The following is a 57,671-nucleotide window of genomic DNA, read 5'->3' as shown; positions in this document are numbered from 1 at the left end:
ATTAGGTTGTGCTGGCGCTGTTTTACCTGACTATACAGGTTTTTCAGTTGGCATATATGAACTTAACCCTAGTGACCCAACAGGGACAGAATTGGGCAGATTGCTTGCTTTGACTCGAACAGAGTTACCCGATATTCCTAATAACAACGTTCCTGGTGGTAAAGCGCCAAATACCGAGAATAGTAACCCATATTTCCTTACAAATAACCCTGCGGGTTTCTACAATTTTCTACTCGACCCGAATAAAGGTCAAACTGATCCAGGTAGAGCCTATATTTTTGTAGTCAATCCACCGCCGAATTCTATCTACAAACAACGGCGTATCAAGATTGAAATTGTTGCAAAAACTAATAATGATGTCGTGCAATACATCGCTACTTCCCTAGATGGTCAACCAATCAATATCACAGGTGAGACCAGGCTAGAGCAAACAGTTGTCTTGGTTCCCAGTGCAGAAACAGTGGGACTGGACTTATTAGCCTTTGAATTCACTACAAATATGTGTCAATCCAATCAGTTGCAAATTATCAAAACAGGCGATCGCGCCGCAGCCGAACCTGGAGATACAGTAATCTACCGTCTCTCAGTAAAAAATCTAGGTGATGCAGGTTTGAATAATATATTTATCACCGACAACTTACCTTTAGGATTCCAGTTTTTGCCTAAATCTGTGCGGGGAGAGTTAGATGGTCAAGCAATTACTATCACCTCAGAACGCAATGGTAACACGGTGACATTCCGCACAGATGTAACGATCCCCACAGAAAAAACCTTGAATATTGCCTACGCTGCTCAACTCACAGCCGATGCTCTGCGTGGTAACGGTCGCAATAGTGCGATCGTTAATGCTCAACGAGCTGATAACCGTTTCAGCACCAAGGATGGCCCTGCAACGCACCAGTTAAAAATTCGTCCAGGAATCGTTTCTGATTGTGGCACAATCATCGGTCGCGTGTTTGTTGATAAAAACTTTGACGGTGAACAACAGCGTGGTGAGCCTGGAATACCAAATGCGGTGATTTTTATGGAGGACGGAAACCGCATCACTACAGATCCTAATGGTTTATTCTCTTTAGCCAACGTCTTACCAGGAAACCACACAGGTGTACTAGACCTCAGTAGTGTACCCGGTTACACATTGGCTCCCAACCAAAAATTCCGCGAACGTAATAGTCAATCTCGCCTAGTGCGTTTAGAGCCTGGTGGCTTGGTACGCATGAACTTCGCAGTTACCCCCGCCTTCCAGGAGCCAGTCAAGAAATGAAGCCCAGACTGCACCATACAAGTATTTTCAACCTGAAGATGATGGGGGTGATGCCAATAGCTTTCAGCCTCATTTTGTATCCTGCCATAGTTAAGGCAGAACCTGCAAGTGAAAATCTTTTTTTCCCCGATTCGTCTTCGCAAGCAGACAAGGGTGTTGAAGATCCTGACTTTTCAGGTGATCTGGAAAACCTCTCCCCTTCTAGCAAAGAGGCTTTGAATTCTCCCCCAACACTAGTAAATAAGGGGGCTGGAGAGTTAGGTTTTGCTTTGGTTGTTGCAGATGATGTGAAAAATCAGACCGAAGTTCAAGCAGATCAGGAGAAAGTGCTTGAAAAAAGTACGGATTCAAATTCGCCCCATCTTTTGGGAAGTTCCGACGAACTTACCTCAACTTCTTCAGCACCAGTTACTGATACTTCAATTCCAAATGTTCAGCCAAGTGAAACGCAAATACAAGCATTTCAACCAGCAACTTCTGTTGATTTGCCCAGAGGCTTACGCAAAATAGCCGGAATCAAGAACGAAGGACGTAAAGACACCGAGATCCAGTTTCAAGCTTCTACAACGAAAATACAAGCATTCCAACCAGCAACTTCTGTTGATTTACCTAGAGGCTTAAGCAAAATAGCTGGAGTAGACGCAGGAACAAGTGGACAAGGGGTGAATCAAAATCTCCCCGTGTCCCCCATTTCCACAGCAATTAAAATTTTGACTCCAACGCCTAATAGTGTTGTAGATGTACCAGCTACTACGGTGATTGTGCAATTTACCGTTGGTAGTAAAGTGGAATTGCGGGTAAATGGTGCGTTGGTAGACCCTTCCTTAGTTGGACGGACGGAAACCGATGCCACCACCAATTTGGTAACGCAGACATGGTATGGTGTCTCCTTAAAAGAAGGTAATAACACCATCTCTGCACAAGTAGTTGGAGGGACAGAACCCCCTGTAACGATGCAAGTAGCAGTCCGGGGAGCGCCACAGAAACTAACCTTAGAAACAGTTGAGTCTCGTATCCCAGCAGATGGACGTTCTACAGCGACAATCCGGGGTCAACTCATGGATGTAAATGGCAATCGCTCTAATCGTGATACTGTTGTTACTTTGATACCCAACGCTGGGGAGTTTATTGGAAAAGATTTCAAACCCGATGAACCCGGATTTCAAGTAGAGGCGAAAGCGGGGCAATTTACAGCTACTTTGCGATCAGAGCTAAAAGCGCAAACTGTACAAATTCGCGCGATCGCTAATGATTTAGAAGCCTTTACCCAACTACAGTTTGAAACAGCACTGCGTCCGAGTTTGGTAACAGGGGTAATAGATTTACGTTTGGGCGCTAAAGGTACAGATTATTACGGCAGTTTCCGTGATTTTCTCCCTCCTGACAAAGATAATAGAACGCAATTAGATTTCCACTCAGCGATCTTTGCCACTGGTGCGATCGGAGAATGGTTGTTTACAGGCGCATACAACAGTTCTCGTAATCTCAACGAAGATTGCAACTGTGATAATCGTCTGTTTAAAACTTATCAATTCAACGAACAAAACTATCCTGTCTACGGTGATAGCTCCCAAGTTGATGCGATAGCTCCTTCCATTGACAGCGTATATCTGCGTATTGAACGTTCAACTCGTATCCCTGGAGCCGATCCAGATTATGCCATGTGGGGTGACTACAACACAGAAGAATTTGCTCGGCAATCGCAGCAATTTACTTCTATCACCCGTCAACTCCACGGCTTTAAAGCTAACTACAACTTAGGGAACTTACAAATTACAGGTTTATATGGCAACCACTTAGAAGGGTTTCAACGGGATACTATTGCTCCCGATGGTACTAGTGGTTATTACTTCCTATCTCGCAGAATACTACAACCAGGCAGTGAAAATGTCTTTATCGAGTTAGAAGAACTTAATCGTCCTGGGACTGTACTAGAACGCAAGCAGCTTAACCGAGGCCCAGACTACGAAATCGACTACGATCGCGGTACCTTATTATTTCGCGAACCCATTCTTCGCACTGATATTGATCAAACTGGACAAGTCTTAGTACGCCGGATTGTTGTTAGCTATCAATATGACAGCCAAGACTCTGATGGGAATATCTTTGCAGGTCGTCTGCAATATAATCTTTCCCGCAAACTTAATCAGGAAAGTTGGATCGGTGCAACTTACGTCCAAGAAAATCACGGGGTGCGTGACTTTCAACTCTACGGCACAGATGCACTGATTTCTTTGGGTAATCAAGGTAGGTTAATCGCAGAATATGCCCATTCCACTAATGATTCTGATGTTGTGGGAAAAATCAGGGGTGATGCGTATCGGTTAGAAGCTGAGGGACAAATTGCCAATGGGATTTTAGGTCGTGCCTATTATCGCTTTGCTGATACAGGTTTTGCTAATAATTCCACTATCAGCTTTGTCCCAGGACAAACCCGTTATGGAGCGCAGGTTACAGCTAAACTCTCGTCAAGTACCAATGTCAGGGCGCAATATGACCACGAAGACAACTTTGGGATTGCTCCCCAACCTCTAGACACCTTTGAAGAGCTGTTCGCACCGCGTTCTGAGGCCATACCTGGGAGCAATGTTAATAATTCACTGACGACGATTTCCGCCGGGATTCAACAACGCTTGGGTAACGCTACCCTTGATGTGGATTGGATTCATCGTCATCGGGAAGACCGCATCCCCGACAGCGCCCTGAGTGGTGATTCTGATCAATTGCGATCGCGTTTTTCTGTTCCTCTTGCGAAGAATCTAACTTTCCAAGCCCAAAATGAACTGAGTTTATCTTCCCAAAAAGATACTGTTTACCCAGACCGTACCATTTTGGGGTTGAATTGGGCAGCAATTCCTGGTGTGAATATCAGTCTGGCCCAACAGTTTTACACTAGCGGTCAATATTCGGGCAATTCCATCACCAGCTTGAGTATCAACGGTGAACACAAACTCGGATCAGATACCACCTTGACCGGTCGTTATTCAATTTTGGGTGGTGCTAACGAAATGACTACCCAAGGGGCGATTGGTTTAAATAATCGTTGGACTATTGCTTCGGGATTGCGACTGAATGTTGCTTATGAACACGTCTTTGGCAACTTCTTCGGACGGACTGCGGCTGGTCAACAATATGCCCAACCATTCGCTTTTGGTCAATCAGCATCTGCGATCGGATTCGATGGTGGCGATAGTTACAGTGTGGGGCTGGAATACTCTGATAATCCGCAGTTTCAAGCCAGTGCCCGTTACGAACATCGTTCCTCTTCTGGTGGTAGCAATACAGTAATTACCGCAGGTGCTGCGGGTAAAATTTCTCCGGCTCTCACAGCTTTGGTACGTTATCAACAAGCTGGTTCTTCCAATCAAAAACTTTCAGGATTGGGAGATACTGCTAACCTAAAGCTAGGTTTAGCTTACCGCGACCCCAATAGCGATAAATTTAATGCTTTATTACGTTATGAATATCGCCAAAATCCATCAACTATCCCTGACACTATCCTCTTAGGTAGCGGTACGGGTTCCCAAGACCATACTTTTGCTTTAGAGGCTATTTACGCTCCTAACTGGCAATGGGAATTCTACGGCAAGTATGCCTTGCGTAACAGTACTTCTTACATAGCCAGTGATTTAGCTGGTACTAGCACAGTAAATCTGGCCCAATTCCGCGCTACTTATCGCTTAGGATATAGCTGGGATTTGGTGGGTGAAGCTCGTGTAATTAGTCAGTCTAGCTACAGCGAAACAGGGTTTGTTGTAGAAACAGGTTACTACCTCACACCTAACCTGCGCGTTTCGGCTGGATATGTGTTTGGTAAAGTTGATGACCGGGATTTCTCAGGAACACGTTCTGCGGGAGGTGCATATTTGGGTATAAGCGTCAAACTCAACGAATTATTTGATGGCTTTGGACAGCAAAAACCTGTACCACGTCAGCAACAGGAATCTGCAATGAAAACTTTGGTGGATAAACTCAAGGCTGCAACGAGGGAGACGCAAAGGCGTGAAATATAAAACGGTTATTTGTAGAGACGTAGCACTGCTACATCTCTACAAACCGAAATAATGAAATTTTAATTAAGTAATTTTACTTAGATATTTAACCATTATTCGTGGGAATGCTATTGTCGTAACTATTTTTTATCCGTTTTGAATCTAGTGCAAAAACGCTTCAATTTTCATTCTGTTATGTGTAAATCTATAAGCTTCTTTTTGCCAAGTATGTATTTTTACTTAAGCTAAATTATGAAATCTTTATTTAAGAATTTAAAATCGATCAATAAACCTGCTTGGAAAAGTATTCCAGGCATCAGTCTTTCTGTGTGTACTTCCTTACTAACTATCAGTACCAGCGTTGGAATCGGCATTACTTTTAATCCAGAACGCAGTTGGGCAGGTAGTGCTTGTGCTGGTGTGTACTCTAGTAGATCTGGTGTACCTACATCAACTCAATCACAAATTGGTTACTACAACTCAATCACGAAAAGTTATGTAAGCGTAGCTACTTACAATGGTGGCAACATTAATGCGATCGCCACCCAACCATCAACTGGCAATCTATTTTTCGTGAATCGGGCTACAGGCAATATAGTTGTTTATAATCCAAATACAGGTAGTCAAACCACTCTAACAGGAACTCTTCCTGGTGACACCACTACTATCATTGGTGCCACATTCAACGCCAGTGGCAAATTATATGTTTATTACTCAAACAGAACATTAATTGAAGTCAATCCAAGTACAGGCAGCCAGACAGGCTCAACCATAAGCATCAGTGGTATTCCTGGGAATAATGATGCTTCCCCTAGAGTTACTAACGGAGATATTGCGATCGGCACTGACGGTGTTCTTTATGCGGTTGGTGACACCAGCAGCAGTGGTGGTAGCTACACTTCTCAGCTTTATTCAATTACTATTTCTGGTACTACAGGCACAGCAACACCAGTTAATGGAAACAATCTTATTACAGGAGTTAGTGGTGCTGCAGTTAATGGTCTGGCGATCGACCCATCTACAAATAAATTTTATGTCAGTACTAGCAACGGAACTTATGAGTTGGACTTCACCACCAAAGCTGCAACTCTACTTACTAGTGCTACTGGAACGAATGACTTAGCTGCTTGTGGTTCTCCACCACCGGATTTACCCACTATTAGTAAGTCATTTAGTCCAGACACCGTAACAACTATACCAGCAAATAGTACTCTGACGTTGACTCTGGGTAATACTAATTTGGTTCCGATTTACCTAATACAAGCATTAACTGATAACTTTCAATCTGGGTTAACTGTTAGTACTCCTAATGGGTTAAGTGGTACTTGTACAACTATTTCCGGAAATACAGTCACAGCAACAGCAGGAAGTGCTTTAATTAGCTTAAATGATGGGTTTAAAATTCCTGCTGGTGGTTGCACCGTTTCTGTCAATGTCACAGCTAATAGTGCAGGTACTTATACGAACAGCATTGCGGCTGGAGCCTTGAAAACTTTCGTAGGTAACAACGCTAATGCTGCTACTTCCACTCTGTCAGTTACCCCTAAGGTGAGCATCTCTGGTACAGTTTTTGATGATGCCGATGGCAGCAAAATTCAAAATGGGACTGAAACTGGAAACAATGGAGGTGGACTCAATGCAGTCTTGGTCAATAGCAGCAATCAAGTGGTTGCGACTACGGCAGTGGCGACCAACGGGACTTACACCTTCAGCAACGTGCCATCTAATGCGAACTACACTGTTCAAATCACTACCGCAACTGCAACCGTAGGTTCCACTCCCCCTGCTGTTAGCCTTCCGACTAACTGGGTGAGTACAGGTGAAAATCTCAACGGTACGATCGACGGTACAGTGGATAGCAAAGTCAGTGTCAGCGTCACTACTAACAATGTGACTGGTGTCAACTTTGGGATTGAACAAGTCCCAGATACAACCACTCTCAGTCCCGCTTCTCAAACCAATCCCGGTGGCACAGCGAAGGTGCAGGTGCCAACCTTGGCGGGAACTGACCCAGAAGATGGCGCATTGGGCAGTGGCAATACATTCAAGATTGTCACCTTGCCAACCAATGGTACGCTGACCTATAACGGCACTGCTGTAACCGCAGGACAGATAATTTCTAACTATAACCCTACGTTATTGCAGCTTGACCCCAACGATGGAACGATTACCGTCAGCTTTACCTACGCGGCTGTGGATAGAGCCGGGCAAGTTGATCCCACGCCTGCGACGGTGAGTATGCCTTTTACCGCAGCACCTGTCACCATCTCCGGTACAGTTTTCGATGATATTGATGGTAGCAAGCTAATCAATGGTACAGAAACTGGAACCAATGCAGGTGGAATAAATGCCGTGTTGGTTGATAGCACAAATAAAGTGGTTGCCACCTCTACTGTAGCAGCCAATGGTACTTACACCTTTAGTAATGTACCTGCCAATGCAAACTACACCGTGCAAATCACCACGGCGACGGCAACTGTTGGGGCTGCACCCCCTGCGATCGCACTCCCCTCTGGTTGGGTCAGCACTGGAGAGAACCTGAATGGGGTAGTTGATGGTACAGTGGATAGCAAAGTCAGTGTCAGCGTCACTACTAGCAATGTCACTGGTGTCAACTTTGGGATTGAACAAGTCCCAGATACAACCACTCTTAGTCCCGCTTCTCAAACCAATCCCGGTGGCACAGCGAAGGTGCAGGTGCCAACCTTGGCGGGAACTGATCCAGAAGATGGCGCATTGGGCAGTGGCAATACGTTCAAGATTGTCACCTTGCCGACCAATGGTACGCTGACCTATAACGGCACTGCTGTAACCGCAGGACAGATAATTTCTAACTATAACCCTACGTTATTGCAGCTTGACCCCAACGATGGAACGATTACCGTCAGCTTTACCTACGCGGCTGTGGATAGAGCCGGGCAAGTTGATCCCACGCCTGCAACGGTGAGTATACCCTTTACCGCAGGAACTGCTCTCGCCACAATACCTAATGTCTTGCTTGTGAAACGGATTACAGCGATTAATGGCGGCACAACCACACTTGGGGGGGATTCTTTAGTCAGTTATATTGATAGCCCAACTAATCCCTACGATGATAATGACATTACCATTCCAACCCAACCCACACCAACAGACCCGCCCCAGGATACTGACAAGTGGCCGTCCTTAAATAGCTTCATGCTCGGCGGCATTAATGGCGGTTATGTCAAGCCTGGTGAAGAAATAGAATATACGATTTATTTCCTCTCCGCAGGTAAGGCAACAGCAAATAATGTTTTGATTTGCGATCGCATTCCTGATAATGCCACTTTCATACCAACTGCATTCAATAATTTCGCACCTAAAAACACAAGTGGTCTTAGTAGTGGCGATCGAGGGATCATTTGGCAAAACAATGGTGTAACTGAATCCTTAACTAATACCAAAGATGGGGATACAGCAGAATATTTATCCCCAGGTGTTAACCCCACGACTAATTACCCTAGTATCAAATGTGATGGTAGTAATACTAACGGTGTTGTGGTTGTGAATTTGGGAAATGTGCCAAATGCAACTGCACCAGGTACACCAATTAATTCCTACGGGTTTATCCGTTTCCGGGTTAAGGTGAAATAGATATCTGATGACAAAGAATGTGAAGACGTAGCATTGCTACGTTTTTACAAGGGTTCTGGATGATGCATATTTAATTTCACCAAATGTCTAATTATTAGACAGATAAGGCTTGTCTCACTTCAACTGGTTCACCCGTCAAGCTAAAAGGGCGAACTTCGATAATTTTTACCTTCACTAACTGCCCTTTCAATTCTTTGATGTCGCCACTGAAGAATGTCAGACGATTACCGTCAGTGCGTCCCATGACTTGAGTTTTATCTTTGGGGTTTTGGTCTTCTACTAAAACGGATTCGATGCGTCCAAAGTAACGTTGCGATCGCTCGGCTACTTTCAAGTTTCCCAGATGATTGAGCCGTTGGAGGCGATCGCTTTTAATTTCTTCACTTAGCTGATTGTCCCACAAAGCAGCAGGTGTCCCTGGACGCGGTGAATATGCTGCTGTATTCAACATATCAAAGCCAATATCTTCCACCAGTTTCAAGGTATTTTCAAACTGTGCCTCTGTCTCCCCAGGAAAACCGACAATTGCATCAGCACTAATGGAAGCATCTGGCATATATCGCCGAATGGTATCGATAATCCGGCGATATTTCTCATGGGTATAACCCCGCGACATCGCCTTTAAAAGTTCATTATCCCCAGATTGAAAGGGAATATGGAAGTGTTTGCAGACTTTGGGCAACTCAGCACAAGCCTTAATTAATCTCTCTGTAAAATAACGCGGGTGGCTAGTAGCAAATCTCAATCTTTCAATCCCCGGCACATCATGGACGTAATAAAGTAAATCTGTGAAGTTGTGCAGATGTCGTCCCTCTGGCGTTGTTCCTGGCAAATCTCTACCGTAAGCGTCAATATTTTGACCAAGTAAAGTAATCTCTTTATAACCTTGCCGTCCTAATTCTGACATTTCAGCCCGGATTGCTGACGGCGTGCGAGATTGTTCGATACCGCGCACATTAGGAACCACGCAATATGTGCAGCGTTCGTTACAGCCGTAAATTACATTTACCCAAGCTGTGACTTTACTATCCCTTCTCGGCTGGGTAATATCTTCAATAATATGAACCAACTCGGTTGCAACAACTTGATTGCCGTCAAACACCGACTCCAACAAATCTTTGAGACGATTAGCGTGTTGTGGCCCCATTACCAAATCTAATTCTGGAACTCGCCGCAACAGCGCTTCGCCTTCTTGCTGGGCAACACAACCAGCAACAATCAGGGTTAAATCAGGTTGCTCATGCTTACGCTTTGCCTGTCTGCCAAGATAGGAATATACCTTTTGCTCGGCATTATCTCGAATTGTGCAGGTATTGTAGAGAATTACATCTGCATTATTTGGATCTTCTGACCATTCAAAGCCCATGTCTTCCAAAACGCCAGCCATGCGCTCTGAGTCAGCTTTATTCATCTGACAACCGAAGGTAGTAATGTGGTAGTGGCGTTTAGAAGTGGTCATGGGCAATTTTGCTTAATTAGCTAATGTATATAAGGTTTATTTCTATTCTATAACGCTCTTAGGAGGATGTTTTAAAAGTCCTTGTATGGCTAGAATGTAGCCCTTAACCGCTTTGTCTCTTGAGGATTCTTCTCAATTTAATTCAGTATCTCACTCATCCTTTAGTATCAAAAAACTTTCCGCTATATTCTTTTACCACAAAATATACTATTTTGGATATTGTCGGTTCTATAATGCAAGCGTTACAGACCTCTTTTGATCGCAATGACACGAGTGCAACTTGTTTATCCAAAAATTCCAGATAGCAAAAATTGTCCTTGGGAACGCTGCATAGCTTTTGAGAAATATGATGGTACAAATCTTCACTGGGTTTGGGAATTGGAACTTGGATGGTATGCCTTTGGTACGCGTCGGGATCGGTTTGATTTAGATGATATGGGAATTGCACAATTTAACAAAGCTCATCCAGGTTTAGAAGAAGCTCCTGAGATTTTTAACAGAGACTTTGCTAATCCTTTGCAAAGAGTATTTCAAGAAAATTCAAATTATCACTCTCCAGAAATCACTGTATTTACAGAGTTTTTTGGGACTAACTCCTTTGCAGGGATGCATCGAAAAGATGACCCAAAACAACTGATTCTCTTTGATGTCCAAACTGAGAAATGTATTATTGCTCCCGAACGATTTCTCCAAGATTTTAATTACCTAAACATTGCACAGGTTGTTTATCGCGGTAAGCTAACAGGTCAATTTATTGATGATATTCGAGAAGGAAAATATGGTGTATCAGAAGGTGTTATTTGTAAAGGAGGTGGCAGCGATAGTAATAACGTATGGATGGTGAAAATTAAAACATATGCTTATATGAAAAAATTACAGCAAGCTTTTAAGGATGATTGGAAGACATATTGGGAATAAAGCAAATGCAATTACAAGCGGGCGGGCTGATGCCATAGTTTTGGGGCGACCATTTATCTCTAACCCTGATGGGAGCAACGCGAAAAAGTGAGATCCTCGTGAAAAGAGCTCTTGAGGCAGAGGGAGTGAAGAGAAAACTTTAGTATTTTTTACGACCTTTATAGCTATAAATACACTTATTTCTTTCTCTTCCCCTGCCTCCCCTGCCTCCCCTGCATCCCCTGCTCACAAAATCGCATTGCTCCCACCCTGACTTAGTGGAGCGGCTATGACTCAATGCCCCTCTAAGCGAAGGTGATGTCAGGACGTTCTATGGTGGTAGTGAACATGGCTACACAGACTATCCAACTCTGTTGCAACTCCCTTGAATAGTATGTCAGGATTGATGGTCAATTCCACCAAATAATCTAATTTAATCACTTCGTACTATTGGACAACATCCCAAAAATCCTGCCAAGTACACTCAGGTTTAGCTAAAACTTCCCTAATGTCACTAATCGCTTGAGGCAACATTTCTAATTGCTCGGCTCGATATGCGATCGCAATTGGTGTCGGTTCGCTTCCCAAGATTATCGCCGCAACTTCGAGTGTCTGGGTATTGTTCATCGCGCTGGCGAGATTCTTCAATGCCATGCCCATGAGTCGTAAGCATTCTTGGGCTGCTCGCTGCGGATCGAGTCGATACTATAACGGAAGCAGGTGAAACTGAAAATTATGATTATGACACTGATGGGCGATTAACACTGATTGAACGTGATGGTAATATGCTGTCCCCTTTTGGCGATCGCCAAAAGGGGATGCTCTCAGTTGAGCGATCGCTAATTGGTATAGTTGCAGAGAGGAAGTCAATCCCATGATTTTAGCAGTTAATTTTTTTCGTTCTTTATTTCTGCTAAAATCTTGTCAAGTCTATCGTTTGCGTCCTTAGCAAGTTGAATACAACGTACACTTGAAACCAAACCTCCAGCAGCAGCAACACTTCCTTCGGGAATTTTATTTGACAAAATTAGCCCAGCGCCTACAAAGCCAATAAAGAAAGATACTGTAGTAGCAATCAAGGACAGATTAAAACTATAACGTGCTTGGCGCAAGCGTTCTTGGGTAATGAACAGTTTGATTGTGGAATGAGAACTAGGAGTTGGTTCGTTATTCATGGATTATGCAGAGGATTTAAATTTCATACTTCCGATCCGTTTGGTTTCATCAACCGCACCCTCAATATTCAGCATCTGGCAATATATAACTTGGCTACGACCTTCAAATTTTAAGATTCAATACTTCTGCTTCTAGTTCATAGTAATGCCAGTCAAACTAAGATAGTTTCAGCATCCTAGTGCATTGCAATACATTTCAGTTAAAGTCAAGTATATTGTAGGTTGGATAGAGCGGAGTGCAAAACATTAAGCTTCGCATAGGTGGAATTTTATTGCTCAATTCAACCTACATGGATATTGATTTTTAGCCTTAACTGAACGGTATTGAATCATTAGCCATCTATGAGATGCCGATCAATTTATTTTTTTAGTAAAGACTCAATAATTATGGCGGTGGCAAACAAACATATTAGAATAATAGTCAATTTTGCCAACAAGTCTGCAATCATAGGTAACAGCATTTGAGTCACACCCCCTAATCCCAAAATATTAGAAATAACAAGGGTTATCGCCAAGCCAAATATAAATAGCAGCAGGTATTTCAAAAATCTTGAAGCTAATCGAAATAAGAAGTTATTTTTATTTTCTTGTTGAGTTTTCATAGTTATGCTATCCAAAAATTTGCTAACTTTTTCTATCAATCAATCAATCACCCCTTAAAATATAAGGCAGGAAAAGTTAGATAAACTTTTCCTGCCTTGTAAAAATCACATTTATCATGGCTAGGGGTTGCACATTTTTGACTGTATTTTATTCGTCTTGCTATTGGTTAGTCGTCACAACTATACCTAAGCTTTACTTGTTTTTGAGAAGAATATCTAATTATTCAGTTGTTTGGTGATACTTATTCAATTGTGTTAGAATTTGGAATTCACTTGTAGCGTAATTCGATTTCTTCTCGTCCATCAACCAATTCTGTAAATCCTCGTTATTGATGACATATCGATAGTGGGTAGAACCCATGATAGTCACCACAATTTGACCACGCTTAATTCGTTCGCTTTTTACTTCTATGTGACCGAATCCAGTCTCATGCCAACAAGTAAGAAGAATTACCAGCAGCCGAGTTACAATTCTGTCAACTTCATTCGCTTCGCTAGTTTCTCTGGGCATAGTTACGCAACCTTATGCTATACCAGTGCTAGACTCTCAGTTAAAAATTACAAATGTGTCAACCGTTCAATTGCTAAAAAGAAAGGTGTCACCTTTGCGAACAGGAATCTACCAGGGGATTTGCTTACATGATTGAGTGAGCAGTTTTAATTGTGTTTTTTCAGGAACTAAATGTCGTAATCTGTGACAACTGTCTCATGTATAGAACTATCTCATACCGATCCGATTACTGTCAAGCAGTTAAGTGAGAAATTTTATTTGTATGGCTGTAGTCAAATACGCAAGTAGAGTGTAGATTGCTCAAAGCCTTTTGTTGAAGGGCTCCTTAGCAATCGGCACGTTACTATATTTCACATTTTCCATCAATTGAGAATCTCAAAAAATCAAGATTTCCATACAAGTGACAAGTGTCACAAAAGCTTTTAGATTGTAAGCTATTCTTAGTCACTAAATCGGATGTTAGGTGGAAAGCCGCCAAACGATATGAATCAACAACAGTTGAATGAAACCTTCGATAAACTAACGCCACGTCGCCAAGAAGTGTTGCGTTTAGTTTTGGCTGGGGAGTTAGATGAAGCGATCGCTCAAGTTCTGGTTATTCAGCCAGCGACAGTCAGAAAGTACCTAGAAAGACTATATAGAGCATTTGATGTCACTAAAAAATCCGAATTAGTCACATTATTTGCTAAATACAAACCAGAACTCATTAACGGAACCTCTCATCAGATAGTTCCTGTGGCTGAGAAAAGCTCCTCCAACAGTAAACAAGATTTAGGAGAAGCACCGGATACTGTCACTTTTTACGGACGTACCGAGGAATTAGCTACTCTCCGACAATGGATCGTCAACGAACGGTGTCGAATTGTGGGGTTGCTGGGAATGGGTGGACTGGGAAAAACCGCTTTATCCGTGAAATTAGCGGCACAATTAAAGTCAGATTTTGATTATATTATCTGGCGTAGTCTCCGAGAGGCTCCCAAGTTAGAGACAATACTGAATGGGATCATTAAATTTTTGTCGAATCAAGAAGAAATTGATCTTACAGGTAATATTCATGAAAAAATTACACGGTTGCTGGAACATTTGAGGTCTTCCCGTTGTTTATTAATTTTAGATAATTTTGAATCAATCCTGGCGGATGGCTCCCATGCAGAACAATACCGTGATGAATATCAAGACTATAGTATTTTAATTCAGCGTATCGGCGAATTACATCACCAAAGTTGTTTAGTATTTACAAGTCGGATCAAACCGAAAAAAATTGCTATGCAAGAAGATGAAAATTTGCTAATTTCTTATTTACCACTCCAAGGTTTAAAAGATTTAGAAGTAATGAAAATCTTGGAGGCTAAAAAACTTACTGGTACAGACCAGGAAATACAAAAACTAGTAAGATTATACAGTGGTAATCCTTTAGCCTTAAAAATAGTATCTACTTTTATTCAAGATTTATTTAGCGGGAATGTTTCGGAATTTTTATCTCAAGAAATTACCTTGACACCATTTGTAGGGATAGAAAGTTTATTAGAGCAGCAATTTACCCATCTGACAAAATTAGAACAAGAAATTATGTACTGGTTGGCAATTAATCGAGAGCCAGTATCAGCTTTGGAGTTATTTGACGATATTACCGAAAAACCAATATATTTTGATGCAATTAATGCCTTAGAAAACCTGAAACGATGCTCATTAATTGAAGCCGTTGATGGTAAGTTTACCCTGCAAAATGTCGTATTGGAATATATGACAGGTATTCTGATTCGGCAGGTAAGTAAAGAGTTAAATTCTGGAGAGACGCAATTTTTTAATAGATTTACTTTAGCCAAAGCTACTGCCCAAGACTATGTAAGAAATAGCCAGATACAATTAATTATTAAACCAATTGCTAAAAATATTAATGACTTAGATACGAAACTAGTTAAATTTCTGAAGGAGCAAAAGCAGAAAATTAGGGATTTACCCAAAGGATATCTTGTGGGTAATATTTTAGATTTATTACGCTATCATAACTACAATTTATCTGGGCTTGATTTATCCAATTTCACGGTATGGCAGGCATATTTAAGAGGAGCAGATTTACGTGATGTAAAATTTGTTAATGCAGATTTAAACAAAACACGGTTTACAGAGTCCTTTGGGATTGTTTTAGCAGTGGCGTATAACTCGAAAAAATCGATGATTGCATTGGGTGATACTAAAAGTGAAATTCGTCTTAGAGATGCTAAAGGTCATCAACTTTTAACTTTAGAAGGGCATACAAATTGGATTAGATCGGTGGCTTTTAGTCCTGATGGAGAAATCTTAGTAAGTGGTAGTGACGATAAAACGGTCAGATTATGGAATACCACAACTGGTCAATTTTTGAGATCGTTACAAGGACATAAAGAAAGAGTCTGGTCAGTAGCATTTAGCCCAGATGGAAAAACAGTAGCTAGTAGTAGCGAAGATAAAACAGTTAGACTATGGAATATTCATACTGCTGAATGCTGGAAAATTCTCGAAAAACATACTCATTGGGTACGTGAAGTTGCTTTTAGTCCAGATGGCAAAATTTTAGCTAGTGGTAGTAGTGACAGGACAGTAATTTTATGGGATGCACACACAGGAAATTACATAAGAACTCTGGAAGGACAACATACAGCGCGGGTACGTACAGTTGCCTTTAGTTCTGATGGTAAGATTTTAGCCAGTGGTAGTGATGACCATACCATTAGGCTCTGGGATATTCATAGCGGCAAGTATCTCCAAACTTTACCAGGACATACGCAAAGAGTGCGATCGCTAGCATTTAGCCCAGAACCAAATTCTCGCATTTTGGCTAGTGCCAGTGAAGACCATAAGGTAATTTTGTGGGATATTAATGCTAACAAACGCTACCGAACTTTATCAGAACATACAGAAAAAGTTTGGTCTGTTACCTTTACCGATCCTGAAGGTAAAACTTTAATCAGTAGTAGCGATGACAAAACTGTGAAATTTTGGGATACTCATACAGGTGAATGTCTCAAAACTCTTCAAGGTTACACAGATTGGGCTTGGTCTTTAGTTTTTCATCCTAGTGGTAACATCTTAATTAGTGGCAATGACGATAAAACTATTAAACTCTGGAACTTAGATACAGGTGAAAGTAAATCTTTGGCAGGGCATACCAATAGAATACGCGCAGTTGCCTTGAGTCCTGACGGGAGTACGATTGTTAGTGGTAGTGACGACCAAACTATCAGATTATGGGATACTCAAACTGGTCAACATCGCAAAACTTTAGTAGACCATTTCGATCGCATTTTGACTGTGGCTTTTAGTCCAGATGGTCGTTATTTAGCCAGTGGTGGCGATGACAAAATATTAAGAATATGGAATATTCACTCAGGTGAATATCGCCAAACTCAAGAGAATCATAAAAACTGGCTCTGGTCTGTAACTTTTAGTCCAGATAGCAGGATCTTAGCTAGTGGTAGCGAAGACTGCACAATCAAATTGTGGGATGTAGATACAGGTAAATGCCTTAAAACTCTCTTTGGTCATGATGGATGGGTGCGGTCTGTACGTTTTAGTCCAGATGGTAATATCCTTGTGAGTGGTAGCGAAGACCACACGATTAAGCTCTGGGATGTAACTACAGGTAAGTGTATCCAAACCTTGAAAGGAGAAACTGGCTGGGTGCGGACTGTGGCTTTTAGCCCTAAAGGTCGTTTTGTGGCAAGTGCAGGGGGAAACCCAATTATTGAAATTTGGGATATCAAAACCGCTAAACTCTACCAAACTTTGACCGGACATCAAGAAAGAATCTGGTCTATAGTCTTTAGTGTTGATGGTCAAACTCTTGCTAGTAGCAGTGAAGATGGCACTATTATACTTTGGGATACAGAAACAGGAGAGTTGAAAAAAACACTCAGGTCTCCCAGACTCTGTGAAGGGATGGATATCACAGGTGCAGTGAATCTCACAGAAGCTCAAATTAAAACTTTAAAAACCCTAGGAGCAAAGAAAAACGATGAGTAGAAGGTCTCGAAAGGCGTTGATTGGCATTACAACCTACGGTCGGCAAGAAGCATTACCGTTTTCTTTGCCAAGTGTTTATATAGATGCAGTCCGCGCCGCAGGTGGTACTCCCATATTATTACCACCAGGTGAAACTGACCCGGCGATATTATTAGAGGCTTTGGATGGTTTAATCATATCCGGTGGTGGAGACATTAACCCTGTGTGGTATGAAGGTTTAGATCATCCCAGCATTTATTCTATAGATAGCGATCGCGATGCTTTTGAATTGCAATTAGCCAAATATGCTATGCAACATCATTTACCTGTGTTAGGTATATGTCGAGGTTTACAAATTCTCATCGTTGCTTCTGGCGGTACTCTCATTCCCCACGTCCCAGAGGTTTATGGTAATTCAGTATTACATCGGATAGATCCTGAACCTGGAAAGCGTTTACCCACAGAACATTTAGTCAAAATAAATGGAGAAAGCCATCTAGCTAATATTGTTCAGAATACTCACATATCGGTAGTTTCTTGGCATCACCAAGCAGTACACAAGGTCCCAGATGGTTGGCGTGTTGTAGCCCATGCCCCAGAAGATGGGGTAATTGAAGCAGTGGAACACGAACATCACCCTTGGGCAATTGGTGTGCAATGGCATCCAGAGCTTTCAGTTAACGATCCCCATCATCAAAGAATTTTTCAAGCTTTTGTTCAAGCCACATATATTGAACAAAATTTATTAGCAGCGTAAAAGAAATTAAAGATTGGGGAAGGTGGGGCCCCTCTGGGGATAAGGGAATTGGGTGAAAATTTACCTCGTCTCCTTCATCCCCCAAGTGAGAATTATAGTAAGATGCATGGATGAGGATGAATGTCTTGCAATAAATTATTTAATCCAGACCAAAATTGATCTAACGCCATAGCCATCATGTTTGCACCCTCAATTGTGGGAGTAAATAATTGTGGTGATTTATTGAGAGTAATCTTGGTCAATTCTATTGCTTCTTGAGCGTGTCTTTCTTCAACACCTTGGTCAAAACATTCAGTAAAATATGGCTCTTGTTTAATAAATGGAAAACAATCAGCTAGCGCATTCATTAATGCTTGCATCCAATCATAAGCAAACATTTCAACCACACAGAAAGGGCCTAGAGATTGTGGATAAATATTCTGCACTAAAGATACAAAATTTGCAGTAGTAGGATCTAGGTATTTTTGTAATTCATCTAAACTGCCAAAATCTTCATCTGGGATAGTCAATTTTGCTCCCAAATTAGCAAAAGCTTGACTTAATTGATAATGGTGAATCCCACCATTTTGCCAACTATCATCGTCACTAATAATTTTTAGCTTCCGCTCTCTAAGCGCAGGACTATTTAAGTGCGGTATAAAGTAAACCATGACACGAGTCGCATGGCAAGCTGCTTGGTATCTAAGGTAAATTTCTCCTAATAAATCGGGAGAACGAAGTTGTTCTGGTGGTAACAGAGCTAGACGAGAAAAAAAAGGATGTTTGGATGGCAGATATACTTGGTAAAGCTCATCTAAAATATCTTGAAATATTTGTTCAATATTTTGAGTTTGCATAAGTAGGAAGGCGTAAATAATTATAGGTTTGTAGTGAGGACTAAGAATTTATTCATCTTTAAAGTAATTAAGGGAAAAATATACTCTAACACTAGAGTATAAATTACTATTAAGATTTGGGTCAGGGCGATTTTTGGGGTCAAATTGTTCAGTAAAACAAAGCGATTGCGCCTTGCGATCGCAATTGTTTTTAGTCTAAAAATGCCTAGACGCGCATCAACCCCACGACTTTGGGCGCATCAACTCGCAAACTCATTTGCTCACAACGCACAGTTAACCAAGGCTGACCTAAACCTATGCCAGAAAAAGGACTTTCGGTGGGGATTTCAAGGTTAGAACCAATCAAACCCAATACAGACTCAAATTTAGTAGGGAATATCAGCAAATCAGCACCTTTGACGCTGAAACAAGAGGCACTTAATCCCTGTCTCCATGCCAAGCTTTGTTGATTATACTTAAAACTACACAACTTCTGGTTTCCCCGATCTACAGTCACATGCTCTCCTTGCTCCCAGGTAAACTCAGCTATTTCCTTTGGTAGTCCCCAAATTTCTCGACCGCCAGCCACCGAATCAGCATTATCTACATAAATGTGAGAAATCCAACCACCGATTTTCCTCTGGTAATTAACCAAAGCTGGGGCAATAATTAGCTCACTATACTCCAGTGCCGAGCCTAACCCGTAATTAGATAAATACACGCTAGCGAGAGTTTTACCAGGCCATACAGAAATAATTTCTAACTCTAAGGGAATCAAAGGGCGTACTAGGTCAATATTTACCAAATGCAGAGTTTGAATAGCGTAGCCTTTAAGTATCCAAGGTGCTTGTGGATATGGCATAAGGGAGTTAGGAGTTGAGAGTGAGAACTTATATCATATCCGGCAAATTACTTGTGATATATCATTGCGAGTGTAACGAAGTGGAAGGAAGCAATCGCAAGGCTTTTGGGATTACTTTACTTCGTACCCGAATGGCACTAAGTTAAGCTGAAGGGTATGCAGCGTAAGAATTGCAGAGGAGCAGGGGGGCAGGGGCGCAGAGGGGAATTTCTAAATATCCGAACGCAATACTTAAAACTTCTTCTTTCTCCCCTGCTCCTCCGCTCCTCTGCACCCCTGCTGCCTCAACGATTTTCCCTTTTCTTAGTGCCATTCACTTCGTACCCCTTAGACACAAAAAGACTTTTCACCCAGTCCCCAGTCCCTTGCCATAACATAATACTTTAGCGGAGATGCTGGTTCTTAACTACCAATAACAAAAAAATTCCCACCCAGGCATTTACCTGGATGGGTAATATAATACGGGACAAAATAATCTTCCCGAAAGAAGTAGGGTAATTATTTACTCTCTGTGAAATCAGCGTCAATCACATCGTCGCCGCTACCAGAGGTAGAGCTAGAACCACTATCTTGAGGTTCAGCACCAGGTGCAGCACCGGCACCAGCTTGTTGATAGATGTTGCTACCAACGGCAAATAGAGCTTGTTGCAATTCTGGGGTGAGCTTTTTGATTTGCTCATCGTCTTCTTTAGCAACTGCTTCCCGCAGTTCTTTCACTAAACCTTCGACTTTAGTCTTGTCAGCATCGGGAACTTTATCGCCCAATTCTTGTAACTGCTTTTCAGCTTGGTATGCTAAAGAGTCAGCTTGGTTCTTGCGTTCAATCTTTTCACGCTTATCTTTGTCAGATGAAGCGTTTTGTTCGGCTTCTCTTACCATCCGGTCAACGTCAGTTTTATCCAGGGTGGAAGCGCCAGTTATGCTGATGGACTGTTCTTTACCAGTACCTTTGTCCTTAGCGGTGACGTTAAGGATACCGTTAGCGTCAATATCGAACACCACTTCAATTTGAGGAACGCCACGTGGTGCAGGAGGAATACCATCAAGGCGGAAGGTTCCCAAACTCTTGTTGTCGTTAGAGAATTCGCGTTCACCTTGCAGGACGTGAATTTCTACGTTGGTTTGACCATCCACTGCTGTGGAAAAGACTTCCGATTTCTTGGTGGGAATCGTTGTGTTGCGGGGAATAATTTTGGTCATCACACCACCCAATGTTTCAACACCCAAAGAAAGCGGTGATACATCTAACAGCAAGATACCTGTGACTTCATTATTCAGTACACCTGCTTGAATTGCTGCACCAATTGCTACGACTTCATCAGGGTTAACACTTTGGTTAGGGTCTTTACCCAATACCTGCTTCACAATCTGGTGGACTGCGGGAATGCGGGTAGAACCACCAACTAACACCACTTCATCAATATCGCTTTTAGTTAACTTAGCATCGCGGAGGGCGTTTTCCACAGGAATACGGCAACGGTCGATTAAGTCAGAACAAAGTTCTTCAAAGGTGGCGCGAGTCAGGGTTGTATCCAGGTGCTTGGGCCCATCCTGGGTAGCGGTGATAAATGGTAGGTTAATTTCTGCTTGGGTAACGCTAGAAAGCTCAATTTTGGCTTTTTCTGCGGCTTCAGTCAGACGTTGTAAAGCTTGTTTGTCTTTGCGTAGTTCAATGCCTTCGGCTTTCTTGAACTTTTCAGCTAAGAAGTCAACTATTTTTTTATCGAAGTCATCACCACCAAGGTGGGTATCTCCAGATGTAGCTAGTACTTCAAAAACTCCATCTCCTACTTCCAGCACGGATACGTCGAAGGTACCACCACCAAGGTCAAATACGAGAATGGTTTCGTTACTCTTCTTGTCAAACCCATAAGCTAGAGAAGCAGCAGTCGGCTCGTTGATAATCCGCAGAACTTCAATCCCAGCGATTTTACCAGCGTCTTTTGTCGCTTGCCGTTGAGAGTCGTTAAAGTATGCGGGAACAGTGATTACAGCTTGGGTTACAGTTTCACCCAAGTATTTGCTGGCATCTTCAACTAGTTTGCGAAGAACCTTTGCAGAAATTTCTTCAGGAGCAAACGGTTTACCAGCTATCGGACAATCTAATTTGACATTGCCGTTGCTGCTGAGAACTTTGTAAGAAACTTCAGTTGCTTCGTTACTTACTTCATCGTAGCGGCGACCGATAAAGCGTTTGACTGAGTAAAACGTATTTTCGGGGTTCATCACCGCTTGGCGTTTGGCGATTTGACCAACCAAGTTGTCGCCATTTTTCGCAAATGCCACTACTGATGGCGTTGTCCGAAAACCTTCAGCATTAGCAATTACTGTAGGTTTACCACCTTCCATCACTGCCACGCAGGAGTTCGTTGTTCCTAAGTCAATTCCAACTACTTTTGCCATTTTAGGTGCTGGCTCCGTATAACTACAAATGAATGAATGAGAATAAAAAGGACTAAATTTTGAACCAACAGGTCAATAAATCAGCCAATTCAGCATGAATACCTTTGATTTGGCTTTCCTGGGGTTAAAACTCCAGACTATGCTGATATATATACTGAAGCTTAGTGGTAGCCAGTCCATGAAGGGTGGTTTCCCGAACCTTGCTTGGGACGGTTAAACTAACTAAATTGTGTTTTTAGTTGGTTCATAGATCAATTTGCCTTCACTCTGTCTAATGTATGAGAATTAATACTTTCAGTAATTAGGGTGAACCGTAACGTCAGAGTGGTGTTTGCCGTCTTTAGAGGTAATAAACTACAGAAGTACTGAGAATTGGGGATTGGAAATTGGGGATTGGATAAAATATGACTCAGCACTTAGCAGTTACTCAAGTCGAGAGAAAAGAGTTTTCCAATCAATTACAGGCGGTCTTTGTCCCTGATTGACTAGTTCAAAAATTTTTCTGGAAGTACTTGGCTGAAAAAGGCATTCCACGCAAGCGTTTGCTACATCAATCCGGCTGGTATCACCTGAAAGTGTATCCCCAGTGCCTACGACCACACCGTATTTACCCCCTGTTTTTGCCTTTAGCAGTGTGTTGAGGTCGTATGAGGTATAGGGCCCGTCAATCAAGCGTCCTGGACGGATGATGGTGTAGGGTAATCCTGAATTAATAATGGATTCCTCACCCTTTTGTTTGGCATCCAAGACACCAAAAGTATTAAGAATACTAAAAGGAAACTGATTTTTACGGAGAATTCCACAGGAAGAGACGAAAACGAATCGCTTCAAATTTCTGGGTGCTGCTGTAACTAGGTTGCTGACACCTTGGGCATCAACTTTAGCTGGACTATTCTTTGCTTTTGCTTCGCTAGATTTAGGGTTAAGGAAAGTGATTCCCCATTCAAGCAAGTTTGGGGTTTGGTCAAACTCCCATCGCGTAGAGGGAAAGGCGGTGGTTCCAGCACAACTGATGATGTGGGTGACATTTTGCGTGGCGGCTGGCAGTGTAGCTGGCTGACGGATGTCACCAACGGCAATTTCCACTCTCTGGTTAAACATTTCTTCGGCTTTTGCGGCATTGCGTGTCAGAACGCGAACTTTCCAACCCTTGTCCAGGAGTTTGCCTACTACCAGTTGCCCTACTCCACCAGTAGCACCAGCAACCAGTACCAAATCTTCGACTGAAGTTTCAAAAGAAGTCATAAAATTGCCTTTGAGATAGTCTATTTTTAATCTACTCAAAAAATGCGATCGCGTTGGCGCAGCCTCTCGTAGAAAAGCAAAGCTTGCCGTACTCCTACGGGGAAGCAAGCTACGCGAAGTGTGCCAAGATAGACCCAGCTTAAAGATTTGCCTAATAGCTGTTAAATTTGTAGCTTTTAGGCACACATCTGGGAATTTTAAAATCAGGGCAAACTCCCCAAAACTTGATCCGCACTTAAGGTTTCGAGCCAGGAATGAAAATTAGTCAAAAATTAATTGCGGGTATTTTAGGACTGTGCGTTCGCTTATTTTAAAACTCGAAATTGAATTAAAGCCCTAATTTAGGAGGAAAAAACCTGTTTTTAAGTAAGCAATCAATATGAGGTAATATTTGTTACTTTTTCCTGAGGCTCATAGAAGGGTCTATTTAAGGCGCAGGGGAGTATAAACCATAAAAATGGCTAAAACCTTGTTTGGGGCAAAAATGCCGGAATTGACTGTGGGGGCTAGATTGTAAGCCCTGTAAGGGTTAATTAAATTTTGGGGTCAAAAATGAGCGAACGGACAGTTAGGAATGGCTACTCTCTCAGTAATTGTTGGTGCGATTAGTGCTCATCAACAATTGGAGATAGCTAAGTATCTTGCTCAACAAGAGGCTGAAGAAGTTGCTGGACTACTGGGATATTTCGTAAGTCATGAGCTTAGATACCACGAAACGCGATCGCGTCAGGAAATGCTAGCCCAGTTACAAAAGCATGTTCAATCGCTACACAGGCAACGTCAGCGCGATCTAGAGATTGTAGACCGCAATAAAATCATTTTGGCAGATGTAGTTACTGAAGACATTGGTACGCGATTAGATCGCGATCGCAATAATGAAGTTGGTAAAACTATTCAAGATGATATACCCAGAATATATATTGAGGTCAGTCCTGAGTACCCACAAGGGATTCAATTGATTGCTGTTGCTTTTAAGACTAGCAAAGGTGAAACAATTGGTGCAGTGATTCTGGAATATACACCGCTTTATAAAGCAGCACTAGCAACAGCCGAAAAAAATATTTTTGTGACATCGGTCATCAGTTTGGGTTGTGGCATCCTGGCATTATCAGCAGGCTATTTGATATCTATAAGTATCTCAAAACCGATTAAACAACTCCAGCAAGCTTTGCTATATCTGGCTGAAGGGAAGCTGGATACCAGAGTTAGTATTCACTCTCAGGATGAAATTGGCGAGTTAGCTACCTCGTTGAACAAAATGGCGGATGATTTGCAACATTCCAGAGATAAGTTAGTCAATGCTAACGAACAATTACGAGATGAAATTACCGATCGCCAGCAGGCAGAAGCAGAACTTCAGCAAGCTCTGAAAGACCTGCAAAAAACCCAAATCCAATTAATTCAATCTGAAAAGATGTCCAGTCTGGGTCAACTAGTTGCGGGAGTTGCCCATGAAATCAACAATCCGGTTAATTTTATCTACGGCAACCTCGAATACGCTGATGATTACACTCAACAGATGTTGCTGTTAATTAAGCTTTATCAAAAATACTACCCCTATCCAGAGCCAGAAATTCAAAATGCTAACCAACTGACCGATATTGATTACCTAACAGAAGATTTGTCTAAGATATTAACCTCAATGAAAATGGGGGCTAAACGCATCCGAGAAATTGTTCTCAGTCTCCGAATCTTCTCTCGCTTGGATGAAGCTGAGTTCAAAACAGCCGATCTGCATGAAGGAATTGAAAGTACTCTGCTAATTTTGCAACACAGAATCAAAGGACAAAATAATCGCCCTCAAATTCAAGTGGTTAAAGAGTATGGCGAAATGCCTAAAATCCAGTGTTTTGCAGGGCAAATGAATCAGGTATTTATGAACCTGTTGACAAATGCAATCGATGCTTTAGAAGAGGCTTTCCAAAAAGAACTTTGTCCAAATCCCTTGATTCGCATTTCTTCTCAACAGGTAAATGAATTTGCCGTGATTCGGATTGTTGATAATGGATTAGGAATTCCAGAAGTCATCCAGTCACGCTTATTTGACCCTTTTTTCACTACGAAAACAGTTGGTAAGGGGACTGGTATGGGATTATCGATCAGCTACCAGATAATTGCTGAAAAGCATGGTGGATCTTTAAAATGTATTTCATCACCAGGACAGGGTGCAGAGTTTGTAATTGCAATCCCGATTCGAGCCGGCAAATCAGCACAATTATCAATCAGCGATCGCCATGATTGCGTAACAGGGTAAATATAAGGGTTTTTGAAAAATAAGTGCGTAGGCGTAGCTCGTCGTAGACATCGCCATATAGGGGAAATTGCGCCCGAATTGTTCGGTTCTACCACTTTCAATAGTACCCAAATGGCTATAACCTCGTAGGTAGTAGTGAAATGTCTACCTTAAGACGCTGTTAGTCGCTCTTGAATTAGGGGGTGAAAACCTGTGTACGAATGGATATTACCAAGTCTAAACGAAATCTTAACTGAAAATCAATCGAGTGTGGCTGAATGTTCGTCTGGGAAAGCAGAGCGGCAGTGGCGTGTCAGCCTCGCTGCGACAGAACATTTGCTATTAAATACTTTAGCAGGTACTTCAGTTGACGCAACCCAAGGATTAGTTTTGGCTGCACCCGCACCCTTATTTAGTCAGCCAAAACTGACTCAAAGCTTACAAACAGTAACTTTTACGGCAAAACCATTTAATCCCTTGGCACTGATGCCATTTCAGATGCCAGATAAGATGCCTGGGTTAGACTATGCCAACGCATCTATAAATGAAGAGGTCGCTCCTCATGAATCAGTACTTCCCTTATTACCTGCCGATCCGCTAGGGACAGAGCAGTTTTGCTTAGTTTTTACAGATAAATTTAGATTAGTCCTGGTTTTAGCAACCCACAAAAACGGTAAAAAAACCTTTTCATTTTCTTTTGAGCCGGAAGTAGTACAGCAAGCTTGGCGATCGCTAGGAACCAGGGTAATGCTGGCTAATCCAGAATTTTTTGCCCATCTAGATGCATTAGTAGAACAGTATTCCCCGGTAGCACCAGACTACCGCATCATGAATCAGTTTAGTCAGTTGTTGCTTCAAGAATTAACAGAAGCAGAAGAGACTAGGGAGTGGGGAATAGGAACTAGGGACAAAGAAGACAAACAGAATAACCCATGTTCAATGTCCAATGCCCAATCCCAAAATCCTGATGTAGAATTGCTCCAAGCTTTCGCTCACGAAGTCCGCACACCTTTAACAACGATTCGCACGATGACCCGGCTGTTGCTGAAGCGGCAAGACTTAGATCGCAGCGTGGTCGATCGCTTAAAAATTATCGATCATGAGTGTACTGAGCAAATAGACCGCATGGAGTTGCTATTTAAGGCAGCAGAACTAGAAACTACAGCCTCTACAAAATCTTCAAAAACTCAACTCACACCGATGTCTTTAGATCAAGTGTTGCAGCAAAGCATTCCCCGATGGGAACAAGCAGCACATCGGCGGAACTTAACTTTAAATGTTGTTTTACCCCAGCAACTACCAAGTGTGGTCAGCAATCCCATGATGTTAGATCAGGTACTCACTGGTTTGATAGAGAATTTCACTCGCAGCTTACCTTCTGGTAGCCATATTCAAGTACAAGTTATCCCGGCTGGAGATCAACTGAAGTTACAATTATCCCCCCAATTTGGGTGCAAAGATTCGAGTAAAGCCGCTACACCTGCAACGCCACCAATTCGCAAAGCCCTTGGTCAATTGCTGATGTTCCAACCAGAAACGGGTACGATTAGTTTGAATATCGCCGCAACTAAGCATTTGTTTCAGGCGATCGGTGGAAAATTGATTGTGCGCCAGCGTCCACACTATGGGGAAGTCCTAACGATTTTCCTTCCCTTAGAAGTTAGCAATCAACATAAATCAGGAGCAAAAATCTAGGAGGGAAAATTCATCAACTATTTTTTTAAATTATAAATATTCACCTAAACTAACGTGAGTTAAAAAACTTCTCCTTGCTTGGAACTAAATTTCAAAGCAAGGAGAAGTCTTTTTATGCAGATAAAATATAATCCATAGAACTCACATGAAATTAAGCAGTGATTAAAACCTCTAATATCATGTCCGCCAAATTACTCATAATAAAAGAACCCCACCCCCAAGACGGTTCGGTTAAGGTGTTTATTCCTCGAAGATCCCCCCAACCCCCTTAAAAAGAGGGGCTTATAACCATCTTTTACCCCCTTAAAAAGGGGGTCGCCGTAGGCGAGGGCTTGTTTCAAACAAAAGTTAAAGGCAGGGGTAAAGTGGTAATGGTAGCACAAGGCCCTGTAGAAGTAATAAATTTACAAAATGACCGATTAGTTGTCGATGGAAATTTTGCGATCGCTCGCACAAGTACTGTAAAATATCGCGTTGAAAAAGCTACCAAATCTCTTTTAGGGTCGATGACTTCTGGAGAGTTTCTTGTCAATACTTTTGAGGGAACAGGGACTGTATTGCTTGCTCCCATACCTTATTGGCAAGTCATGATGCTCCGCTAAATTACCGCCGTAATCCCAAAAACTTATAGCTAATAATTATTAGTAAGTAGGGGAAAACAAGGAATTAAAAACTAATTGTTCACAATGGAGATAATTAGCTAGTGGCTAAATTTTAATTCCTTTTATTAACTTTATGAGCAAAATAGATTATGCCTAAATTTGCGATGCTTTTTTTGATTAAGTTTAAAAAAGGCAAGGTTGTATAGCACCACAAAATTACCTAGGGGATAATCAAAACTCATCACTCTTTTTCTATTGCGATCGCTCTTGGGGTATTGTTAACAGTCGCCAGTTGTACTGTAAATGTGGAACCTTCATATAATTTACTTTTCACAGAAATAGATCCGCCACAGCGCAGCAGCAATTGCTGTACTATTGTTAACCCTAAACCAGCACCACCATAATCTTCAGTTGCTGCTGCACGCACCCGATAAAATCGGTCAAAGATTTTAGGAATCTCACTTTCGGCAATACCGATACCCGTATCGCGGAATTCTAATTGGACATAATCGCCTTGAAGACGGGCACGCACCCATACTTCACCGCCATTAGGAGTAAACTTAATGCTGTTGTGCAGCAGACTAATTACAATCTGCCTCAGCCCACCACTTACACACCAAATAGATGGGAGTTCAGTGGGTACGGTGTAGGCTAACATAATCCCTTTTTCTTGGGCTAAAGGTTGGTAGATACTGACTACTCCCGGTACAATATCTGAGAGTCGCACCGACTCTAAAGCCGTCCCCTCTAAATTACGTTCTAGTTGCAACAGTTCCAATAAACCAGTAATTAGGGAATTTTGCTGATCGCACTGGGTATTTAACATCTGTAAATAACGTTGTCGCTGCGGGGGCTTGAGATTAGGAGAATTCAATAACGAAAGTGCTGTCTTCATGTGCGTCAGAGGTGTACGCAGTTCTTGACATAGATTCTTCAGATATTCATCTTGGAGTTGCTCCTTATCATGCAGTTCTTGATTTAGCTGTTGCAACTTGGTAGTGCGGGCTGTGATGATTTGACGATTAATTTCATCCTGTCTTAAGAGTTGTTTGGCAAATAGTTGAGTCATCAGTGCGGCTTGGGGCACAGTTTGACAAATAAAATCAGCAGGTACAATTGGGGATGATTCTGGTACAATTGCTTTTTGGATACCATCTAATACTTGCTGAATTACTCTCCCCTCAACAGTTGTGATAATCAGTAATGGCTGATTTTTATTAGTATTTACCTTTGTCGATATCTGATTTTTGCGTTTTTTAAGTGGTCGATGAGCCAAAATTAAACTACAAAACTGGGGCGATAAAACCATAAGAAAGTTTTCCCGTCGCAGTTGGCTATCTGGTGGCAGGTGAACGGTGACATGATGAGGAGATGAAGAAGACGAAGGAGATGAGGGAGTATTTTCTTCCCCTCCTCCTTCATCTTCCCCTGCTCTCCCTTTTCCGCTCTCCTCAATCTGGCAAGTATAAATGAGACTAGACGCACCCACTGAGGATTGATAACGTGCTAATTCTGATTGCCAAATTTTTTCTGGTGGTAGCTTCACCCATAAAGTGGCTGCAATTTGCTGCTCAATTAGTAAGTCAATTTGCGCTCTCACCAGTGATAGCAGAGTAGCAGGACTGAGGGACAATGGTTTTGGAGGCACTTGCACTCCCATAACCAGTTGATAAACAGACAGATCCTTAGCCAAAGAAACATTCATGAGTCAAGCATAAAAAGGATGAATGAAGCAATAAATAATTCTGTCTTCGATTTTCACCTTTATGTGTGCATTTTTTCCAAAATCCCCACGGAAAGAAACATTAACTGTAAAAAGGGGCAGGGGGGAATGGCACGCTTGTAAAGGGAAAATCGTTGAGGCTCTTGGGTGCAGGGGAGCAGGGGAGCAGAGGGGCAGAGGGGCAGGGGAGAAAGAAGAAGTTTTAGGTATTGCGTTCGGATATTTAGAAATTCCCCTCTGCACCGAATGGCACTAAGAAAAGCTGAAACCTCGTCAGGGAAGGGTGGGGGAGGTGTGGGAGGTGTGGGATGTTTGTTGCTTTTTTCTATCTCCCCACTATCCCACACCCAAAAAGCCAGTTAGATCAGGGCTTTGTGATTAACTTAGTGCCATTCCCCTCTGCACGCTTGCCCCCCTGCCCCTCTGCAATCCTTACGCTGGATACTCTTCAGCTTAACTTAGTGCCATTCGGGCAGGGGGAAGAGTTAGAGACAAATCATTTGTATCCAGCATTTCAGGTAATAGTATGAGGGGATGGGGAATTGGGCAGGAGTTAGAAAACTCAATTTATCCACTTATCGACCTTTGAACTACATTAATGAGGATTTGAACCCCATTAATGAGGATTTGAATTCCAATGCCCAAATTAACGTTGTATATTCAGTCTTTCTTGTAAAGCCTCGCGTGCGTGTTCTCGGTCATCAAAATGGATTTTTTCAGTACCAATAATTTGGTAGTCTTCGTGACCCTTGCCAGCAAGCAAGACTCCATCACCTGGTTGTGCTTGTAAAATAGCAGTACGAATTGCAGTAGCCCGATCGCAAATTACCACTGGTTTTATTGTGGGGGGAATTCCCGCCAAAATATCTTCTAAAATTCGTTCTGGATCTTCAGTCCGGGGATTATCTGATGTCACTACTGCCACATCAGCTAACTCAGCAGCAATTTTACCCATTTTTGGGCGCTTAGTGCGATCGCGATCGCCTCCACAACCAAATACGCAAATCACCTTTCCAGGTATAAACGGACGTGCAGCTTTCAGTAAATTTTCTAAACTATCTGGTGTGTGGGCATAATCGACAATCACGCTAATATCTTGCTCAGGTTGAATCTGTACTCGTTCCATCCGTCCAGGAACTCCAGGAAACTCAGGTATTACAGATGCAACTAACTGCAAATCTAGCCCTAAGTGTAAAACTGCTCCTACGGCTGCTAGAAGATTTTCTAAATTATATTGTCCGACTAGGGGCGATCGAAAAGCTACGTCACCTTTTGGTGTATGTAATGTACCACTGACACCATTCGGCTCATAACTTAAATCGCTCATCCATAAATCAGCGCTATTATCGTTGACACTGTAACTCCAAACCTGTGAGGAATCTAACGAAGCAATTAACCGTTTGCCATAAGAATCATCAGCATTAATTATTGCTCGTCCCTTGAGATAATCTGGGCTAAACAACAACGCTTTGGCAGCAAAGTAATCTTCCATGTCGCTGTGATAGTCGAGATGGTCTTGGGTAAGATTACTAAATACCGCCACCTCAAATTCACAACCCAACACTCTACCTTGGGCCAAAGCGTGAGAACTTACTTCCATCACCCCGAACTCACTACCAGCATTTACAGCCTCTCTTAGCTGCTGTTGCAGTTCCACGGCGAAAGGCGTAGTGTGGGTAGCAGTTTGCTCAAAACCTGCCCAACGAGTGTAGAGAGTTCCCATCAAAGCTGTAGCTAGATTAGCTTTGATCAGCAGAAATTCAATCAGATGAGTAGTTGTAGTTTTGCCATTTGTACCAGTTACACCTACCAGCTTGAGTTTTTGCCCCGGATAACCGTAAAAAGCACTGGCTATCTGGGCACAAGCTTGAGTTATGTTACTTGCACTGATGACTACAGCCTGATTTGTGGGAGGATTTTTTTGTGCAGCTTCGGGAGAGACGATCGCAGCTACAGCCCCCGATGCGATCGCACTTTGCCAAAATTCCCCACCATCAACCCGCCCTCCTGGCATCCCAATAAATAAATCTCCCATGCGACAAGCATGGGAATTCGTCTTCAAACCCCTAACTTCCACATCCTCCAAAGTCGGATGGCTAGGCAATTGCTCAACACTGTCTACCGCCGTTAGTAATTCCCGCAATTTCATGTTGTGAACCTCGTCACATTCTTAATCTTGCGCTTATTCTGCATTATTTTTTTCTAATTGGCTAAATACTTACGCAACATTTGCTCTAACTGCTGCACACTAGCACGAGGAGAAGGACGCGGCAATGGTTTCTCCTCTGCGCCACGGACACTTTGCTCAACGGGGGGGAACCCCCGCACGCAAGTGTCCTCCTCTGCGCCTCTGTGGTTCGATAAATAAAGTACTGGCACTTCATACTCATACGCAGCAAACCAATCTTCACGAGTCGTAATATCCCTAATTTCCAACTCGAAACTGAGATTTTGGATTTGTTCTAGCTTTTCTTGCAAGCCTTCGCATAAATGACAGCCTGGTTTACTGTATAAAATTAATCGCATTGTTTATTTAAGGTGTGGCAAGAGATTATAAGTTTAGAATAACTAACCGCGAAGGAGGAGAGATGAGAAGAGAAGGGTTTGATGTGGGTGAGTATGTTGAGCAAATGGCGTTGTTGTTAGATTTGCAACTAAGAGATGAGTATCGTGATGGGGTGGTGGCAAATTTTGAGAGAATTATGGCGATCGCTAATCTTGTTAATGAGTTTCCTTTAACAGAAGAAATTGAAGCTGCACCTATATTTGAACCATAATAGCTATAGGAATCAGCTTTGATTTTTGAAAATATCCTGAGACTAAAAAGCCCCTTTTATCATGCTTTTCTCAGAAATATTGAAGATACATTTTTCCTGAGAGTGATGCCAATACGGTTCGGATAAGGTTTTTTTATGACACACCCTAGATGACAAAGACGCGATAAATCGCCGTCTTTACAATAATCAATCCTTTGTCTAGACGGCGATCTATCGCGTCTGTTGCCTCAATTTCAGCAAATATTTGATTTACATCTATATATTTAGATACCTTTTCCAGCTTATTTATAATTAATTAACAAGGTTATAACTATTGAAAGCAATTTTTTTAATAAATTAAAAATTACTTTAATCCTCCAACTAACATATACCCGAATATAGATTCGCTCCTGAGTATCTAGCCTTTACAGTAAATAGTAAGAGGACATTTATGAGATTAGTAATTCATGCCTGACGAGCAACGTTTAGAAGAAGGATTTATATCCCAGGAAGCTGAAAAGAGAATATCCGAAAAGCTAGATGGAGCAGAAAAAATAGAAATAGATGTACAAACTGATCTGCTGAAAATAGTTCAGGGACAAGCTGATGGGGTTTCGTTTGCAGGTAAAGGATTAATGATCCAAGAAGACATTCGCATACAGGAAATAAAACTGCAAACAGATAGTATTAACATTAATCCCTTAAGCGCTCTTTTTGGTCAAATAGAACTCAGTGAGGCAGTAAATGCTACAGCCCGCATTATACTTACTTACAGAAGTAGATATGAACCGCACCTTGGCATCAGACTTTGTTCGCAGCCAGATGCAAAACTACGATTTGGATGTAGATGGCGAGATTGTGAGTTTTAAACCACAAGAAATTCAAGTATTTTTACCTGGTGACGGCAAAATAGAATGTAGGGGAAGAGTGTTGTTAAAGGAAAAGGGAAATACTCGCCCTTTAGCTTACACTGCGGTGCTTCGCCCCCGCACTCATGCAAAACCTGCGATGCTGGAAAGTTTTAACTGCACTGAGGGAGAAGGTGTTTCAATAGAATTAGTTACAGCATTAATGCAGAAAGTCAAAGAACTGATGAATCTATCATCTTTGAAATGGGAAGATATGGCGTTCAAGATTAAAGATATAAAAGTAGAAAAGGGTAGTTTGACACTTTTGGTAGAAACTAAAGTGAAGCAAATACCCTCATTAATCACTGAACTATCTCTTTAGTAGTATTGACACTAATTAAGGATAATTTTTGTAACTAGGGAATGATGTAAATTTTTGAAATGTTTTGTAAGCTTTTAAAAGCTACTTAATTTCAAAATGATAACTATGCAAGAGTATGATGTTGTGCTGATCGGTGCTGGGCACAATGGGCTAGTTTGTGCAGCTTATTTGCTAAAAGCTGGTTATAGCGTCCTGTTACTAGAAAAGCGTTCTGTTATTGGTGGTGCAGCAACAACTGAAGAATGTTTACCCCAAGAAGCTCCGGGGTTTAAATTTAACTTGTGTGCTATTGACCATGAATTTATTCACTTAGGGCCAGTTGTTGAAGAATTAGAACTAGAAAAATACGGCTTGCATTATTTGGAGTGCGATCCAGTTGTTTTCTGTCCTCATCCTGATGGCAAGTATTTCTTAGCACATAAATCAGTAGATAAAACTTGTGCAGAAATTGCCCGTTACAGTGAACGTGATGCCAAAAAATACGCCGAATTTGTAGATTTTTGGCAGCGATCGCTAGGTGCAATGATTCCCATGTTTAATGCACCGCCGAAATCAGTTATAGATATCCTTGGTAACTACGACATCACCAAACTGAAAGATTTATTTTCGGTTATTGGTTCCCCTAACAAAACGCTGGACTTTATCCGTACAATGTTGACCAGCGCTGAGGATTTACTTAATGAGTGGTTTGATGAGGAATTTTTGAAAGCGCCACTAGCCAGACTAGCAGCAGAACTTGGTGCGCCACCATCGCAAAAAACCCTTGCTATTGGTGCAATTATGATGGCAATGCGTCACAATCCTGGAATGGCCAGACCTCGCGGTGGAACTGGCGCACTTGTGCAAGCTTTGGTGAATTTAGTCACAAGTAAAGGTGGCGTTATTCTCGCAGATCAGCATGTTGAAAAAGTTTTAATTGATGATGGCAAAGCTGTGGGTGTGCGGGTTGCTGGTGGTAAAGAATATCGCGCGAAACATGGGGTTATTTCTAATATTGATGCCAAGCGGTTATTTTTGCAAATGACTGATAAAAGCGAAGTTGATGGAGCCGATCCAGATTTATGGGAAAGATTAGAACGCCGCATTGTTAATAATAACGAAACCATTCTCAAGATAGATTTGGCTTTAGACGAACCACTACAGTTTCCACACCACGCCCACAAAGACGAATATCTTGTTGGTTCTATCTTGATTGCAGATTCTGTGGCACACGTAGAACAGGCTCATAGTAAATGTACCTTGGGAGAGATTCCTGATGCTGACCCATCAATGTATTTGGTGATGCCTAGCTATTTAGACCCCACATTAGCACCACTAGGTAAGCACACTGCATGGATTGAATTTTTTGCCCCTTATCAAATTGCTGGTGCAGAAGGTACTGGTTTAAAAGGTACTGGTTGGACGGATGAATTAAAAAACAAAGTTGCAGATAAGGTGATTGATAAGTTGGCAGACTATGCACCGAATGTTAAGAATGCAACTATCGCTCGTCGTGTAGAAAGTCCAGCAGAACTAGGAGAAAGATTAGGTGCGTACAAAGGGAATTATTATCATGTTGATATGACTTTAGATCAAATGATATTTTTCCGTCCCTTGCCAGAAATAGCGAACTACAAAACGCCAATTGATAATCTATTTTTAACTGGTGCAGGAACTCATCCAGGTGGTTCGATTTCGGGAATGCCGGGACGCAATTGTGCCCGTGCATTTTTGCAAGCAAAGCATCCCATTAGCCAAACTTTGAAGGATGCGCGGGATTCGATTAAGTCAACTGTTGAGTCAGTATTTGGTATTAGTTAGGTATTACAAAGATAGAGCTATCATCTATTTTTTGCCTTCATGTCTTTTTAATGAAAATATAATTTTGGATGAAAAAGACATGGAGGCATTATCTAAAATGTCTTCTTAATAGATATTGCTTTATTTTATCTGCTATTATCAATGATTAAATAAATCACCATCTCCACAAAACAAGACATTGTTAGAAGCGGGATATTTGACTCCCCAAAATTTGTTAATATAATGCGTGATGCATTCTGAAGTGGCATAGTTAAAATTGCTAGAAAGATGTAAATACGTAATTTTGATGATGATTAACTTAGACAATTGCTTGATATAATAAGGCAAATAACATCATTGTTTGGCGAAAAACTAGTGCGATCGCAACCTGGTTAACTAAAAGAAATATTCCCAAATACTTGCGATCGCAACACATACAGCAACAAAAATAATGTTTTTTTAATGAAATAATTTGTAAGTAATTGCTTTATGTATACTGAATATGATAATGTATTATCCGCTTGATTGAAATAAGCATATATGCATTATCAATCAAGCTCTTTCTGAAAATATAAGTAAATTAATGGGTATAAACTAGTGTATTTTGATAATACTCAAAAAACGAACGAATTTTAACATCGTCTCATAAGTTTTGTAGGTACAGCATGGTTTTTCAGCGCTGCTTCGTTACATCTGGCTTGATAGCTTTCTTGGCATTTGGTTGTAGTGGTGGGGCAAACTCATCAATAGAAAAGACTACACAAGTTGTGCAAGAAAGTAATGTAACCCAGCTTTTCATAGAAGCGAAGACTACCCAAAAAGCAGAAGACTTTTTTCATCAAGGTAATAATTTATTAGATGGACAACGTTATGAAGATGCAATAAAAGCTTATGACAAAGCGATCGCCATCAAAGCTGAGAGTCCTGAAGCTTGGATTAACCGTGGCATAGGCTTGACATCGTTGCAACGTTACAGAGATGCTCTAGCATCTTACGACAAAGCGATCGCCATCAAACCCGACAAATATGAAGCTTGGTATAATCGTGGCATAGCTCTGACATCGTTGCAGCGCTACCAAGACGCTATTGCATCTTACGACAAAGCGATCGCTATTCAACCCGACAAATATCAAGCCTTAATTAACCGGGGCATTGCACTGACAAAACTGCACCGCTACCAAGACGCTATTGCATCTTACAATAGAGCGATCGCCATCAAGCCCGATTTGCACCAAGCATATTACAATAAAGCTTGCTCTTATGCTTTACAAAGCAATCTGAAATTAGCAATTGAGAACCTAGATAAAGCCATCAAGCTGGTTCCTGATAAATACAAGAAATTAGCAAAAACTGACCCAGACTTTAGCAAAGTTCGTAGTGAAAAGCAGTTTCAAGAATTACTGCAATAGTATTTCATAACCACTACTCAGTGTAAAATATAAGCTTGCTGTAGCCACGATTTTTTCTTGAGCGGTTTACGATTAGACATGAAAAAATTGTTAATCACCGGAGCAAGTGGTTTTTTAGGATGGCATCTTTGCCAGCTTGCAAAACAAGAATGGGAGATTTATGGCACTTATTTATTCCATTCTTTAGAGATTCCTGATATAACAATGTTGAAAGCGGACTTAACAAATTTTCAGGAATTGCAAGATATATTTAATGATGTAAAACCAACAGCAGTGATTCATACTGCTGCACATTCGCAACCAAATTTTTGTCAAACCCACCCTGAAGAATCGCACGCTATTAACGTCACAGCATCCTGCAATATTGCCGGACTTTGCGCGGATAATTCCATTCCTTGTGCTTTTACCTCAACCGACTTGGTTTTTGATGGCTTAAATGCACCCTATCGAGAATCAGATTCTGTGTGTCCTGTCAACTTTTACGGCGAACAAAAAGCGATCGCAGAAGCAGGTATGCTAGAAAGATATCCCATGACAGCAGTCTGTCGAATGCCGTTGATGTTTGGTGCAGCCACACCTACAGCCAAAAGCTTTATTCAGCCATTTATTCAAACTTTAAAAGCAGAAAAAGAACTCAACTTATTTATTGATGAATTTCGCACTCCAGTAAGTGGAACAACTGCTGCTGAAGGACTTTTATTAGCATTAGAAAAAGTTAACGGCATCATTCACTTAGGTGGCAAAGAGCGGATTTCGCGTTATGATTTTGGACAAATATTAGTTGAGGTATTTCAACTCTCCGCCATTGGTCTTAAATCTTGCCGACAACAAGATGTGAAAATGGCAGCAGCTAGACCAGCAGATGTTTCTTTGGATAGTTCTAAAGCTTTTGCATTGGGTTATCAGCCTTTATCTTTACGAAAACAATTGCAGGAATTAATCAATAGTCAATAATCAGATTATATTTTTTGTGTACGTAAGCAATGACGGAAATTAGAATAATAAAGACTATAATGGCTTCCTTTGCTCATTTGTTTTTAGTGTAAGAATTCAAGCCAATTTTCTAGAACTTCCCCAACTTCGTATTCATCTGTATCGGTTATATAGGAATCGGATTTGATTCCTGAAAAAATCTAAGTATATGTAGGATGTGTTAGGCGTAAGCCGTAACGCACCAAAAGCTTCGGGGGAGTGCATTACGCTTCGCTAACACACCCTACGCGTATTTCAATAATCAAATAGGAGTCCTATATTAGCGATCGCTTCCACTAATATTGATTTTTGTTTCTGGGTTAACACATTTAACGCATCCGTGCTATGTTCCATACCACATTTCACTGGTGCGGTGGCGTATCAGCCTTTCAGATGGCGATCGCAAATGTTGTATTTTAAAAGTGACCTAAATGCTCCATTTTGGAAGCATGAAAGCTTCACTACTAAATATTAGGGTACTTTTGCCAGATGTAGGGAAAAGAATAATATCATGTCCGGTTAAACAAAAGTCAAATGCGAACGTTCCACTTCGTTGCACTCGCAATGACATATCACAAGTAATTTGCCGGACATGATATAAAAGGTAATTTCTATCCCTTTGCCTTTTAATCTTTTCTCCACTTATGCAAGAAGTCTAATGTTCTTGTCCAGTTGGCCGGATGAGGATTTCGTTGACATTAACGCGCGATGGCTGCGTGACAGCATAAACGATCGCAGCAGCAACATCTTCGCTTTGCAGAGGTGTAATTGCCTTGCGCCGTTCTTCAATGCGTTGTTTGGCAACGGGATCGGTTATTTGGTTGTCAATTTCCGTATCCACCAAACCTGGTTCGATGATAGTGACGCGAATGTTGTCTTTGTGAACTTCTTGGCGCAATGCTTCAGACAGGGCATTAACACCCCATTTGGTAGCATTATAAACACCAACGCCCGCCCGCGCGGTTCGGCCAGCCACCGAGGAAATATTGACTATATGCCCCGATTTTTGTGCCTTCAACAGAGGCAAAACAGCATGAGTAGCATATAACAGCCCTAGAACGTTGAGGTCAAACGATCGCCGCCAGTCTGAGCTATTTCCAGCTTCAATAGTGCCGAGTAAGGCAATCCCTGCATTGTTCACAAGGATATCAACCCTTCCCAATTCTGCATTAGCCTTTGCCACCAAGTTATTTACCTGGTTTTCATCAGTCACATCGGTGACAATGGGCAACGCCTTGCCACCACTAGCTTCAATACGTTCTGTCAAAGCCTGGAGGCGATCGCCACGCCTAGCAGCCAGTACTATTGTCGCTCCAACTGAAGCCAAAGCGATCGCAGTTGCTTCTCCAATTCCCGATGAAGCCCCAGTGATAATTACTACTTTTCCTGCTAATTTACCTGTCATTTATTTAACTCCTTAATAATTGGGAATTGAGTATAGTTATTCTCCTTGTCCCCTTGTCCCCTTGTCCCCCGTCCCCTGCCTCTTTCCGATCCTTAAAACGGATGCAATTGCTGCCGCACAAAGGATTAGGGCTGCAAAACGAAAAGTTCCTTGGAACCCAGCAACGATCGCATCAGGAGGGGCAACAGAGACATCTGCACCCGCAGACATGCTAGCGATTAATGCTCCAAATACTGCCCCGATTAAAGAAACTCCTACTGTGTTCCCTGATGTCCGTGACAAAGACAGCAGCCCCGAAGCAATCCCTAGCCGTTCCTTTGGTACTGCTCCCATAACAGTGCTGTTGTTGGGCGATTGGAATAAACCCAATCCAATACCGTAAATAAAATAGCGCGACACATAGCCAAGCTCAGTAATTTGAGCATCAAAGGTGCTAATCCCCAGACAGCCACCGATCATCAACCCCAGCCCAATTGAAGTGATTAGTCGAGCGCCAAAGCGGTCTGAAAGTGTTCCAGCTAGTGGAGCAATTAACCCACTAAGTATAGGTGACACAGCTAGTAGCAGCCCCACTTTTATCGTCGGATAATGCTTCACACCCTCTAGAAAGAAAGGGACGATGAGTAGGGAACCGCCAATAACAATGAATGCTAGCCAGCCACTTAGCAAACCCATACTCAACTGAAGATTACGAAACAGGTTTAGCTCTAGTAGCGGCTGTTCTAAGATCGCTTCAAGTACCAAAAAAATTATGAAACTTACGGCAGCGATCGCTAATAATATCAGTGCATTTGTACTGCCAAAGCCCTGGCTTTGCCCTAGCGTCATACCCAGACCAAAACTACCCAGAGTGAATAAAGCTAATATGGCTCCAAAAAAGTCAAATTTCTGTTTGCCCTCAATCCGTGCAGAAGGTGGCACTACCCGAACTACCAAAAAACTAGCTATGATTCCCAACGGTACATTGATCAAGAATATACTATGCCAGCCTGACCAGTTTAACAGTAGTCCGCCTGCGGAAGGCCCAAAAGCAATTCCCAGTGACACTACACTACCGATAACGCCAACAGCCCGACCTCGTTCGGAAGAGGGAAAAACTTCTGTAATGATTGCCAAACCCAGTCCAGAAATGAACACTGCACCCAGTCCTTGAAGTGCGCGAAAGGCAATCAACCACTCAATACTAGGTGCAAAACCACACAACAGCGAACTTAAGGTAAACAGAACAAGTCCCCCCTGATATAAGGACTTCTTGCCCCACATATCCCCCAAACGGGTTGCCCCCAAAACTAAACCAGAACTGACCAACTGGTAACTCAATACCGCCCATTGGGTCGTAGGAAAACTGGTATCAAAGGCTTGCACCAATGTGGGTAAAGCAACATTGATGATGCCCACATCAAGGGTAGACATGAACACCCCAAGTCCGACACCGAGTAAAACCCAATTTTTTTGAGAGTCTGACAAAACCAGAGGTTGTGTTTGCAATTGTCCCAATATTTAGCCTCCGCCTTTGACAGTACGATTATGAATAGTTTGTATACGTATATTAATTGTAGGATGCTATCCTGACTATCAAGTTCAGGAAACGAAATTAGTCGCTTCCATCCCAGACTATGTATTTCATCCCTCGCAGTAGGCGCTTCGTTGAAAAATTCAGATATATGTCAGCCCTCGACTTCTCAATCAACAAGAATGACTTTTCTACTTGTTATATATTTAGTAGATTATCTCAGCGATCTTAACTCCAAACTCCTTCGCCTATTTGATAGCATTGTAAAATACGGTAAATCGGTAGAGTCGTTGTATTTTATACTATTTAGCAAAATATCATAGACAACTCTAAGAAGCAAGCTCTAGAAGCTCCAGTATAAGCAATAACTCAAAAGTGGCGAAATCTAGTATCATCCAAACTAACCAAAATCGCTTTCTCCTCGATCTCTCAGCACAAAGCGTAAAGATGTGTATATTATTCGTTATTTGGGAATAATAGCTCAGGAAATAACGATAGTATTGTCTGCGTTGCTCAGTAACTAGAGATAAAAAGGGTTTATTAAAATGGATTCTTTCGGTATTTACACCCTTGCTAATGATGTGGTGTTTGACCAATTAGTAGCTTTACTAAACAGCATTGAGGTGAATATTAGCGCAGATATCCCTATTTGTATTATTCCATATAACGATCAACTAGACCTAGTTAGGCAAGAAGTTAATGCTCGAAAGAATGTAATCCTGTTTGATAATTGGGACGTAATTCAACGCTGGGAAGAATTTGCTCATCAGGTCTGGGCTGCTCAGTCTAGTAAAAAAGAGACAAAATTATCGCGTTCTAGTTGGTACAAAAGTCATTTACAAAGAAAGTTTGTTAGCTTTGAGGGGATTTTTGATAAATTCGTATTTTATGATAGTGATAGTTTGGCAATGAAGCCACTCAATAATGTAATTAACAAGCTAGAAACATACGATTTTATTTTTGATGATTGGGAACATGTTAAGGATGAAGCTGTTGCAGCGTTAAATATTCCAGTTATAGAACAAACTGGACTGTATACTGAAGCAGATATCCGGTCTAAGCTACATTGCTCTAGCTTTTTTGGCTCTAAACGAGGGCTATTTACTGTTAAAGAAATTCAAATAATGAAAGAGCGATTAATTACCCACAGGGAAGTTGAATGGATCAATGGATGGTGGGATGATGCTTTTTTGTTTAACTATATGACTTTGCGCTGCGATCGCCCACTTTTTAACTTTACACTTAGCCCCAATGGTGAAGATAGAACAGGCAACTGTGCTAATGCAGATCCCTTCGTCAATATTAATAATGTTCTTTACAATCAAGATGGTTTAAAACCAATTCATCGCATTCATTATATGAGTTATTCTTCTCGTGATTTTGCCCAGTTATCTCAAGGACAAGATGTTAATATCTGTTATGCAAATGAGTTTTTATATTATCGCTTTCTTAAACAGCCAGAACAAAGACCGAAAGAGTTAAGACCACCTAATATCATAGCAAAAACTAATAAACTTTTTAACAAAACAATAAATAAAATTCAAAGAGCTATGCGCTAAATCTAGCTTTTTTGACGATGCCTTAAATTAGTAATTGATAGAAACTTTCTATTTTTTATATTTATGAGTATATATATGCCTAAAATTACTGTCTGCGTTCCTACTTTTAATCGTGTTCATCTTCTTCCTTACGCCATTGACAGTGTACTGAATCAGTCGGAGCAAGACTTTGAGCTAATTGTTTGTGATGACGGTTCTAGGGATGGTACACCTGAGCTGATGTCACAGTACACAGACAAACGGATTAAATATATCCGTCATCAGCAAAATATTGGTAAAAGTAATAATATGCGCTCTGGTTTTGATGCTGCCATTGGTGAATATTTTATTAAATTTGATGATGACGATCGGCTAACACCCAATTTTCTGGCAAATACCGCATCTATTCTTACTCAACACTATAACATTGATTTTGTTGGTACAGACCATTGGATAATTGATATTAACAATGTCCGGGATGAGGCAAAAACTCAAGAAAATTCTGATCGCTGGGGTAGAAATAATTTACCAGCAGGTATTGTAGATAATTTATTGGAAGTTATATTTATTCAGCAAAGCTTTCAAGTTGGGGCGACATTATTTCGCCGTAAAACCTTGCAAGAATTAGGATATATGCAGCCAAATATGCAAAATTGTGAAGACAATGATTTATTTGTACGTCTAGCCTTGGCTGGGAAAAAGGGTTATTATTTACCAGAATTATTGATGGAATATCGCACTCATGCAGAGCAGCAAGGTATTAATCGAGCCATTCCTTATTTATTTGATAAGATGCGGTATTTAGAAAGTTATAAATTTGATTCTGAAAAAATAGAGACAATCAGAAAAACTCGTCTCACTGAAACGCAATTATTATTAGGTTTGCGCTTAATTGAAAAAGGTGAAACGCAAAAAGGTAGAAAGCTAGTTTTGGCGGGACAGTCTTTTTCAACTCCTAAAGCTTGGACTGGTTTAGGATTATCGTTGTTACCAGTTGGGTTGCGAGGTAAGGCGTTTAATGCACTGCGACAGGTGCGGGGTTAAGCAATGAGAATGTGTTAGTGCAGAATCGCGAAATTATGCAGAGTTTTACACTGCATTAATGTACTTTACTAATTTCTTTAATCAATTATTTTCTAACCACCGATCAACTATTTCGAGCATTTTTTCAATACTTATGGCTTTAACCATCCCTTTACCACGCGGTATTTTAACCCTTTCTACTACATCATTCAATGATTGAAATTGTTTCTTATTGCGCTCATTTTCTACTATTTCTGCTATCTGAGAAGCTTTTTTTTGATTAAAACCAGCATCTTGTAATTTTGAGATAATTTTAACTTGACTAAGTGTTTTAAAAACTTCTATTGGTTCAGTCTTATCAGCCATCTGCTTTTTAAGCTCTTTAATTTCATTTATTAACTTTGCATTAGTAGTTGATTGCTCTAATATTTGCTTTGTTATCTTTTCAAAACGTGATTCCAAATTTATTAAAAATTGTTCTATATCTTTTGAGTTGAAAGATGTTTTTTCTGAATAATCAGCTTTTTGTTGTCTAAATAATTGAACTTGCTTAGTTAAAGTCTCCTCATTTTCAGACTCAATAATAAATACTCCGATCATTTCTCCTTTACGAATATCTATTTCTTTAGCTCTAGCCGCAGCATAATACTCAAAGTCCCCATCTACTACTTCAAAAGATTGCAAACTTGTTCTGCGGACTACAATAGGATTAATAACACCTTCGGATTCTAAAATTAACTGAGCAGCTTGTTCTAGCTCATCATCTGAAAAACTTGAACGAGGCTTGCTGGAAGTAATTTTCTTGACAGCAACAAGTGAAGTAGATAGTTTCATTAATCTAACCCTATTTTTTGTAAAACTTCTATTGCTAATAACTCAAATTCTTGCGCGGCAATTGAATCTGGCTTAAAATCAAGTACAGATATGGGATCAGCTATCTCTATATCTCCTATAATCAGAGATTTTTCAGCACATTTTGCTAGATCATCTCTATCATAAATTACTGTATCCATTACTTCAAGATTATACCGTTTTGGAATTGCTTCTAGTCTTTTAGGTAAAGTATGTTTTACAAATTGATTATTAGTAGATATCTTACAAGGAAGGACACCTAAAGTTTCAATAGGAGTTTTTCTAATTTGTTTTCTAAATGTATTAATACCTTTTATGAATTCTTTAACGTTTGTTAATCCTTGGTTTGCAAAAGGTTTTAGATCCGATGGAATAATAAGATAATCAGAAGTAATCAAAGCAATTCTCGCATAAAGATTGAGTGATGGTGGAGTATCTATAAGGACAACATCATATTTATCTTTTACATATTCTAATTTATCAATAAGTACCAGTCTACTCCCATCAAGATCATTTAATTCAGTTTCATATTTCATCAAATTGATGTGTGCAGGAACAACATCAATCTCAGGATTACAGAACTTAGATTTTCTGGCTACTTCTGAAATAGGATAAAGTTCTTCAGATTGCAATACTTGAAGAAGATTAGACTCCTTAATATCATCAAATTCTTCATCATCAAATTTTACTAATCCTGTAGCAAATGTAGTATTAGCTTGACTATCAAAATCAATTACTAAAACTCTTTTACCCTTCTTGCTAATAGCAGCAGCTAGATTAACTACAGTAGTTGTCTTACCTACGCCGCCTTTATTATGGTAAACCGCAATTATTTTCATTGAATGTTCCCTTCTTGTTTCAAAATTGGAATTATTTGTAGTTATTTGAACTTTTGGCTTATTTACTAACTGTCCTTCTTTCAGACTCTCTCTTCCAATTAAATTTTTAATATTTTCTAATTCCGTCTCAACTTCTTTCCCAGAGCATTGAAATACTAACTGAATGTCAGTCTGTAATTTTTGATAAATTCTAATCTCTTTCCCATTAGTCAATAATCCATACCTAACATGCAAACTGGTTAAATAATGTCTAAGTCTGGAGACATGATTATTTAAGTTTTGTTTGGGATGCTTTGCCTCCATAACCACACTCAAGGGTGAGTTGGCATCTAAAACAAAGGGAATCACCTGTGCGGCAAATGCCAAAAAATCTAAGCGGATGCTACCAATGGCAACTTCTTGATGCCAGGTGTCAGGAGTATAACCTAGCTGCGGTAGCAAATATTGCACTATGAGTTTGCTTTCAACTTCGCTTTCGTTACGGCATAGCTCAGGATTAAAAGGCAATATTTTTCTACCTCTAAATAATTATTGGACTTGGGACTAAACCTGATATTTGCTAGATTATGGCATAGCCTTAATTATGTTAAGTGATATAAATCACCTATAAAATCTCAAAAATCATCATAAAATTAGTACTTCTGCTGATAAAGTAACCAATTTTGAAAGCTAGCTATATTTAAAATTAACAGGCTACGTATGATAGTTGGCTTAGGCTTTTCTTTGGGTAAGCTAGCTTTGGAGTTTAATGGTGAGAACGCCTGTTGTGAACTGCACTCAGATTGGTCAAAAGCTAGTTTTTTCAGCATTTATAGCTCTTTATTAGCCTTTTGGGTTCGCTGCTGGTATAGGGGACAGAAGATACTGATTACATTTTGGGAGTGCGATCGCGTGAGTCTGTATGCTGGATCTGAAAGCGTCACCTTTACTACATTATAGAATACGTTGCACTCTTGATGATGTGCTTTATTCTACAGACAGATGGTATTGCATTGAAATAAGTAATTTAACTTAAGTGCTTAATCGTACTTATCTGACTGCTGAAACACTTCTAGCGTAAAGGAGCGAAGATGAGGCGTGTTGCTGTCAGGAGCGATCGCAGTAATCTAGTATACCAAGGTTGTGATGCCGGGGTTTGTTTAAATGTAGCAACCGACATCAGTTTTTGTCGCAGAATGGAATCCATCCACAGGCTCATATTTTAATGAGCGATCGCTGCTTTCGCTATACAGAACGTTTTTAAAGTCTCTCTTTTAGCAGTCGGAATCTAAATCCAAATTAGGTGTACTGATAATAAAGCGAAAGGAGGAATTTTCAATGCCTCAGACTCAAAAACAAGGAAAACCAACAGATAGTCAGCCGACCTCAACGATCCACAGCGTACATTGAGTGCAATGTATTAATCCAGAGATTTTTTAAAGATAAGTTTGTTTGGGTAAAGCTGCGCTTCAGATAAAAGATGAATCTAATGATAAACAAAATAATTAGACATGTAGAAGATTTCCGACGGCGAAGTTAGAGCTATTAGGCTTTCTTAATCCTTTGTATTGAGAAGAAAAAATTATGCGACACATACATTTAGCTAATTAACATTTTGTTTCATGCTAAAAGGCGATCATCTACTTAAATACTTAAACTGTTTACTCACAAATCCAGTATTAGTTATCGTACTAATGCTCACAGCATTGACGAGTGGTTGTCAAAAAAACGATCCGGCAGCGAATGCTCAAGGCCCGCCACCATTGCCGGTGAAACTTCAGAAAATTGACGCAGGCACAATCGAAGAAAGTTCTGTGTTTGTCGGATCGTTGGAAGCGCAGCAAAAAGTCACGCTACAGCCCCAAACTCAAGGACGAATCGAATCGATTCTCGTGTCGAGTGGTCAGCGAGTGCAGCAAGGTACGGCGATCGCATCCTTGAGTTTAGATCAGACTCAGGCTAATGTTGCGAGTTCCATCGCTGCGGCTAGTTCAGCGCAAGCAGCATTAGGAACGGCTCAAGCAGAGCAACAACAAGCCGAAGCCCAGCGCACCAAATCAGCCGCAAATGTTCAGCTGCAACGGACACAATTCAATCGTAACCAACAGTTAGTCAACGAAGGAGCCATAGCCAGACAAGAGTTAGACATTGCCAGAAATAATTTACAAGCGGCAAATGCAGACTTGCAAGCCACAAATAAACAAGTTGCTGCATCAGGTGCAGCCGGCAAGCACAGGCAAATGTGCGCCAAGCCCAAGCTAGCACGGCTGCCTCACAAGTCAACCTTAATTTCAAACGAGTGGTCGCACCGATTACTGGCGTAGTCGGTTACTTTCCAGTCAAGATTGGAGATTATGTCAACACTGGACAAACCATTACCACAATCACTCAAAACGATTCGCTGGATCTCAATCTTTCTGTACCCTCAAATCGATTGAATCAACTGCGAACCGGATTGCCCGTTGAGTTGATCGATCCCACCACGCAGAAATTGATTGGCAACGGCGCGATCAACTCCATTTCTCCCTCAGTCAGTTCCGATCAGCAGTCAATTTTGAGCAAGGCACGCTTTGCAAATTCACAAGGACGACTGCGTGATGGGCAATACGTTCGAGCTCGGGTGATTTGGAATCGACAACCAGGTATCTTAATTCCCACCGCCGCAATTTCTCGCGTTGCTGGACAAAGTTTTGTGTTTGTCACCGAAAACAAAACCGTAAACGGCAAACAGCAGCAAATTGTGCATCAGCGTTTAGTGCGTCTTGGTGACATCCAAGGCACAAACTATCAAGTCCTCTCAGGACTTAAATCCGGCGAAACGATCGTGACTGCTGGCATTCTCAAACTTAGAGAAGGCGCACCAATTCAACCGCAATCCTAAATCCAGGACATCTGAATAATGTCGATCGCCAACACCTTCATCAAACGCCCGGTATTAACTACCGTTTGTACCCTAGTGATTCTGATTTTGGGGGGAGTGTGTATTCCGCTACTGCCGCTCAATTACTTGCCAGATATTGCGCCGATTCGCGTTCAAGTCTCAGCCACCTACACTGGCGCGGATGTGGAAACCGTCGAAACTGCCGTGACAACTACATTGGAGCGACAGATTAACGGCGTTGAGGGAATGCAGTATATGACCTCAAACAGTTCAGCAGGTAGTAGCCAAATTTCAGTGTATTTCGAGTCACAGACTAATAAAGATATTGACCAAGTGAACGTGCAGAATCGCATTGCCCGTGCTACACCTCGCTTGCCAACCAAGCCTATGAAGGGGGCATGACAATTCGAGAGGCAGCCTTGACCGCAGCCGAAGAACGGTTTCGACCAATTGTCATGACTTCGAGTGCGGCACTGCTGGGATTTTTCCCTCTGGTAATCGCCACCGGAGCGGGTTCTGCCTCGCGCTGGTCGTTGGGAACGGCTTTGTTTGGCGGGTTACTCGTGGCAACGATTTTAAGTTTGCTCTTTGTTCCAGTGCTGTATGTAATCATTAAGACTTTGGAAGATCGCTTCTTGAAACATAAACCTACTAATCGCTCCCAACCACCATCTCCAGATGGAAACGGGGATGGACAATCAAGAGCGATACCTTCTCCTGTTGGAGAGGCTTCTCCACGAGAGGCTGCGCCAACGCCAACGCCAACGACGAACGCTCATCAACATTCATCTGTCATTATCAGGCAAAACACTGATGAGAACAGATCCAATGATTCGAGTGATTGAAATAGGAAATAGGAAATAGGGAGTTGAGGATTGAGCACAAGAGCACCAGAAGAAAGACTGACTACAACTTATCTTTTTCACCTCTGCTCCCCTGCTCCCCTGCCCCCCTGCTCCCTCCTCCCCTGCCCAACTCTGCTTTCTATTACAAGAGATAAAGATTAAGTTACGACTTTGGGAACCTCTGAGACAATGTAGAGTATCTTCTGATTATTTAACAAATTTATAAGCATTGGAGCGAAGCAAATGAACGCTAAATTAATCGCTTTCTCTGGCTTGGTAACAGCATTTGTGGGTGCAGGAATTGGTTTTATTACTGCTAGTTTACTTCCTTGTCCTTACACCAGTCAAATGTATCAAAATTTGGAGAAAAAATACGCGATCGTTGGTGCAGTTACTGGCTTGCTGATTGGTTCTAGTCAAGAAATGATTCGAGAACTCAAGCAAGAGCGGGATGCGGAGACTTGCTGCGAGATTTCAACAAAGCTATTCACTCAACTACAGATAAAAGAAATTTATCATCACAGTTTTTTGACAAGGACTAACAGCTAGTTTAGTAGTCAGCTTGCTTAATTGACATTTAACAAATCAAAGCGATCGTGTAGGGCAAACGCATTTAATAATTTCTCCCTTATAACAATTTTTACCTCTGTTGCTAATAAAATTCAAGAATGGCTAGAATCATAGTGTTTACCTATTTGCGCTAAAGGTTTTGGCTACTGTATCTTGTCCCCATTGCCATCAACTTGTTGATAATCAAGCTATTAGTTGTCCCTATTGCCGGACTACACTCAAAGCTTACGGCCATCCCGGTATTCCATTGCACCGCGCCACTGGGGGCGGGTATCTGTGCGACACCTGCACTTATCACGCTGATGATACTTGCAATTTTCCTCAGCGTCCCTACGCTAAAGACTGTACCCTTTACCAAAATATTGAAGAGACAAAGTTAGAGTTGGAACAGCAGCGTTACACTAACAGTTTTGCAGTAACTGTGAAAAGTTGGGTAAAACGCAATCAGGCTTTGCTGTTGCTATTAGGTTTATTATTAGTCTGTTTTTTGTTTGTGATATTAAGACCTTGATTTGTTTTTTGTAGGAGTGGGGAGATGGGGGAGATAGAATAACTAATGCCCCATACCCCATTCTTCAACCTGTGGTGATTTTGGATGCTTCTGCAATAGCTTCAACTTGTATCGCTGGCGCTTTTTCTTCAAAGGCGGTTAAATCAAACCAAAAAGTTGTGCCAATGCCGACTTCACTCACGAGATGGACTTTACTACGATGTCTGTCGATGATATTTCTAACAATCGATAATCCTAAACCCGTGCCTTCTAGGGTATGAACTCGGTTTTCTACACGAAAGAAGCGTTCAAAAATTGAGTGTTGATCTTCTGTGGCGATGCCAATTCCAGTATCAGAAATTTCAATCCGCACTGGAGAAGATTGGGTGTGATTGGGCTTAAAATCTAGTTGGTAGGCGCGGATTGCCACTTTACCACCAGCTTTGGTGAATTTAAGAGCATTACCAATGAGGTTGCCAAACACTTGTACTAACAGATCGTAATTACCCATTACCAAAGGTAAATTAGCAGTAACTTCTTGAAGGAGTTCAACACCTTTATCTTTAGCATTGAGTTGGTAAGTACGCAGGGTTTGCTCGATCGCTTGAGCTAAATCTACCCCATCAAAGTTATACTGGCGACCAGATTCGAGTTTTGACAAATCTAAAACATCGTTAACTAGGCGGGTTAGGCGATCGGTTTCATGGTTCACTGTTTGCAGAAACTCTTGCCGTTCTTGTAAAGCTAAGTCTTCGCCGTAGTCGTGCAGGGTTTCAATATAAGTTTTGATGTTAAATAATGGCGTTCGTAGTTCGTGAGAAACGTTGCTGATAAATTGGCTTTTTGCATCGTTTAATTCCACCTCACGGGTTATGTCTTGGACGGTAATCGCAATGCCTTTGATGCTTTCCCTTTGCACGTTGAGTACTGTAGTTAAGAGAATGCGGATCGTCCGTGGGGTGGGTTGGTTAATAAAAATGCGGAATTCGGCACTTTCACATTCGCCTGCTGCCATTTCATATAATGGGCCACTGATTTCCATTTGTACTACTGGTGGCAAGTTATGCAACAAATTGCAGCCGACTACATCAGTCGTTTCCCAGCCAAAAATCCGCCGCGCTGTGGGGTTGACTAATATCACCTGCATGTTGTTATCAATCAATACCGCACCATCTGCGATCGTGGAAACTAGGGTTTCTAGCTTGGCTTTTTCTGCGGTCAGTTCCTCAATATTCTGTTCTTCATAGCGCTCTAATCGCTCTGCCATCTCATTAAAGCTTAAAATTAACTCTCCCAGTTCGCCCCCTAAAGGTAAATCAATGCGCTGCTTGAAATTCCCGGTAGTAATTTGCTTTACCCCTACCAGTAGTTCTTTGATTGGCTTAGTGATGGTCAAGGCGTTAATTACTCCTGCCAAAATCACCATTACCCAAATAGTGATAAAAACAGCAATGGTGACATCACGGGTAAAATTGGTGGAAATGATCGCAGTCTGATTGGGGTTGATGCCGATCGCTAATACACCTAAATATTTTTTATTAACGATCAGGGGAATAAACACATCGGTAACAACGCCGTCTGGGGTCATGTGTTGCCGCACCATCGGCTTTTCCCCATCCCCTGGATAATCTTCTGGCAGTTGTATTCGCCGTTTAATGGTAAGAGAGTTTTCTACCTCTGCATCCCAAAAAGGTATGCCAAAAAAGATTTCCCCATTTTCATCAGCGTAGAGCATATAACGCACGCTAGAGGTGCTGCTGTAGAAGCGTTGAGAAAATTGGGCAACCTCTGTGAGATTATTGTCAGCAACTAGGGGAGCAACATTGGCAGCAAGTAGCAGCCCCAAGTCACGCCCGAAGCGGGTGTCATTCATCCGCGCATCCTGCTGAATCGTATTCACAGCCCAGAAGGTCAGACCACTCATTACCAATGAAACCACCAATGTGGCTACAGCCAGCAGTTTGGTCTGGAGTGTGAATTCAGACCACCAACTTGCGATCGCATCTCGAATTGTTTTTAACAGACTTAGCATCTTAAATAAAGTTGTTAGTAGTCTTTGTTATAAAGCCCAACAACTTAAAAATTAACAGTTAATCCGACAAATATGTTAGGGCATTACTTATTCCCTCATATTCAGACTCCCAACTCCTAACTCTTAACTCTATGACCGATATCTTTACGGTAATATATCCCATCAAACTGAATATATTTGATTGCAGCGTAGGCTTGGGCGATCGCTTGCTCAAAATTTTCTCCGATTCCAGTTACATTTAATACTCGACCCCCGTCTGTCACTATTTCTTGTTGCTGGTTCAACTTTGTACCTGCATGAAATACAGTTGCTCCTGTTGCCTCTGCGTTGTCAATGCCAGTAATCACCTGACCTTTCTTATAAACTCCTGGATAACCACCTGAAGCTGCAACCACAGTAGCGGATGCTCCCCCTTTCCAAGCAATGGGCGGCAATTCACTTAATCGTTGCTGCACACAGGCTAGAATCAATTCTTCTAGGGGTGTTTCTAACAGTGGCAAAATCACCTGGGTTTCTGGATCGCCAAAGCGACAGTTAAATTCCAAAACCTTCAAGTCGCCATTGGGTGCAATCATTAACCCAGCATACAGTACACCTCGGTAGTCAATACCTTTTACTCGTAAGGTTGCGATCGCTCTTTCTAACACTTCTGTTTGAATGCGTGCCATCAATTCTGGTGTAGCGATGGGTGCTGGGCTGTATGCTCCCATCCCACCAGTATTTTCACCCGTATCGCCATCCCCAATCCGCTTATGGTCTTGAGCGGGCAGCAAGGGTCGAATTGTTAACCCATCAGTTAACGCTAAAACTGATACCTCTTGCCCAATTAAACATTCTTCAATAACAACAAATTCACCAGCACTACCAAATTGCCCCTGAAAAATTGCATCCACGGCACTTTCTGCCTGTGCAACTGTTTCGGCCACTGTTACACCCTTACCAGCCGCCAAGCCATCAGCTTTAATGACGATTGGCGCTCCCTTAGCTCTTACATAAGATTTTGCTGCTGCTGCCTCCGTAAATACCGCAGCCTGCGCCGTCGGAATTCCTGCTTCTTGCATCAGAGTTTTTGCCCAAGCTTTACTCGCTTCAATTTGCGCTCCCGCTCTGACTGGTCCAAATACCATCAATCCTTTGTCTTGGAGGTAATCGGTGATTCCCTTTGCCAAAGGTACTTCTGGCCCAACTATCACCAGAGTGATACCATTTTCCAGAGCATATTGGCTCATGCCCTCAAAATCATCTACTGCTAGAGTCAAGTTCTGGCAACGTTCTATACTTGCTGTACCTCCATTCCCCGGTACACAGACAACTTGCTCGATTTGCTTAGATTGCAACAGTTTCCATGCCAGAGCGTGTTCGCGCCCTCCATTACCTACGACTAAAACTTTCACTGAATTTCCTCGTGCGTCCCTTGCGAAACGAGAATTCCCTATTCGGCTCTCGCGGATCAATTTTTTCACCAATTATCGCACTTGTGCAAGCCCCCTCATCACTAGAAGAGGCAGGATAGGGGGAGAAAGAATTATCTATATCGGTTTTAAGTCAATTCTGTTGTTGGAATTTCAACTGCGGCTATTCTTAAGATTCAATTTTGTCAACTAGTATATTTATTCCTCTTTTTAACAGCAAAATCTCAATAAATATACTACCATGAAATGAATTATTAAGTATATCTATTTAAGTAATCTTTGTGTTTTAAACAGTACAATAATTGATTAACAAATCAAGCTTAAGTAATGACGATTATTGATTATAAGTACTAACCTGTGAATATAGAAATTTATGAAAATATCAAAAAATAGGTAACATGGCTAAAATTATCGTTACTGGAGCTGCTGGCTTTGTTGGTTCTCAACTCGTAGAGATATTGCTACAACAAGGGGAAGAAGTGATCGGGATTGATGAATTCAATGATTACTACGATCCGATGTTAAAGCGTAAGAATGTTGCACATTTATATTCCTCACCTGGCTTTACATTAATCGAAGCAGATATTCAGTTTTTAGATTGGCAGGAACTCTTAAAAGATGTTGATGTAGTTTACCATCAAGCAGCACAAGCAGGTGTCAGAGCGAGTTGGGGTAAAGCTTTTCGAGGTTACACAGAAAGAAATATTAACGCTACACAAGTTTTGCTAGAAGCAGCTAAAGATGCTAAACACCTGAAAAGATTAGTGTTTGCTTCTTCGTCAAGCGTATATGGTGATGCAGAAACATTACCCACTCATGAGGGAATTTGCCCTCAACCTGTTTCTCCTTACGGTATTACTAAGCTAGCGGCTGAAACTTTGTGCAGACTATATCATAAAAACTTTGGTGTGCCATCTGTATCATTGCGATATTTCACAGTTTATGGTCCTAAACAGCGCCCAGATATGGCATTCCATAAATTCTTTAAATCGATTTTGCAGGATGAGGCGATTCCTATTTATGGCGATGGACAGCAAACGCGGGAGTTTACGTTTGTTGGTGATGTCATCGCTGCCAATTTAGCTGCCGCTAATGCACCCGAAGCAGTGGGAGAAATCTTGAATATCGGTGGTGGTAGCAGGGTGGTTTTAGCAGAAGTCTTAGATACGATTGAAGAAATCGTTGGCAAACCAATCAAAAGAAACCACATAGAAAAAGCGATGGGAGATGCCCGTCATACTGCTGCTGATGTATCTAAAGCGCAAAAAATTCTCGGATATCAGCCAAAAGTTTCTCTAAGAGAAGGTTTGACACAAGAATGGCAGTGGATTAAGTCGTTGTATTAAAGGGCATTGCTTATTTTCTTTTGGGACTTGCAGCAGTTTTCCTTTGCATGAAGTCAGAAGCTACAGGTTTTGAGGCAGGAGGTGGGAGGTAGAAACTCTTTATAGATGCATGAGTCCTGCATTTTGTAACTTACTTGCAATCTGCTGTATACAGAAGAGATCCGCCAACTTCCGTTTTAATCATCACCCCTCCCTATCTCCACCCTAGTAAGAGTTGTTCGAGGGTGGGGACTTTTGCGATCTGTTAATAAAAGTAGGAGAGTTAACAACTAGTTGAAATCTTGTTAACCTTTATGCTTAAAATTGCACAAGAGGTTTGTTTAGCATCTACTGACAGCTAAAGTTAACCCTTTGCAGGACTCTCATAAGCCATGCTGACTGAAATTTTACCTTTCCGCTTTGAGTTAAACACGATCGCGATCGCCGGAGCGAGTTTGTGGTCATTGGCGCTATATCTAGGTTTCTCCTCAGTTAACGAATGGGTAATCAAACAACTCAACCGTTGGTTTAACTTTGCCGAGCGATCGCTCTACACCAGCCAGACAGAGTTTGAAAAGACTCGTAAAGCCAGAGAATCCCAAAACGCTTTCTATGCATCATTATTTAGCATCACGCCTTTTTTGGTAGTTGGTGCTTTATGTAACTGGGGTCTGGAAATTAGTTTAGGTGAAAGTTGGGGAATTAGTACAGGAATATTAGCTTGTATGGGCGCAGGCATTTATGAACTTGGGCGCAGGGATGGAGAATCTTCAGATTAAGTAGAAAGGCGAAGACAAAAGACTTACTGCTCTCCTATCTCCCGCTATTTCTCAACTTCTTCGCTCACAATCTGTGCTATCTTCTGGGCTGCGCCGCTTTCGCCACGAATATTACGCAGTTTAGCGCGGATATCATCCAATTTTTCTGGATGGGCTAATAAGTCTAAAACAATTTCCCCAACTTCTGGTGGTTGGAGTTTACCCATAAGTTCTGGCACTATCTCTTCTTGTGCCCAGATGTTTGGCCATGCTAATAAACCTTTGCGTCTCAATAATTTCAGGAATAACCAATTAATCACCTTAGCAAAAGGCGTACCTATTCCTGGCAGATTTGCCAACAACCCAGGTAAACCATCCCAAGAACGCATAGCATCAAGTTGCTGCGTTGGTAGTAAAACAATCATTGGTACTCCTAAAGCACCGAGTTCGGCTGTGTTTGCCCCCACTGTAGTCAAGCAGATGCAGCACTGGGATAATAATTGATATGCAGGATTTTCTTGCCACAGTTCCACAATTAAGCCCGTTGCTGTTTTGAGCAATGGTTTGCCTTTAGCCTCCTCTGGGGCAATTAAGGAAGCACCAGCAAAGCCAAAAATTTTAGCAATAGAGTTTCTTTGAGGATCGGCAAAACTAGCTAAAGTTTGCAAATCTAAAGTTGGGGCTACAGGAATCACAAATTTAGTTTGCGGTCTTTTCGCGCGAACATATTCGGCAATGCTTAAAGTTAATGGTACTCCTTGGGCTAATTTTGCCGCCTTTGATCCAGGAAGTAGACCAATAAATTCAGTTTTGAGTGATGGAGTCATAGCTGAAGGGGAATTTGCATCTAGGCTTTCCCCTGCTTCCAGCATCAAATCACCCACAACGGTGAATTTGTGAGCATATTTCTGGGGGACAGCAGCAGCAACTTTGGGTTTCATCACGCCAAAGCGATCGATCCACTTATGCCAACGGGCTGACCACTCGGCGTAAACTACTGTCCGATATCCGAGCTTTTTGCCTATGACTACGGGGAAAATTTGATCGCCACCGAGGAAAACTACTACACCGCTACTTCTCCAATCCCAATTATCAAAAGTTTTACCCCAAAACAAAAATTGCCAAAAATGCTCTGCTCCTTGTACTCTATCTACTTCTGGGTAGGAAAGTGCGATCGCAGCTTCTTTACCACTAGCATTTGAGCAAGGCGATAAGACTACACTGATCCTAACTTGATTTCGGTCATCGCCGAATTTTTGTCGCAACGCCTTTACTACTGGACGCACCCAGGTTGTAACCTCACCTGGGCCATTTGATAAAATGAGAATATCTACTTGAGTCATTAGTTAATGGTCAAGAGTCAGGGGTACATTAGTCAAGAGACAAATACCCATGTTCTGTCACTCTCCGGGAGGGCGATCGCTAGAAGCCTCATGAGGCAATCAATACAAGCTATACTATTAGAAAAAAATGGCTCTTGTATTTGTTATTAGATAATAATCGCGTGATACCTTGCTATACAAAAGCTCTAAAATTCAGAAATGGCAAATGTTTTTGGAGAGTGACAGAACTGGGTTATGTCGAAGTAATACGCCGTACAGAAAAAGAATTTGAGGTTTTACCAAGCCTTGGGTAGTAGAAAGAACTTTTGGTTGATTAATCAGTAGCCTCGTCTCAGTAAAGATTACGAACGTCTCCCAGAAATGAGTGAAGCGACAATAGCTGTTATGACTCGTATCATGCTGCACCGTCTGTAGTCTAAAGATTTACTTTACAAATGATTTCTTCATTCACACGCAGGCAAATTTTAGCCACTTCGCTTTTACCTCACCCTCCTCACTCCTGTTGCTTAAATCATTCAGTTGAAAGTAATACCAGTCAAGCGATTTGCCCTTTTAGAAAAAATATAACTTTCCCCCTTGACAAACCAGGGATGACTAGTTATTCTAGTTAAGTGGGCAAGCGAGAGACGCTAACCACCACTGAACCTGAAAAACATAATACTTTGAAAGCTTAAAGAAAAAACCAATCCTCGTCAACAAGATTTACTTTTGGGATTTCCCAAAAAGATAATCAAAATTTAGTAACTAGGATTCCGGGAAATATTTTTTTTCGGAGCCACAAACTCGAAACACAACAAAACGGAGAGTTTGATCCTGGCTCAGGATGAACGCTGGCGGTATGCTTAACACATGCAAGTCGAACGGTGCTTTCGGGCACAGTGGCGGACGG

The 57,671-nt window shown here is 41.5% G+C and carries 47 protein-coding genes, 1 rRNA gene and 1 pseudogene (1 of these 49 running past the window's edge); 28 read left to right on the top strand and 21 right to left on the bottom strand.

The annotated features are described in order from the left end of the window. The 3 genes from V7K42_RS05125 to V7K42_RS05115 form a co-directional block, all read left to right on the top strand. Window positions 1-1,264, top strand: partial view of a hypothetical protein gene (locus tag V7K42_RS05125; RefSeq protein WP_334914145.1) — the 3' portion only. The gene continues 260 nt to the left of window position 1, outside the view; only the last 1,264 of its 1,524 coding nucleotides appear in the window; the start codon falls outside the window, past its left edge; it ends in the stop codon at window positions 1,262-1,264. Beyond that, complete coding sequence (locus V7K42_RS05120; RefSeq protein WP_334914143.1) at window positions 1,261-5,277, top strand: TonB-dependent receptor; 4,017 nt, start codon at window positions 1,261-1,263, stop codon at window positions 5,275-5,277. Before V7K42_RS05125 ends, V7K42_RS05120 begins: the two co-directional genes overlap by 4 nt. A gap of 231 nt (window positions 5,278-5,508) precedes the next feature. Then, window positions 5,509-8,871 (top strand): beta strand repeat-containing protein, encoded by a 3,363-nt coding sequence (locus V7K42_RS05115; RefSeq protein WP_334914141.1) that lies wholly within the window; start codon window positions 5,509-5,511, stop codon window positions 8,869-8,871. A 94-nt stretch (window positions 8,872-8,965) separates the two neighbouring features. Here V7K42_RS05115 and miaB read toward each other — a convergent pair whose 3' ends face one another. Further along, window positions 8,966-10,330 carry a tRNA (N6-isopentenyl adenosine(37)-C2)-methylthiotransferase MiaB gene (gene miaB, locus V7K42_RS05110; RefSeq protein WP_334914139.1) on the bottom strand — a complete coding sequence of 455 codons (1,365 nt, stop codon included), beginning with the start codon at window positions 10,328-10,330 and terminating at the stop codon, window positions 8,966-8,968. Between the two features lie 264 nt (window positions 10,331-10,594). Between miaB and V7K42_RS05105 the strand changes: the two genes are divergently transcribed. Then, window positions 10,595-11,248, top strand: a complete 654-nt coding sequence (locus V7K42_RS05105; protein WP_334914137.1) for an RNA ligase family protein — start codon at window positions 10,595-10,597, stop codon at window positions 11,246-11,248. A gap of 426 nt (window positions 11,249-11,674) precedes the next feature. Here the strand turns inward: V7K42_RS05105 and V7K42_RS05095 are convergent, their stop codons facing one another. The 5 genes from V7K42_RS05095 to V7K42_RS05075 form a co-directional block, all read right to left on the bottom strand. Continuing rightward, window positions 11,675-11,881: a hypothetical protein gene (locus tag V7K42_RS05095; RefSeq protein ID WP_442938522.1), complete on the bottom strand. Its 207-nt coding sequence runs from the start codon at window positions 11,879-11,881 to the stop codon at window positions 11,675-11,677. 51 nt (window positions 11,882-11,932) lie between these two features. Then, on the bottom strand, window positions 11,933-12,103 hold the full coding sequence (locus V7K42_RS05090) for a hypothetical protein (protein WP_334914135.1): 171 nt from the start codon (window positions 12,101-12,103) through the stop codon (window positions 11,933-11,935). A gap of 11 nt (window positions 12,104-12,114) precedes the next feature. Further along, window positions 12,115-12,402 carry a TRADD-N-associated membrane domain-containing protein gene (locus V7K42_RS05085; protein ID WP_334914133.1) on the bottom strand — a complete coding sequence of 96 codons (288 nt, stop codon included), beginning with the start codon at window positions 12,400-12,402 and terminating at the stop codon, window positions 12,115-12,117. 359 nt (window positions 12,403-12,761) lie between these two features. Then, entirely contained in the window at window positions 12,762-13,004 is a 243-nt protein-coding gene (locus V7K42_RS05080; RefSeq protein ID WP_334914131.1) for a hypothetical protein, read from the bottom strand. Between the two features lie 220 nt (window positions 13,005-13,224). Continuing rightward, a complete protein-coding gene (locus V7K42_RS05075) occupies window positions 13,225-13,515 on the bottom strand; it encodes a hypothetical protein (protein ID WP_334914129.1) in 291 nt (96 codons plus the stop codon). Between the two features lie 483 nt (window positions 13,516-13,998). Between V7K42_RS05075 and V7K42_RS05070 the strand changes: the two genes are divergently transcribed. Further along, window positions 13,999-17,517, top strand: coding sequence for an NB-ARC domain-containing protein (locus tag V7K42_RS05070; protein ID WP_334914127.1), 3,519 nt, complete (start codon window positions 13,999-14,001; stop codon window positions 17,515-17,517). Further along, complete coding sequence (locus V7K42_RS05065) at window positions 17,510-18,253, top strand: gamma-glutamyl-gamma-aminobutyrate hydrolase family protein (RefSeq protein WP_334914125.1); 744 nt, start codon at window positions 17,510-17,512, stop codon at window positions 18,251-18,253. Before V7K42_RS05070 ends, V7K42_RS05065 begins: the two co-directional genes overlap by 8 nt. Before the next feature lie 92 nt (window positions 18,254-18,345). On the opposite strand, the gene V7K42_RS05060 is transcribed toward V7K42_RS05065, so the two are convergent. From V7K42_RS05060 to V7K42_RS05045, 4 genes are all read right to left on the bottom strand, one after another. Beyond that, entirely contained in the window at window positions 18,346-19,089 is a 744-nt protein-coding gene (locus tag V7K42_RS05060) for a hypothetical protein (protein ID WP_334914123.1), read from the bottom strand. 205 nt (window positions 19,090-19,294) lie between these two features. Next, a complete protein-coding gene (locus tag V7K42_RS05055; RefSeq protein ID WP_334914121.1) occupies window positions 19,295-19,930 on the bottom strand; it encodes an acetoacetate decarboxylase family protein in 636 nt (211 codons plus the stop codon). Window positions 19,931-20,428: 498 nt separating this feature from the next. After that, window positions 20,429-22,333, bottom strand: a complete 1,905-nt coding sequence (gene dnaK / locus V7K42_RS05050; RefSeq protein WP_334914119.1) for a molecular chaperone DnaK — start codon at window positions 22,331-22,333, stop codon at window positions 20,429-20,431. Window positions 22,334-22,756: 423 nt separating this feature from the next. Beyond that, window positions 22,757-23,578, bottom strand: a complete 822-nt coding sequence (locus V7K42_RS05045) for an SDR family oxidoreductase (RefSeq protein ID WP_334914117.1) — start codon at window positions 23,576-23,578, stop codon at window positions 22,757-22,759. Between the two features lie 574 nt (window positions 23,579-24,152). Here V7K42_RS05045 and V7K42_RS05040 point away from each other — a divergent pair. From V7K42_RS05040 to V7K42_RS05030, 3 genes are all read left to right on the top strand, one after another. Beyond that, window positions 24,153-25,832: a sensor histidine kinase gene (locus V7K42_RS05040; protein ID WP_334914115.1), complete on the top strand. Its 1,680-nt coding sequence runs from the start codon at window positions 24,153-24,155 to the stop codon at window positions 25,830-25,832. Window positions 25,833-26,024: 192 nt separating this feature from the next. Beyond that, window positions 26,025-27,506 (top strand): sensor histidine kinase, encoded by a 1,482-nt coding sequence (locus V7K42_RS05035; RefSeq protein ID WP_334914113.1) that lies wholly within the window; start codon window positions 26,025-26,027, stop codon window positions 27,504-27,506. Between the two features lie 284 nt (window positions 27,507-27,790). Continuing rightward, window positions 27,791-28,108: an AIM24 family protein gene (locus V7K42_RS05030; RefSeq protein WP_334914157.1), complete on the top strand. Its 318-nt coding sequence runs from the start codon at window positions 27,791-27,793 to the stop codon at window positions 28,106-28,108. A 241-nt stretch (window positions 28,109-28,349) separates the two neighbouring features. Here the strand turns inward: V7K42_RS05030 and V7K42_RS05025 are convergent, their stop codons facing one another. The 3 genes from V7K42_RS05025 to V7K42_RS05015 form a co-directional block, all read right to left on the bottom strand. Continuing rightward, window positions 28,350-29,813, bottom strand: coding sequence for a DICT sensory domain-containing protein (locus V7K42_RS05025; protein ID WP_334914111.1), 1,464 nt, complete (start codon window positions 29,811-29,813; stop codon window positions 28,350-28,352). Window positions 29,814-30,477: 664 nt separating this feature from the next. Further along, window positions 30,478-31,980, bottom strand: a complete 1,503-nt coding sequence (locus tag V7K42_RS05020; protein ID WP_334914109.1) for a UDP-N-acetylmuramoyl-L-alanyl-D-glutamate--2,6-diaminopimelate ligase — start codon at window positions 31,978-31,980, stop codon at window positions 30,478-30,480. Window positions 31,981-32,033: 53 nt separating this feature from the next. Beyond that, window positions 32,034-32,357, bottom strand: a complete 324-nt coding sequence (locus V7K42_RS05015) for a glutaredoxin family protein (RefSeq protein WP_334914107.1) — start codon at window positions 32,355-32,357, stop codon at window positions 32,034-32,036. Between the two features lie 62 nt (window positions 32,358-32,419). Between V7K42_RS05015 and V7K42_RS05010 the strand changes: the two genes are divergently transcribed. From V7K42_RS05010 to V7K42_RS04985, 6 genes are all read left to right on the top strand, one after another. Next, the gene (locus V7K42_RS05010) at window positions 32,420-32,608 is read left to right on the top strand and encodes a DUF4089 domain-containing protein (RefSeq protein ID WP_334914105.1); all 189 of its coding nucleotides are present in this window, start codon (window positions 32,420-32,422) and stop codon (window positions 32,606-32,608) included. Window positions 32,609-33,054: 446 nt separating this feature from the next. Further along, window positions 33,055-33,456 carry an LmeA family phospholipid-binding protein gene (locus V7K42_RS05005; RefSeq protein WP_334914103.1) on the top strand — a complete coding sequence of 134 codons (402 nt, stop codon included), beginning with the start codon at window positions 33,055-33,057 and terminating at the stop codon, window positions 33,454-33,456. Further along, window positions 33,371-33,817 (top strand): LmeA family phospholipid-binding protein, encoded by a 447-nt coding sequence (locus V7K42_RS05000; RefSeq protein ID WP_334914101.1) that lies wholly within the window; start codon window positions 33,371-33,373, stop codon window positions 33,815-33,817. Before V7K42_RS05005 ends, V7K42_RS05000 begins: the two co-directional genes overlap by 86 nt. Window positions 33,818-33,922: 105 nt before the next feature. After that, entirely contained in the window at window positions 33,923-35,617 is a 1,695-nt protein-coding gene (gene crtO / locus V7K42_RS04995) for a beta-carotene ketolase CrtO (RefSeq protein WP_334914100.1), read from the top strand. A 644-nt stretch (window positions 35,618-36,261) separates the two neighbouring features. Next, window positions 36,262-37,005 carry a tetratricopeptide repeat protein gene (locus V7K42_RS04990; RefSeq protein WP_334914097.1) on the top strand — a complete coding sequence of 248 codons (744 nt, stop codon included), beginning with the start codon at window positions 36,262-36,264 and terminating at the stop codon, window positions 37,003-37,005. Window positions 37,006-37,083: 78 nt separating this feature from the next. Next, window positions 37,084-37,959, top strand: a complete 876-nt coding sequence (locus tag V7K42_RS04985; RefSeq protein ID WP_334914095.1) for an SDR family oxidoreductase — start codon at window positions 37,084-37,086, stop codon at window positions 37,957-37,959. 673 nt (window positions 37,960-38,632) lie between these two features. Here V7K42_RS04985 and V7K42_RS04980 read toward each other — a convergent pair. Both V7K42_RS04980 and V7K42_RS04975 read right to left on the bottom strand, forming a co-directional pair. Beyond that, window positions 38,633-39,382: an SDR family NAD(P)-dependent oxidoreductase gene (locus tag V7K42_RS04980; protein WP_334914093.1), complete on the bottom strand. Its 750-nt coding sequence runs from the start codon at window positions 39,380-39,382 to the stop codon at window positions 38,633-38,635. 36 nt (window positions 39,383-39,418) lie between these two features. After that, window positions 39,419-40,879, bottom strand: coding sequence for an MFS transporter (locus V7K42_RS04975; RefSeq protein WP_334914091.1), 1,461 nt, complete (start codon window positions 40,877-40,879; stop codon window positions 39,419-39,421). 561 nt (window positions 40,880-41,440) lie between these two features. On the opposite strand from V7K42_RS04975, the gene V7K42_RS04970 reads away from it, so the two are divergent. Continuing rightward, the gene (locus V7K42_RS04970) at window positions 41,441-42,454 is read left to right on the top strand and encodes an Npun_R2821/Npun_R2822 family protein (protein ID WP_334914089.1); all 1,014 of its coding nucleotides are present in this window, start codon (window positions 41,441-41,443) and stop codon (window positions 42,452-42,454) included. Window positions 42,455-42,529: 75 nt separating this feature from the next. Beyond that, window positions 42,530-43,477 carry a glycosyltransferase family 2 protein gene (locus tag V7K42_RS04965; RefSeq protein WP_334914087.1) on the top strand — a complete coding sequence of 316 codons (948 nt, stop codon included), beginning with the start codon at window positions 42,530-42,532 and terminating at the stop codon, window positions 43,475-43,477. A gap of 81 nt (window positions 43,478-43,558) precedes the next feature. Here the strand turns inward: V7K42_RS04965 and V7K42_RS04960 are convergent, their stop codons facing one another. Together V7K42_RS04960 and V7K42_RS04955 are read right to left on the bottom strand one after the other, a co-directional pair. After that, window positions 43,559-44,290, bottom strand: coding sequence for a ParB N-terminal domain-containing protein (locus V7K42_RS04960; protein ID WP_334914085.1), 732 nt, complete (start codon window positions 44,288-44,290; stop codon window positions 43,559-43,561). Beyond that, a complete protein-coding gene (locus V7K42_RS04955) occupies window positions 44,290-45,654 on the bottom strand; it encodes an AAA family ATPase (protein WP_334914083.1) in 1,365 nt (454 codons plus the stop codon). The genes V7K42_RS04960 and V7K42_RS04955 overlap by 1 nt, the downstream gene beginning before the upstream one ends. A 192-nt stretch (window positions 45,655-45,846) precedes the next feature. On the opposite strand from V7K42_RS04955, the gene V7K42_RS04950 reads away from it, so the two are divergent. Beyond that, a complete protein-coding gene (locus V7K42_RS04950; RefSeq protein ID WP_334914082.1) occupies window positions 45,847-46,086 on the top strand; it encodes a hypothetical protein in 240 nt (79 codons plus the stop codon). 112 nt (window positions 46,087-46,198) lie between these two features. On the opposite strand, the gene V7K42_RS04945 is transcribed toward V7K42_RS04950, so the two are convergent. Beyond that, a complete protein-coding gene (locus V7K42_RS04945; protein ID WP_334914080.1) occupies window positions 46,199-46,333 on the bottom strand; it encodes a hypothetical protein in 135 nt (44 codons plus the stop codon). 487 nt (window positions 46,334-46,820) lie between these two features. Here V7K42_RS04945 and V7K42_RS04940 point away from each other — a divergent pair, with 487 nt between their 5' ends. From V7K42_RS04940 to V7K42_RS04915, 6 genes are all read left to right on the top strand, one after another. Next, on the top strand, window positions 46,821-47,450 hold the full coding sequence (locus V7K42_RS04940) for an efflux RND transporter periplasmic adaptor subunit (RefSeq protein ID WP_334914078.1): 630 nt from the start codon (window positions 46,821-46,823) through the stop codon (window positions 47,448-47,450). Next, the gene (locus V7K42_RS04935; RefSeq protein ID WP_334914076.1) at window positions 47,369-48,007 is read left to right on the top strand and encodes an efflux RND transporter periplasmic adaptor subunit; all 639 of its coding nucleotides are present in this window, start codon (window positions 47,369-47,371) and stop codon (window positions 48,005-48,007) included. Before V7K42_RS04940 ends, V7K42_RS04935 begins: the two co-directional genes overlap by 82 nt. A gap of 18 nt (window positions 48,008-48,025) precedes the next feature. After that, complete coding sequence (locus V7K42_RS04930; RefSeq protein WP_334914074.1) at window positions 48,026-48,409, top strand: efflux RND transporter permease subunit; 384 nt, start codon at window positions 48,026-48,028, stop codon at window positions 48,407-48,409. Next, on the top strand, window positions 48,406-48,852 hold the full coding sequence (locus V7K42_RS04925; protein WP_334914072.1) for an efflux RND transporter permease subunit: 447 nt from the start codon (window positions 48,406-48,408) through the stop codon (window positions 48,850-48,852). The genes V7K42_RS04930 and V7K42_RS04925 overlap by 4 nt, the downstream gene beginning before the upstream one ends. 243 nt (window positions 48,853-49,095) lie before the next feature. Further along, window positions 49,096-49,401 (top strand): hypothetical protein, encoded by a 306-nt coding sequence (locus V7K42_RS04920; RefSeq protein ID WP_334914070.1) that lies wholly within the window; start codon window positions 49,096-49,098, stop codon window positions 49,399-49,401. 160 nt (window positions 49,402-49,561) lie between these two features. Next, window positions 49,562-49,933 carry a zinc ribbon domain-containing protein gene (locus V7K42_RS04915; protein ID WP_334914068.1) on the top strand — a complete coding sequence of 124 codons (372 nt, stop codon included), beginning with the start codon at window positions 49,562-49,564 and terminating at the stop codon, window positions 49,931-49,933. A gap of 64 nt (window positions 49,934-49,997) precedes the next feature. On the opposite strand, the gene nblS is transcribed toward V7K42_RS04915, so the two are convergent. Together nblS and purD are read right to left on the bottom strand one after the other, a co-directional pair. Continuing rightward, the gene (gene nblS, locus V7K42_RS04910; protein ID WP_334914066.1) at window positions 49,998-51,944 is read right to left on the bottom strand and encodes a two-component system sensor histidine kinase NblS; all 1,947 of its coding nucleotides are present in this window, start codon (window positions 51,942-51,944) and stop codon (window positions 49,998-50,000) included. A gap of 116 nt (window positions 51,945-52,060) precedes the next feature. After that, window positions 52,061-53,338: a phosphoribosylamine--glycine ligase gene (gene purD, locus V7K42_RS04905; RefSeq protein ID WP_334914064.1), complete on the bottom strand. Its 1,278-nt coding sequence runs from the start codon at window positions 53,336-53,338 to the stop codon at window positions 52,061-52,063. A 416-nt stretch (window positions 53,339-53,754) separates the two neighbouring features. Between purD and V7K42_RS04900 the strand changes: the two genes are divergently transcribed. Both V7K42_RS04900 and V7K42_RS04895 read left to right on the top strand, forming a co-directional pair. After that, window positions 53,755-54,702, top strand: a complete 948-nt coding sequence (locus tag V7K42_RS04900) for an NAD-dependent epimerase/dehydratase family protein (protein WP_334914062.1) — start codon at window positions 53,755-53,757, stop codon at window positions 54,700-54,702. A gap of 371 nt (window positions 54,703-55,073) precedes the next feature. After that, on the top strand, window positions 55,074-55,460 hold the full coding sequence (locus tag V7K42_RS04895; protein WP_334914060.1) for a hypothetical protein: 387 nt from the start codon (window positions 55,074-55,076) through the stop codon (window positions 55,458-55,460). Window positions 55,461-55,504: 44 nt separating this feature from the next. Here V7K42_RS04895 and V7K42_RS04890 read toward each other — a convergent pair whose 3' ends face one another. After that, window positions 55,505-56,782 carry a lipid-A-disaccharide synthase gene (locus V7K42_RS04890; RefSeq protein WP_334914058.1) on the bottom strand — a complete coding sequence of 426 codons (1,278 nt, stop codon included), beginning with the start codon at window positions 56,780-56,782 and terminating at the stop codon, window positions 55,505-55,507. Window positions 56,783-57,015: 233 nt separating this feature from the next. Here V7K42_RS04890 and V7K42_RS04885 point away from each other — a divergent pair. Beyond that, a pseudogene (locus V7K42_RS04885) lies at window positions 57,016-57,196 on the top strand (transposase); the annotation flags it as partial. A gap of 381 nt (window positions 57,197-57,577) precedes the next feature. After that, window positions 57,578-57,671, top strand: a 16S ribosomal RNA gene (locus V7K42_RS04880); the annotation flags it as partial.

Origin of the sequence: Nostoc sp., assembly GCF_036917455.1 — a bacterium.
GTDB lineage: Bacteria > Cyanobacteriota > Cyanobacteriia > Cyanobacteriales > Nostocaceae > Nostoc.
The sequence above is the reverse complement of the archived record's forward strand: the minus strand, read 5'-3'. Positions and strand labels throughout refer to the sequence as shown.

Coding starts and splice junctions, on each gene's coding strand:
- V7K42_RS04940 (WP_334914078.1), top strand. CDS start 46,821: ATGCTCACAGCATTGACGAGTGGTTGTCAAAAAAACGATCCGGCAGCG.
- V7K42_RS05000 (WP_334914101.1), top strand. CDS start 33,371: ATGAACCGCACCTTGGCATCAGACTTTGTTCGCAGCCAGATGCAAAAC.
- V7K42_RS05015 (WP_334914107.1), bottom strand. CDS start 32,357: ATGCGATTAATTTTATACAGTAAACCAGGCTGTCATTTATGCGAAGGC.
- V7K42_RS05010 (WP_334914105.1), top strand. CDS start 32,420: ATGAGAAGAGAAGGGTTTGATGTGGGTGAGTATGTTGAGCAAATGGCG.
- V7K42_RS05120 (WP_334914143.1), top strand. CDS start 1,261: ATGAAGCCCAGACTGCACCATACAAGTATTTTCAACCTGAAGATGATG.
- crtO (WP_334914100.1), top strand. CDS start 33,923: ATGCAAGAGTATGATGTTGTGCTGATCGGTGCTGGGCACAATGGGCTA.
- V7K42_RS04945 (WP_334914080.1), bottom strand. CDS start 46,333: ATGGATTCCATTCTGCGACAAAAACTGATGTCGGTTGCTACATTTAAA.
- V7K42_RS04930 (WP_334914074.1), top strand. CDS start 48,026: ATGTCGATCGCCAACACCTTCATCAAACGCCCGGTATTAACTACCGTT.
- V7K42_RS05090 (WP_334914135.1), bottom strand. CDS start 12,103: ATGGGATTGACTTCCTCTCTGCAACTATACCAATTAGCGATCGCTCAA.
- V7K42_RS04985 (WP_334914095.1), top strand. CDS start 37,084: ATGAAAAAATTGTTAATCACCGGAGCAAGTGGTTTTTTAGGATGGCAT.
- V7K42_RS04965 (WP_334914087.1), top strand. CDS start 42,530: ATGCCTAAAATTACTGTCTGCGTTCCTACTTTTAATCGTGTTCATCTT.
- V7K42_RS04890 (WP_334914058.1), bottom strand. CDS start 56,782: ATGACTCAAGTAGATATTCTCATTTTATCAAATGGCCCAGGTGAGGTT.
- V7K42_RS04920 (WP_334914070.1), top strand. CDS start 49,096: ATGAACGCTAAATTAATCGCTTTCTCTGGCTTGGTAACAGCATTTGTG.
- V7K42_RS04950 (WP_334914082.1), top strand. CDS start 45,847: ATGATAGTTGGCTTAGGCTTTTCTTTGGGTAAGCTAGCTTTGGAGTTT.
- V7K42_RS05025 (WP_334914111.1), bottom strand. CDS start 29,813: ATGAATGTTTCTTTGGCTAAGGATCTGTCTGTTTATCAACTGGTTATG.
- V7K42_RS04925 (WP_334914072.1), top strand. CDS start 48,406: ATGACAATTCGAGAGGCAGCCTTGACCGCAGCCGAAGAACGGTTTCGA.
- nblS (WP_334914066.1), bottom strand. CDS start 51,944: ATGCTAAGTCTGTTAAAAACAATTCGAGATGCGATCGCAAGTTGGTGG.
- V7K42_RS05075 (WP_334914129.1), bottom strand. CDS start 13,515: ATGCCCAGAGAAACTAGCGAAGCGAATGAAGTTGACAGAATTGTAACT.
- V7K42_RS04960 (WP_334914085.1), bottom strand. CDS start 44,290: ATGAAACTATCTACTTCACTTGTTGCTGTCAAGAAAATTACTTCCAGC.
- V7K42_RS05045 (WP_334914117.1), bottom strand. CDS start 23,578: ATGACTTCTTTTGAAACTTCAGTCGAAGATTTGGTACTGGTTGCTGGT.
- V7K42_RS05070 (WP_334914127.1), top strand. CDS start 13,999: ATGAATCAACAACAGTTGAATGAAACCTTCGATAAACTAACGCCACGT.
- V7K42_RS04895 (WP_334914060.1), top strand. CDS start 55,074: ATGCTGACTGAAATTTTACCTTTCCGCTTTGAGTTAAACACGATCGCG.
- V7K42_RS05020 (WP_334914109.1), bottom strand. CDS start 31,980: ATGAAATTGCGGGAATTACTAACGGCGGTAGACAGTGTTGAGCAATTG.
- V7K42_RS05115 (WP_334914141.1), top strand. CDS start 5,509: ATGAAATCTTTATTTAAGAATTTAAAATCGATCAATAAACCTGCTTGG.
- V7K42_RS04990 (WP_334914097.1), top strand. CDS start 36,262: ATGGTTTTTCAGCGCTGCTTCGTTACATCTGGCTTGATAGCTTTCTTG.
- miaB (WP_334914139.1), bottom strand. CDS start 10,330: ATGACCACTTCTAAACGCCACTACCACATTACTACCTTCGGTTGTCAG.
- dnaK (WP_334914119.1), bottom strand. CDS start 22,333: ATGGCAAAAGTAGTTGGAATTGACTTAGGAACAACGAACTCCTGCGTG.
- V7K42_RS05095 (WP_442938522.1), bottom strand. CDS start 11,881: ATGGCATTGAAGAATCTCGCCAGCGCGATGAACAATACCCAGACACTC.
- V7K42_RS05085 (WP_334914133.1), bottom strand. CDS start 12,402: ATGAATAACGAACCAACTCCTAGTTCTCATTCCACAATCAAACTGTTC.
- V7K42_RS05080 (WP_334914131.1), bottom strand. CDS start 13,004: ATGAAAACTCAACAAGAAAATAAAAATAACTTCTTATTTCGATTAGCT.
- V7K42_RS04900 (WP_334914062.1), top strand. CDS start 53,755: ATGGCTAAAATTATCGTTACTGGAGCTGCTGGCTTTGTTGGTTCTCAA.
- V7K42_RS05040 (WP_334914115.1), top strand. CDS start 24,153: ATGGCTACTCTCTCAGTAATTGTTGGTGCGATTAGTGCTCATCAACAA.
- V7K42_RS04970 (WP_334914089.1), top strand. CDS start 41,441: ATGGATTCTTTCGGTATTTACACCCTTGCTAATGATGTGGTGTTTGAC.
- V7K42_RS05055 (WP_334914121.1), bottom strand. CDS start 19,930: ATGCCATATCCACAAGCACCTTGGATACTTAAAGGCTACGCTATTCAA.
- V7K42_RS05105 (WP_334914137.1), top strand. CDS start 10,595: ATGACACGAGTGCAACTTGTTTATCCAAAAATTCCAGATAGCAAAAAT.
- V7K42_RS05005 (WP_334914103.1), top strand. CDS start 33,055: ATGCCTGACGAGCAACGTTTAGAAGAAGGATTTATATCCCAGGAAGCT.
- V7K42_RS05065 (WP_334914125.1), top strand. CDS start 17,510: ATGAGTAGAAGGTCTCGAAAGGCGTTGATTGGCATTACAACCTACGGT.
- V7K42_RS04980 (WP_334914093.1), bottom strand. CDS start 39,382: ATGACAGGTAAATTAGCAGGAAAAGTAGTAATTATCACTGGGGCTTCA.
- V7K42_RS05060 (WP_334914123.1), bottom strand. CDS start 19,089: ATGCAAACTCAAAATATTGAACAAATATTTCAAGATATTTTAGATGAG.